50 protein-coding genes and 1 riboswitch (2 of these 51 only partly in view) are annotated in these 57,491 nt (G+C 60.7%); of the genes, 30 read left to right on the top strand and 20 right to left on the bottom strand.

All coding sequences use genetic code 11. From position 1 onward, the window contains the following. The 3 genes from AC1Z36_RS17630 to AC1Z36_RS17620 all read right to left on the bottom strand — a co-directional run. Positions 1-962, bottom strand: the 5' portion of a protein-coding gene (locus AC1Z36_RS17630) for an MFS transporter (protein WP_402735722.1). It extends 580 nt beyond the left edge of the window; the window shows 962 of its 1,542 coding nt (coding positions 1-962); its start codon is at positions 960-962; its stop codon lies off the left edge, out of view. A 575-nt stretch (positions 963-1,537) separates the two neighbouring features. Beyond that, complete coding sequence (locus AC1Z36_RS17625; RefSeq protein ID WP_483561548.1) at positions 1,538-1,924, bottom strand: hypothetical protein; 387 nt, start codon at positions 1,922-1,924, stop codon at positions 1,538-1,540. Between the two features lie 60 nt (positions 1,925-1,984). After that, on the bottom strand, positions 1,985-5,332 hold the full coding sequence (locus AC1Z36_RS17620; RefSeq protein WP_483561547.1) for an SNF2-related protein: 3,348 nt from the start codon (positions 5,330-5,332) through the stop codon (positions 1,985-1,987). A gap of 86 nt (positions 5,333-5,418) precedes the next feature. On the opposite strand from AC1Z36_RS17620, the gene AC1Z36_RS17615 reads away from it, so the two are divergent. Continuing rightward, positions 5,419-6,609, top strand: coding sequence for an LOG family protein (locus AC1Z36_RS17615; RefSeq protein ID WP_483561546.1), 1,191 nt, complete (start codon positions 5,419-5,421; stop codon positions 6,607-6,609). Positions 6,610-6,672: 63 nt separating this feature from the next. Here the strand turns inward: AC1Z36_RS17615 and AC1Z36_RS17610 are convergent, their stop codons facing one another. From AC1Z36_RS17610 to AC1Z36_RS17600, 3 genes are all read right to left on the bottom strand, one after another. Further along, entirely contained in the window at positions 6,673-7,776 is a 1,104-nt protein-coding gene (locus AC1Z36_RS17610; RefSeq protein WP_105657316.1) for a VIT1/CCC1 transporter family protein, read from the bottom strand. Positions 7,777-7,830: 54 nt separating this feature from the next. Further along, on the bottom strand, positions 7,831-8,097 hold the full coding sequence (locus AC1Z36_RS17605) for a hypothetical protein (RefSeq protein ID WP_105657317.1): 267 nt from the start codon (positions 8,095-8,097) through the stop codon (positions 7,831-7,833). Between the two features lie 15 nt (positions 8,098-8,112). Beyond that, a riboswitch (SAM riboswitch) is annotated at positions 8,113-8,226 on the bottom strand. A 67-nt stretch (positions 8,227-8,293) separates the two neighbouring features. Then, positions 8,294-8,881 (bottom strand): DinB family protein, encoded by a 588-nt coding sequence (locus AC1Z36_RS17600; protein ID WP_483561545.1) that lies wholly within the window; start codon positions 8,879-8,881, stop codon positions 8,294-8,296. A gap of 133 nt (positions 8,882-9,014) precedes the next feature. Between AC1Z36_RS17600 and AC1Z36_RS17595 the strand changes: the two genes are divergently transcribed. The 3 genes from AC1Z36_RS17595 to AC1Z36_RS17585 all read left to right on the top strand — a co-directional run bounded on the left by AC1Z36_RS17595 (position 9,015) and on the right by AC1Z36_RS17585 (position 11,770). Then, entirely contained in the window at positions 9,015-9,581 is a 567-nt protein-coding gene (locus AC1Z36_RS17595; protein WP_105661607.1) for a cupin domain-containing protein, read from the top strand. A 136-nt stretch (positions 9,582-9,717) separates the two neighbouring features. Beyond that, positions 9,718-10,134, top strand: a complete 417-nt coding sequence (locus tag AC1Z36_RS17590; protein WP_402741898.1) for a hypothetical protein — start codon at positions 9,718-9,720, stop codon at positions 10,132-10,134. A gap of 106 nt (positions 10,135-10,240) precedes the next feature. Further along, a complete protein-coding gene (locus AC1Z36_RS17585; RefSeq protein WP_402696634.1) occupies positions 10,241-11,770 on the top strand; it encodes an APC family permease in 1,530 nt (509 codons plus the stop codon). 55 nt (positions 11,771-11,825) lie between these two features. Here AC1Z36_RS17585 and AC1Z36_RS17580 read toward each other — a convergent pair whose 3' ends face one another. Next, positions 11,826-13,361 (bottom strand): PucR family transcriptional regulator, encoded by a 1,536-nt coding sequence (locus AC1Z36_RS17580; protein WP_402741899.1) that lies wholly within the window; start codon positions 13,359-13,361, stop codon positions 11,826-11,828. An 81-nt stretch (positions 13,362-13,442) separates the two neighbouring features. Between AC1Z36_RS17580 and AC1Z36_RS17575 the strand changes: the two genes are divergently transcribed. From AC1Z36_RS17575 to AC1Z36_RS17565, 3 genes are all read left to right on the top strand, one after another. Beyond that, on the top strand, positions 13,443-14,801 hold the full coding sequence (locus tag AC1Z36_RS17575) for an aminotransferase class III-fold pyridoxal phosphate-dependent enzyme (protein WP_105657322.1): 1,359 nt from the start codon (positions 13,443-13,445) through the stop codon (positions 14,799-14,801). A gap of 196 nt (positions 14,802-14,997) precedes the next feature. Continuing rightward, a complete protein-coding gene (gene speB / locus AC1Z36_RS17570) occupies positions 14,998-15,984 on the top strand; it encodes an agmatinase (protein WP_105657323.1) in 987 nt (328 codons plus the stop codon). After that, positions 15,984-17,627: a thiamine pyrophosphate-binding protein gene (locus AC1Z36_RS17565; protein WP_105657324.1), complete on the top strand. Its 1,644-nt coding sequence runs from the start codon at positions 15,984-15,986 to the stop codon at positions 17,625-17,627. The genes speB and AC1Z36_RS17565 overlap by 1 nt, the downstream gene beginning before the upstream one ends. Before the next feature lie 92 nt (positions 17,628-17,719). On the opposite strand, the gene AC1Z36_RS17560 is transcribed toward AC1Z36_RS17565, so the two are convergent. After that, the gene (locus AC1Z36_RS17560; RefSeq protein WP_402696631.1) at positions 17,720-17,932 is read right to left on the bottom strand and encodes a hypothetical protein; all 213 of its coding nucleotides are present in this window, start codon (positions 17,930-17,932) and stop codon (positions 17,720-17,722) included. A gap of 76 nt (positions 17,933-18,008) precedes the next feature. After that, positions 18,009-18,869: an inositol monophosphatase family protein gene (locus AC1Z36_RS17555; RefSeq protein ID WP_483561544.1), complete on the bottom strand. Its 861-nt coding sequence runs from the start codon at positions 18,867-18,869 to the stop codon at positions 18,009-18,011. Positions 18,870-18,969: 100 nt separating this feature from the next. Here AC1Z36_RS17555 and AC1Z36_RS17550 point away from each other — a divergent pair, with 100 nt between their 5' ends. The 7 genes from AC1Z36_RS17550 to AC1Z36_RS17520 all read left to right on the top strand — a co-directional run bounded on the left by AC1Z36_RS17550 (position 18,970) and on the right by AC1Z36_RS17520 (position 26,676). Further along, positions 18,970-19,476, top strand: a complete 507-nt coding sequence (locus tag AC1Z36_RS17550; RefSeq protein WP_402741902.1) for a MarR family winged helix-turn-helix transcriptional regulator — start codon at positions 18,970-18,972, stop codon at positions 19,474-19,476. Then, positions 19,469-21,028 carry an MFS transporter gene (locus tag AC1Z36_RS17545; protein WP_483561543.1) on the top strand — a complete coding sequence of 520 codons (1,560 nt, stop codon included), beginning with the start codon at positions 19,469-19,471 and terminating at the stop codon, positions 21,026-21,028. Before AC1Z36_RS17550 ends, AC1Z36_RS17545 begins: the two co-directional genes overlap by 8 nt. A 44-nt stretch (positions 21,029-21,072) precedes the next feature. Continuing rightward, positions 21,073-21,792, top strand: coding sequence for a GntR family transcriptional regulator (locus AC1Z36_RS17540; protein WP_402741904.1), 720 nt, complete (start codon positions 21,073-21,075; stop codon positions 21,790-21,792). A 133-nt stretch (positions 21,793-21,925) separates the two neighbouring features. Beyond that, positions 21,926-23,071 (top strand): CaiB/BaiF CoA transferase family protein, encoded by a 1,146-nt coding sequence (locus AC1Z36_RS17535; RefSeq protein ID WP_402741905.1) that lies wholly within the window; start codon positions 21,926-21,928, stop codon positions 23,069-23,071. Between the two features lie 27 nt (positions 23,072-23,098). After that, the gene (locus tag AC1Z36_RS17530; RefSeq protein WP_483561542.1) at positions 23,099-24,277 is read left to right on the top strand and encodes an acyl-CoA dehydrogenase family protein; all 1,179 of its coding nucleotides are present in this window, start codon (positions 23,099-23,101) and stop codon (positions 24,275-24,277) included. Positions 24,278-24,312: 35 nt separating this feature from the next. Continuing rightward, positions 24,313-25,770 (top strand): aldehyde dehydrogenase family protein, encoded by a 1,458-nt coding sequence (locus tag AC1Z36_RS17525; RefSeq protein ID WP_483561541.1) that lies wholly within the window; start codon positions 24,313-24,315, stop codon positions 25,768-25,770. Positions 25,771-25,806: 36 nt separating this feature from the next. Continuing rightward, a complete protein-coding gene (locus tag AC1Z36_RS17520; RefSeq protein WP_105657332.1) occupies positions 25,807-26,676 on the top strand; it encodes a 3-hydroxyacyl-CoA dehydrogenase family protein in 870 nt (289 codons plus the stop codon). A gap of 72 nt (positions 26,677-26,748) precedes the next feature. Here the strand turns inward: AC1Z36_RS17520 and AC1Z36_RS17515 are convergent, their stop codons facing one another. Next, complete coding sequence (locus AC1Z36_RS17515) at positions 26,749-27,183, bottom strand: pyridoxamine 5'-phosphate oxidase family protein (protein ID WP_105657333.1); 435 nt, start codon at positions 27,181-27,183, stop codon at positions 26,749-26,751. A 96-nt stretch (positions 27,184-27,279) separates the two neighbouring features. On the opposite strand from AC1Z36_RS17515, the gene AC1Z36_RS17510 reads away from it, so the two are divergent. The 3 genes from AC1Z36_RS17510 to AC1Z36_RS17500 all read left to right on the top strand — a co-directional run bounded on the left by AC1Z36_RS17510 (position 27,280) and on the right by AC1Z36_RS17500 (position 29,753). Further along, positions 27,280-28,365: an App1 family protein phosphatidate phosphatase gene (locus AC1Z36_RS17510; protein ID WP_105661617.1), complete on the top strand. Its 1,086-nt coding sequence runs from the start codon at positions 27,280-27,282 to the stop codon at positions 28,363-28,365. Positions 28,366-28,367: 2 nt separating this feature from the next. After that, positions 28,368-28,835 carry an acyl-CoA thioesterase gene (locus AC1Z36_RS17505; protein ID WP_105657335.1) on the top strand — a complete coding sequence of 156 codons (468 nt, stop codon included), beginning with the start codon at positions 28,368-28,370 and terminating at the stop codon, positions 28,833-28,835. Between the two features lie 63 nt (positions 28,836-28,898). Then, positions 28,899-29,753 carry a siderophore-interacting protein gene (locus AC1Z36_RS17500; RefSeq protein ID WP_105657336.1) on the top strand — a complete coding sequence of 285 codons (855 nt, stop codon included), beginning with the start codon at positions 28,899-28,901 and terminating at the stop codon, positions 29,751-29,753. Positions 29,754-30,079: 326 nt separating this feature from the next. Here AC1Z36_RS17500 and AC1Z36_RS17495 read toward each other — a convergent pair whose 3' ends face one another. After that, positions 30,080-30,925, bottom strand: a complete 846-nt coding sequence (locus tag AC1Z36_RS17495) for a DNA-3-methyladenine glycosylase family protein (protein ID WP_483561540.1) — start codon at positions 30,923-30,925, stop codon at positions 30,080-30,082. A 4-nt stretch (positions 30,926-30,929) separates the two neighbouring features. Continuing rightward, complete coding sequence (locus AC1Z36_RS17490; protein WP_402741908.1) at positions 30,930-31,523, bottom strand: DNA-3-methyladenine glycosylase I; 594 nt, start codon at positions 31,521-31,523, stop codon at positions 30,930-30,932. Between the two features lie 81 nt (positions 31,524-31,604). Between AC1Z36_RS17490 and AC1Z36_RS17485 the strand changes: the two genes are divergently transcribed. The 5 genes from AC1Z36_RS17485 (at position 31,605) to AC1Z36_RS17465 (ending at position 36,715) form a co-directional block, all read left to right on the top strand. Further along, complete coding sequence (locus AC1Z36_RS17485; RefSeq protein WP_105657339.1) at positions 31,605-31,976, top strand: ArsR/SmtB family transcription factor; 372 nt, start codon at positions 31,605-31,607, stop codon at positions 31,974-31,976. Positions 31,977-31,978: 2 nt separating this feature from the next. Next, entirely contained in the window at positions 31,979-32,905 is a 927-nt protein-coding gene (locus AC1Z36_RS17480) for a cation diffusion facilitator family transporter (RefSeq protein ID WP_105661620.1), read from the top strand. A 122-nt stretch (positions 32,906-33,027) separates the two neighbouring features. Further along, complete coding sequence (locus AC1Z36_RS17475; protein ID WP_105657341.1) at positions 33,028-33,777, top strand: ABC transporter ATP-binding protein; 750 nt, start codon at positions 33,028-33,030, stop codon at positions 33,775-33,777. 3 nt (positions 33,778-33,780) lie between these two features. After that, positions 33,781-36,276 carry an ABC transporter permease gene (locus AC1Z36_RS17470; RefSeq protein ID WP_402741909.1) on the top strand — a complete coding sequence of 832 codons (2,496 nt, stop codon included), beginning with the start codon at positions 33,781-33,783 and terminating at the stop codon, positions 36,274-36,276. A 94-nt stretch (positions 36,277-36,370) separates the two neighbouring features. Further along, complete coding sequence (locus AC1Z36_RS17465) at positions 36,371-36,715, top strand: DUF6176 family protein (RefSeq protein ID WP_332487655.1); 345 nt, start codon at positions 36,371-36,373, stop codon at positions 36,713-36,715. A gap of 73 nt (positions 36,716-36,788) precedes the next feature. On the opposite strand, the gene AC1Z36_RS17460 is transcribed toward AC1Z36_RS17465, so the two are convergent. From AC1Z36_RS17460 to AC1Z36_RS17450, 3 genes are read right to left on the bottom strand one after another with little or no spacing between them, the layout of a single operon-like run. After that, the gene (locus tag AC1Z36_RS17460; protein WP_483561539.1) at positions 36,789-40,115 is read right to left on the bottom strand and encodes an ATP-binding protein; all 3,327 of its coding nucleotides are present in this window, start codon (positions 40,113-40,115) and stop codon (positions 36,789-36,791) included. A 3-nt stretch (positions 40,116-40,118) separates the two neighbouring features. Beyond that, positions 40,119-40,805, bottom strand: coding sequence for a DUF4194 domain-containing protein (locus tag AC1Z36_RS17455; RefSeq protein ID WP_105661625.1), 687 nt, complete (start codon positions 40,803-40,805; stop codon positions 40,119-40,121). Further along, the gene (locus AC1Z36_RS17450) at positions 40,802-42,262 is read right to left on the bottom strand and encodes a DUF3375 domain-containing protein (protein ID WP_332498306.1); all 1,461 of its coding nucleotides are present in this window, start codon (positions 42,260-42,262) and stop codon (positions 40,802-40,804) included. The genes AC1Z36_RS17455 and AC1Z36_RS17450 overlap by 4 nt, the downstream gene beginning before the upstream one ends. A 245-nt stretch (positions 42,263-42,507) precedes the next feature. On the opposite strand from AC1Z36_RS17450, the gene AC1Z36_RS17445 reads away from it, so the two are divergent. After that, positions 42,508-43,746 carry a polysaccharide deacetylase family protein gene (locus AC1Z36_RS17445; protein WP_483561984.1) on the top strand — a complete coding sequence of 413 codons (1,239 nt, stop codon included), beginning with the start codon at positions 42,508-42,510 and terminating at the stop codon, positions 43,744-43,746. Between the two features lie 21 nt (positions 43,747-43,767). On the opposite strand, the gene AC1Z36_RS17440 is transcribed toward AC1Z36_RS17445, so the two are convergent. Together AC1Z36_RS17440 and AC1Z36_RS17435 are read right to left on the bottom strand one after the other, a co-directional pair. After that, a complete protein-coding gene (locus AC1Z36_RS17440; RefSeq protein WP_483561538.1) occupies positions 43,768-47,223 on the bottom strand; it encodes a TM0106 family RecB-like putative nuclease in 3,456 nt (1,151 codons plus the stop codon). Positions 47,224-47,300: 77 nt separating this feature from the next. Beyond that, entirely contained in the window at positions 47,301-47,621 is a 321-nt protein-coding gene (locus AC1Z36_RS17435) for a hypothetical protein (RefSeq protein WP_105661629.1), read from the bottom strand. Positions 47,622-47,778: 157 nt separating this feature from the next. Between AC1Z36_RS17435 and AC1Z36_RS17430 the strand changes: the two genes are divergently transcribed. After that, a complete protein-coding gene (locus AC1Z36_RS17430; RefSeq protein WP_105657350.1) occupies positions 47,779-48,498 on the top strand; it encodes a M50 family metallopeptidase in 720 nt (239 codons plus the stop codon). Here the strand turns inward: AC1Z36_RS17430 and AC1Z36_RS17425 are convergent. Then, positions 48,490-49,716, bottom strand: a complete 1,227-nt coding sequence (locus AC1Z36_RS17425) for a YihY/virulence factor BrkB family protein (protein WP_402741913.1) — start codon at positions 49,714-49,716, stop codon at positions 48,490-48,492. The two genes, AC1Z36_RS17430 and AC1Z36_RS17425, sit on opposite strands and share 9 nt — an antisense overlap. 571 nt (positions 49,717-50,287) lie before the next feature. On the opposite strand from AC1Z36_RS17425, the gene AC1Z36_RS17420 reads away from it, so the two are divergent. Next, complete coding sequence (locus AC1Z36_RS17420; RefSeq protein WP_105657352.1) at positions 50,288-51,013, top strand: LysM peptidoglycan-binding domain-containing protein; 726 nt, start codon at positions 50,288-50,290, stop codon at positions 51,011-51,013. Between the two features lie 530 nt (positions 51,014-51,543). Continuing rightward, complete coding sequence (locus AC1Z36_RS17415) at positions 51,544-52,494, top strand: CoA transferase (RefSeq protein ID WP_483561537.1); 951 nt, start codon at positions 51,544-51,546, stop codon at positions 52,492-52,494. On the opposite strand, the gene AC1Z36_RS17410 is transcribed toward AC1Z36_RS17415, so the two are convergent. Both AC1Z36_RS17410 and kynA read right to left on the bottom strand, forming a co-directional pair. Continuing rightward, on the bottom strand, positions 52,491-53,210 hold the full coding sequence (locus tag AC1Z36_RS17410; RefSeq protein WP_332489148.1) for a PaaX family transcriptional regulator: 720 nt from the start codon (positions 53,208-53,210) through the stop codon (positions 52,491-52,493). The two genes, AC1Z36_RS17415 and AC1Z36_RS17410, sit on opposite strands and share 4 nt — an antisense overlap. Before the next feature lie 109 nt (positions 53,211-53,319). Further along, positions 53,320-54,186: a tryptophan 2,3-dioxygenase gene (kynA, locus tag AC1Z36_RS17405; protein WP_388025014.1), complete on the bottom strand. Its 867-nt coding sequence runs from the start codon at positions 54,184-54,186 to the stop codon at positions 53,320-53,322. Between the two features lie 152 nt (positions 54,187-54,338). On the opposite strand from kynA, the gene AC1Z36_RS17400 reads away from it, so the two are divergent. From AC1Z36_RS17400 to AC1Z36_RS17385, 4 genes are all read left to right on the top strand, one after another. Next, positions 54,339-55,022: a CE1759 family FMN reductase gene (locus AC1Z36_RS17400; protein WP_483561536.1), complete on the top strand. Its 684-nt coding sequence runs from the start codon at positions 54,339-54,341 to the stop codon at positions 55,020-55,022. Between the two features lie 236 nt (positions 55,023-55,258). Next, a complete protein-coding gene (gene hpaH / locus AC1Z36_RS17395) occupies positions 55,259-56,044 on the top strand; it encodes a 2-oxo-hept-4-ene-1,7-dioate hydratase (RefSeq protein ID WP_483561535.1) in 786 nt (261 codons plus the stop codon). Then, entirely contained in the window at positions 56,029-56,838 is an 810-nt protein-coding gene (locus AC1Z36_RS17390) for an aldolase/citrate lyase family protein (RefSeq protein WP_105657358.1), read from the top strand. Before hpaH ends, AC1Z36_RS17390 begins: the two co-directional genes overlap by 16 nt. Positions 56,839-56,900: 62 nt before the next feature. Beyond that, positions 56,901-57,491 carry the beginning of a cell division protein PerM gene (locus AC1Z36_RS17385; RefSeq protein WP_483561534.1) on the top strand. It continues 741 nt past the right edge of the window, so only the first 591 of its 1,332 coding nucleotides appear in the window; it begins with the start codon at positions 56,901-56,903; its stop codon lies off the right edge, out of view.

The following is a 57,491-nucleotide window of genomic DNA, read 5'->3' as shown; positions in this document are numbered from 1 at the left end:
ATGCACAAGGACATGCCCACCAGGATCGGCAGGGTCAGCAGATTGCCGTGCACCGGATCGTATTCCAGCGTCTCGGTGAGGTACGTAGGCATGTAGCTGGTCAGTGCGTAACCGGCGGTGTTGGCAGCCGATACCAGTACGAAGCCGGTGAGCAATTCGCGCCAGTAGGCCTTCACCAGGTCGATGACGCCCTTCGGGGCATCGGCAGCGCTCCGTGCGTCCTCGCTCGCGCGGTTAGCGGCTTCCTGGGCTTCCTTGAAGGCTGGAGTGTCTTCGATCTTGGCGCGGAACCACAGTGCGATAACACCCAGTGGAAGGGCCACCAGGAATGGAATGCGCCATGCGAAGCCTTCCATGACATCGTCGCTCAGGGTCAGCTGGAGGATGGAGACGAAGGCGGCACCCAGGGCGAAGCCCATGTAGGAACCTAGATCCAGCAGCGAGGCGAAGAATCCACGACGCTTGTCCGGGGCGTATTCGGTAATGAACGTAGTAGCACCGGCGTACTCGCCGCCAGTGGAGAAGCCCTGGGCAAGCTTCAACACGACCAGGAGAATTGGTGCTGCTACACCCCATACCGAGTAATCCGGGAGGATTCCGATGCCAAACGTGGCCGTTGCCATCATGAGCAGGGTGAAGACCAGAATCTTCTGGCGTCCTACTCGGTCACCCAGCTGGCCCAAAATCACGCCACCAAGCGGGCGCGCGACGAAGGTGACAGCGAATACGCCTAGGCTGAACAGGGTTTGGATTGCAGGCTCGACGGTGTCGGGCATGAAGAGCTTGCCGATAATTACTGCAAGATAGCCGTAGACACCTACGTCGTACCATTCCATCAAATTGCCAACGACGGTACCGCCGATGGCTTTCTTGAGCATCGAATTATCGACGACGTTGACGTCTTCTACCTTCAGGCGGCGTTTCCTCAGGAATCGCTGCTTCCGTGTGTTTTTTGCTTCCATAGTTTCACTCCTCATATCTTTCTTGATCTTGTCCCGGTGCCGGCGACCATATTCATCCACAAGAATGAGGAGCGAAATAGCTGCTCCTTGAGCTGGTTGCGGTCGCCGTGTGACTCGTCGAAATCGATAGATTTCTACTCAAAAATCCGGCGAAAAACCGGCATTGAGCGATGAAACGCTTAAGCGGACAATCATTAAGTTTACCAAAAATTGGATTAATTCCCTGATCGAGGGGCTCTCCAGGGGCGTATGCGTGCCCATGGGAGCAGCCGAATCCTGCGTGGACCTACCGCCGAATACCCACGGAAGCATGGGGCAAACGAGCCATTGGCCAAGTTGTGGATCGAGGTGCGCGAAAAGCCGAAATTGTGTCGAAGGACTCGGAGCGCCAGGGGTTGGAAATCAGCGAAACAACGCGAAAACGGTGCACTTGAAGGTCCTGAATCCGGTGGCAAATGGGGGCTTCCGACGGTAAAAAACGCACGCTGTTCAGCAGCGGTTGGCGCTCAGTCCACAGGGCACAAAAATGCCCCAAGATTGCTGGTGGGCAGCTTGGGGCATGTAGTCGAAGCAGGCTAGCCGCGGAGGCCGGCAGCAGCTTCAGTATCAACTCTCAGGAATGAAGAGCCGATGGCAGCGAACGCGCCCGGAATCAGGAGCATCCGGTGCTTCGGGTTATAGAAAATCTCTTCGAGCGGAGACGCCAGAACTCTGCGAATCTTTTCCAGGAGCCGGTCGTTTTCCAGGGACAGGCGTTCCTGTTCGGTTTCAATCACCACACGATCGTTGTTGATACTCACCGATGCACTCATCCAGTCATCATCGGGGGTACTGAGAGTCTCCGATTTAATCAGGGACACGGTTATTACCGCCTTTGTCGTTCGTATCGCCCGGACGAGGATCCGTCTGGGCGCTTGCCCGATGAACGCACTATGTGTGGCGTAGCGCACATCATCGGTCACTTCGAATATACAGGGTTTTACTGAGCGCCGCCTGCTAATACGGCGGATTTAATCAACCTGTTACTCAAGCAGTCCTCGGATATCTTGGGCGGTCAAGGCCTTGGAGAATCCATCGGCTTCATCCATCACTGTCGAGATCAGCTTGCGTTTGCTTTCCTGCAGCGCCACAACCTTCTCTTCGATGGTGCCCTGCGAAATCATTCGGTACACCATCACCTGTCGCGTCTGGCCGATGCGGTGCGTACGGTCGATAGCCTGGGCTTCCACGGCTGGGTTCCACCATGGATCCAGCAAGAAGCAGTAGTCCGCTTCGGTCAGGTTCAAGCCGAATCCGCCGGCTTTCAAGGAGATCAAGAACAGCGGAGCTTCGCCTTCCTTGAACTGCTCGATGACCTTGGCGCGGTTGCGGGTATTGCCGTCCAGGTAAACGAACTTCACGCCACGCTCGGTCAGCTTGTCGGCAAGCACCTTCAGATACGAGGTGAACTGGCTGAAGATCAGCGCACGGTGGCCTTCGCCCACCACATCATCGAGCTGGTCGAAGAGTGCTTCCAGCTTTGAACCAGGTACGTCCGACAGCGCTGGATCCACTAATGAAGGCTCCAGGGCCAGCATGCGCAGATGGGTCAGCGACTGGAAAATGGTGAAGCGGTTGCGATCCAGATCTTCAACCAGGTGCAAGATTTTCTGGCGTTCGCGGTTCAGATGGGTGTCGTAGACATGCTGGTGCTCTTCGGAAAGGCGCACCAGAAGCTGTTGCTCCTGCTTGGCCGGAAGATCCAGCACCACGGATTCCTTGGTGCGGCGCAGCATGAATGGCTTGATGCGATGCTGCAGCAATGCAAGGGTGTCCTTGTCGCCCAGCACTTCGATGGGGCGGGCGAATTGGCGATTAAAGCGTGTTGTGTTCAGGAACAATGCCGGAGCAACCAGCGACAGCAAAGCACCGAGCTCGGAAAGGTTGTTTTCCATCGGGGTGCCAGTGACGGCCAATTTGAAATTGGTCTGCAGGTTCACCGCGGTGCGGTGGGCCTTGGTGGATTTGTTCTTCACGAACTGCGCCTCATCGAGGATCAAGCCGGCAAAGCGCTGCGCCTCGTAAATCTCGTCGTTCAGACGCAACAGGGTATAGGTCGTGAGAATGACATCGTAATTCTCGGCCAGTTCCCTCAGCTGCCGTGGCGAAGGCAAGGTGCCCTCGACGCTGACTACCCGCAAGGATGGGGCGAACTTGTTGATTTCCATTTCCCAGTTGGAAACCACCGAGCTCGGGGCGACAACCAAGAACGGCAGACGGGTGCGCTGGGTTGCGGGCAGCTGAGCACATGCCTGCGGATCGGCCCAGAGCTTGTGGGCATGGAGAATCAGGGCAATCGTTTGCAAGGTCTTGCCCAAGCCCATGTCATCGGCGAGGATTCCGCCGAATCCGCCTTCGTACAGGCGAGAGAGCCAGTGGAACCCTTCAACCTGGTAAGGGCGCAATTGGGCGTTCAGCGTGTTCGGCACCTGCGCGTGGTGGGCTTCAGCGACCTTGAGCAGTGAACGCATGCGTGCGATAAACAAGTCCGCGCCGTCAATGCCTTCAGCCATCTCATCAAGTTCTTCGAACAATGAGATTTGGAAGACCGTAAGCTTCAGGTCTCCCTCCTTCGGCTTGTCATTCATTGCCTGCGCCTCGTCAACGAGCGCCTTGAGCTTGGCGAACATGGGGTGGTTCAACGAGAACCAAGTGTTATCCGGCAGGCGCAGCTTCATCTGGCCATTGCTCATGGCCTCGACGATCTGCGAGAAAGGAACCTCGTGGTTGCCCACGGTGATCAGCAAGCCAAGGTCCAGCCAGTCGGTCCGTTCATGATTCACGGCATTGATCTTCAGCTGAGGAAGTTCACGCAGCTGACGGAATTTCGGCCGGGTGCCCTTCTCAACCAGCTTGACTTCAGGAATGCGTTCCAGCGCGGGGAGGATCTCGGTGACGAAATCGATGGTGTCATCGCGGGCGTAGAACTTCGGCGACAAGTTGGGATTGCCGCTTTCTTCATGGACCAGGAAAACTTCATGCACTGCGGCCTGAAGCAGTTCCTCGGCCTCAAGGTCATACACTTCCTGGTCGCCAGGGATCCCCGGGTAGAGGATCTGGAAGTCCAGCGCGGCGGTGTCGTTCGGTTCGTTATTCTCGTTGAATTCGCGCTTGTAGACCACGGTCGCCTGCACATAGGGCGGTTTCAAAGCAGGCAATTCCAGCTCGTCGCTAACGCTACGCAGCTCGAAACGGCGGGCCAAACGCGGGTAGGAGGATTCAAAGAAATCGTTGATCTCCGGCCTAGGCACGGTGACCGGACGGCGGTCAACATACCAGCGGCGGTGCGCGTCAGGAATCGGCTCAACACTTGGCGCGAGCCAAATCTCATCAGGCTGAGCCAACTGGGCATAGAAACCATGCTCGGCGATGACACCGCTTGGTGCCTCCGGATCGAGAATGAGATCCTGGTTTGCAATGTGCAGGACACCGTCCAATTGCAGCCGTTGCTCATCCAGGGAGGCCTGCATGCTGAAGCTGGCTGGAGCAACGATGCGCACGCGCTGCTCGGATCGGGTCGTGATCAGCGGAATTCCCAGCTCATCAGCTTGGTCAAGCAGTGGCCAGAGCAGCTCGGAAGCGTACTCGTCCAGGAACAGCCAGTCTTCATCCACCTTGAACTGCAGCTGGCTGTCGCTGCGCGCCATGGAGGCAAAGCGGGTAAACCAGTGGTGCTGCGCCCGCAGCAGGTTCCAGCCGTAGGTCTTGAAGCCCAGGGTGGTCCAGCGAAGCTGGCCACGAACCCAACGGCCTTCGGTGTTGCGAACCATTGGGCGCACTCCCAAGCGGAAGCGCTTATTGCGGGTCGGGTGCGGGATGGTTCCGGTCGGCATCCATTGTTGCTGCTGGGTGGCGTCCTTCGAATCGAAGAGCAGGAACTGAAGCGCCATCGGCACTACCGGATCGTGCTGCGAACCAAGCAGGCCATCGGCCGGGCCCGGCTCGGACTCTTCAAACCATGAATCGATTTGCTGCGACCAAACTGTGTTCGGCTTCTCTTCCCGGGCAGGCACGGGGCGTGGCTGGGAAGCGATCTTGTTGGAGACAATAGCCAGTGCCGCGATGTGCGAGCAGATGCCCGGTGCGTCGCAGGTGCACTCGCACGATTCGATCTTCCACTCTCCACCGTCCATGAGGACCTGGATCATCGGGGAGTATTCTTCGCCAGAATCGGTGACGGTGCCTTCGATCTGGTGGGTGCTTTCGTCGAATTCCACGTCAACCACGGAATTTGCTTCTGCAGCCAGGTTCTTTCCATAGAAGAAAGGAACGTTGCCCAGAAAAGCCAATAAGTGGCGGGCATCAATGGTTGGTGGAACAGATTCAATCATCCTCTCATCGTTTCACGTTCCGGGCCTTCGCGAAAGTTGAAGGGCCTTTCTGTGAATAATCACTATCTATGACGTAGCGTTGACGCATGTCCCAAGTGTGGCCCTACCTTCCAGCACGCGCAGTGAACATAACGACGCTCGTTGAATTCGACCGTCTCGCAGCCGAAGCGCTGGCTTCCCACCGCGCACGCGGAAAAGGCTGGCGAGTGCACCGTGTTGATCTGCGCGAACGGGATACCGTGCTGGAATCCTTGGATCTTTCCGAAGCGCTATTCATCGATTGCCAGTATTCCGCGCAAGGAGCGCAGATCGTGCAAGCCACTGGCGGGCTGTGCATGAGCTCGGGGGAGGAGCTTCCCTTCGAGACGGTGGCTCGCGGCTTGTATTCGCCGCATGAGTTGTACTCGGGGATCCGGACGCAGACCTACGAGCAAGTGCCTGATGCGAAGATCTACGCGTACTCCCAGCAGCATGCAGCGGTGAATTCCGATAGCGATAGCAATGCGCTGGCAAGAACCCTGCATGATCACCACATTGGCCAGGCGCTGGTCTCGGCGGTGTACGAGGGCACGTTCAAGGAAACCCCGATTATCGGGGTGATGGGCGGGCATGCGATGAGCCGGGGCACTGCGCAGTATGCGCAAGCTTTGGAGCTTGGGCGCATGATTACCCGGGCCGGCTACGCGGTCGCCACCGGTGGAGGCCCCGGCGCAATGGAAGCCGCCAACGCCGGTGCGTGGCTGGCCGATTACGGGCAAGAAGATGTCGCTACGGCATTGCAGATGCTGGCCGAAGCGCCAGATGCGATCCATCAGCGCACCGGCTGGGCGAGAACTGCGCAGATGGTCAAGGAGCGTTTCCCGAGCCAGCGGCAGTCCCTGGGCGTGCCAACCTGGTTCTACGGCCACGAGCCGCCGAATCTGTTTGCCACCCAGATTGCCAAGTTCTTCACCAATTCCATTCGTGAAGCGATTTTGCTGGAGCAGTCCAACGGCGGGCTGGTAGTTCTGCCCGGGGCCGCCGGCACGGTGCAGGAAATCTTCCAGGATGCCTGCGAAAACTACTACGCTACCGGTGCTCGCGTGGTGCCGATGGTGCTGATCGGCAGGGACTATTGGACGAGGGATCTGCCTGCTTGGCCGCTGCTTCAGGCCCTGGCCAAGGACCGTGTCATGGAACAGAAGATTGCTCTGGTGGAAACCGCCGAAGAAGCGATGGAGTTCATCCAGAGCATGCAAACCCTGCGCCGGCGTACCCGGCGGCCGGAGAACAGCTAGAGCACGGCATGGAAAATGCCGGTACAGCCAAAGCTGTACCGGCATTCGAATCGCAGCAGGCTGCTATCCGATGCTGACGTCGAAGATCAGGCCCAAGCAGTAGGTGATGGCCGCTGCGCCCCAGCCGATGGCTAGCTGGCGCAGGCCGCGCTTGAGCGGGGAGGCACCGGAAAGCAGTCCCACGATCCCTCCGGTGATCATCAGGGCCACGCCTACCAGGACTACCGAGACGAGGATCGCGGTCATGCCGGAGAGCCCAAGGATATAAGGCAGGATCGGCACGACCGCGCCGGAAGCGAAAAGGATGAACGAGGTGGCCGCCGCGCCGGTGGCCGACCCCAGTTCCTGGTGCTCCTTCTCGAGTTCTTCGCCGCGGCCTTCCGGGTTCAACGAGAAGTCGGGGTTGCAATCGCAGGTGAACAGGCCCATGCGTTCTGCGGCCCGGTGCGCTGCATCTTCATCGCTCATTCCGCGGGCCTTGTAGATCAGCACCAGCTCGTTGGCGTCCAGATCGAGGTTCGGGGCGGCGGTTAGCGTGACCTGGGTTGGTCGCGAGGCGGTCAGCAGCTCGCGCTGGGAACGCACCGAGACGTATTCGCCAGCTGCCATGGACAGTGCGCCGGCCAGCAAACCGGCAACACCGGAGAACAGCACGAAGGTCGCTGAAACACCGGTCGCACCGATACCCATGATCAACGCCAGGTTGGAAACCAGCCCGTCGTTGGCGCCGAAGACCGCAGCGCGGAAGTTGCCCGAAAGGCGCGCACGGCCTGCTGTAGCCAGCGCCCGGACGACCTCTTCGTGGACCTGTTCGTCGGCCGCCATCTGCGCGGTGGCGTCCTTGTCGTCGCGGTAGGGCGAACTGCTTTCGGAGCGCTGGGCCATGGCCAGCACGAAGACCGAACCGAAATGCAATGCCAGGAAACGCAGCATGGTGCGTCGCAGCGACGGGCGGACTTCCTTGAAATGCTCGCCGAGCAGGACGCGCCAGTGGGATTCGTGGCGGGCTTCCGCCTCTGCAAGGCCCAGCAGGATTTGCCGTTCTTGACCGGTTTTCTTTTCCGCGAGGGCCCTGTAGATGGAGCCTTCGGCGACTTCATCAGCGAGATACTTGCGCCATCGCTGGATCTGCGCTTTGGTAGGTTCGGTTTCTGGGTGCTGTGGCATCGCGACGATGACTCTCCTGGAACATGGATTTTCCAATGAAACCCGTGGATCGGATCAACCACCCAGTTTAGTCAGGGCTCCTGCACTTGGGAATTTGGCAAGGCTAAAAGCAATTCTCTTGCCCGCGGGATTTCCGGCTACCGGCAGCACCAGCTGCAATTCAGAAGTGGCCGGATCATAGGTCGGCCTGCGGGCGCAACGGGCAATGAGCCGTTCAAGCCTGAGCGGATCTGCAACGTAGCGGGTGCGCCAGCGCCCCTCGGCCTTGAACTGCACTTGGCCGGTCTGGCGGTCGATGACGGGCAGAATCGGATATGCCATGGAGGTCAACTCTCTTGCGAGCTCTTGCCCGTGCACCTGTTGGTGCGCGGACCGCTTCCTCATCCGAACCACCCATGAACTTGGGGTTGGTGCGCGGCCAGTCGGAGCTTGGCGCCGCGTCTCGTGAAGCAACATTTCCGATGGTACCGCCGGCGGCAGGGCGCGGTGAAGTCCGAATGCGTAATATGACTGCGGCTCAGCTGCCCGGGGCAAAGGCATTGGCCAGTTGCTGCAGCTTCTCGCGTTGTTCGGCCCATTGCCCCGCGGTGTAGTCGGGCAGCAGATCCAGTTGCGCGGTCCAGCCAGCGCGGCCATCGAGCTGCTCGCGGATAATATCCAGATGCCCTGCATGCCGGGAGGTTTCGGCGAGCGCATGGATGAGCAGGTGATCCAAGGTGGTTTTGCCAGCTGGCCCCCACCACGGTACCTCTACGGGACAGTCCAGGGGCAGATCGCTGATGGCTTCATCGGCGAAGGCGATGGCTTTCCGATACAGGACGATCAGCTGTTGCGCATCCATATCTGCTGGCGGGAGGAAATCCGCGTCGGGATCATGCGGCGCAATGAATTCGCGAACGTAGCGGTCATCGGCCCTGCGCTTGAGGCAGGTGCCGAAATATTCGTATTCATTGATCGCCAAATGGTGCAGTACTCCCAGGATATGGGTGCCTGTAGGGGTGAGCGGAGTGCGTGCCAGGTGTTCGGCGAGGCCTTCTGCCTTGTAGATCGCATTCTCGCGCGCGTCGTTCAGGTACCCGCAGAGCTTGTCCTTGGTGCTGTCCATGGGCAGAGTCTAGTGAGCGCTGCAGTCTCGCGGTAGAGGGCGCGGTGTGTTTACCATTGGTAAACTTGCCCCGCAGGCCTTGAAGCCAAAGTGGTTGCGGTTGTTGCTGCAGAAAACGTCGAGGAGCCAAACGATGAAAACCTTGCCAGTTGAACCAACCGGTGCCGCGATCAATATCGGTGCGAGGCTGCGCGGGGTGCGCCAGACCCAGCGTATGACCATTGACCAGGTCGCCGAGCTATCCGGACTGACCAAGGGTTTCCTCTCGCGTGTGGAGCGCGACCTGACCAGCCCTTCGGTTTCCACTCTTTTGCGGTTGTGCGAAGTGCTGGGCATGGAGGTCGGTACCCTCTTCGAGGTTCCTGAAACGAAACTGGTCCGACTGGAGCAGGCACCCCGTGTTTCCCTGGGCGGTGACGGCATCACGGAGCAGCTGGTCACGCCGCGCAGCGAGAAGCGGGTGCAGATGATTCGCGCCGAGATTGCGCCCAAGGGCACCGGTGAAGCGGAGCTGTATTCGGTGGATTGCGAGCTGGAAGTGCTGCACGTGATCGCTGGAAAATTCATCCTGGTATTGCCTGATCAGCGCGTAGAACTCGAAGCAGGCGATACGATCACCTTCCCCGGGCGTGAACCGCATAGCTGGGAAAACGATTCTGATGAGGTTGCCGTGGTTACCTGGACGCTGATCCTCTCATGACGCCAATCCCTTGCGCTTGCTGCCATGGCACGGCATGCGCAGTGCGGCTGCGCGTTCGTCTGCGGGGAGATGAACCGCGTATTCTAGGAACGATGCGTTGTTCCGGGCGCTCGGGACAATCAGTGATGGGAGAGGCGTGAGGACAGGCGAACCAACCGCTGCGCAAGATCAACTGCGCAGTATCAGCTGGTGGGCTTCGATACTTTTCGGCGTTCTTATTGGCACCACCTTGACCTGGATCCGCACCCAACGCAATTTCTTCTTCATTGGCGCCGCGATTCTGGCCGTCGTCATTGTCACCATTGGCGTGCGGACGATTCGCCGACGGGCACGCTTCCCGGTGATGGCGCAGGCGCGCACCTCGTGGGCGTATGTGCTGTGGACAGGTGTCCTGCTGGTCCTGGCCGGACCGATCCAGCTGGTGTACGTAGCTGATGACCTTTCCGAACTGACTATCAAATCGCTGGTCATGTCCGCAGGCTTCTGCCTGGGCATTCACGAGGTCGACCGCGCGCTGGTGAAAACCAGCAAGAAGCGCTCCGGCGAGGCCTAGCCTCCCGATTTGGGCAAAATAGCCTGAAATGTAGTCAAAACATCCAATACCCTTAAGCGCGTTTTTGCATAGTGTGATCCTGACCAACTTTCCAGAAGGGGTTGCCATGTCAGGAAAAACCGCGAAGAACCACACCGCAGAACCAGGCCTCAAGCAGGTCCTCGGCCGCTGGGACGCCTTGGCCATAGGCGTGGGCGCGATGATCGGCTTTGGCTGGGTCGTGCTCACCGGCGACTGGATCACCACCGCCGGCCCGTTCGGAGCCACGCTGGCCATGCTGGTTGGCGGTGGCATCATGGCAGTAGTCGGCCTGACCTATGCCGAACTCGTTGCGGCCATGCCGAAAGCAGGCGGTGAGCACAACTACTTGCTGCGCGCCATGGGCGCCCGCTGGTCTTTTGCCGGTTCGTGGGCCATCGTCGGCGGCTACATCACGATCGTGGCCTTTGAAGCAGTGGCACTGCCCAAATCCGTGCTCTATCTCTTCCCGGAGCTTTCGCAGATCAGATTATGGGAGATCGCTGGCTCAGAGGTCTACCTGACTTGGGCGCTGGTCGGTGTCGCCGGTGCGATAGCGATCACCTGGATTAACATCCGGGGCATCAAGACCGCCGGTGTAGTGCAGACCTTCGTGGTGCTCTTCCTCTTCGTCATCGGCGCAATGCTGCTTGCTGGCGCATTCACCGGAGGCGAGAGCAGGAATATGGAACCATTCTTCGAAAACGGGGTGGCCGGCTTCTTCGGCGTGATGATCGTGGTGCCGTTCATGTTCGTCGGCTTCGACGTGATCCCGCAGTCCGCCGAGGAATGCGACATCGCCCCGCGAAAAATTGGCAAGTATGTGGTGATTTCGGTGCTGATCGCCACCGCCTGGTATGTGGGGATCATCCTGGCCACCGCCTCGGGAATGGGCGCTTCGGCACTCGCAGGATCCGAACTTGCCACTGCCGACGCGATGGGGGCACTGTTCAATTCCGAAATCATGTCAAAGGTACTGATCGCCGGCGGCATTGCCGGCATCCTCACCTCGTGGAATTCGTTGCTGATGGGTGCTTCGCGGCTGATGTACGCGATGGCCAGTTCCGGGATGCTGCCACGCTGGTTTGCCTACCTGCATCCGAAGTACCGCACACCGAGCCATGCACTGCTGTTCATTGGCGGTCTCTCCGTTCTGGCTCCATTCTTCGGCACCGCCATGCTCGGATGGTTGGTGGATTCCGGTTCGCCGTCGATCGTGATCGCCTACCTGCTGGTGGGCGTGGCGTTCTTGATTCTGCGCCAGCGCGAACCGCAGATGCAACGCCCGCTGCGCGTGGGCGGTGCGGGAAACGGCGGCAAGGTCATCGGCGTACTGTCGGTGGTCTTCTGCGCCGGCCTGATTTCGCTGTATCTTCCGGGAATGCCGGCGGCCATCGGGTGGCAGCCGTGGCTGCTCTTCGCCGCTTGGTGGATCCTGGGCATGGCCTTCTTGCTGCGGGTGCCACGCGGGATTGCGCCGGGCGAATTCGCGGAAGAGGAATTGCTGCAGAAGCTGAGCATCCGCCAGCAAGCCAAGCTCGGTGCCACCGGCCCGGACGCCGCAGCAACGCGACGCGCCAGTGCGCCGCACGATAGCCGGACTCGGCTCAAGGGCTGACGGCTGCACCTGGGGCACGCCGCGGGATCTGGCTATTGCAGAGACTGCGGCGTGCCTATTTCTGTGCCCGGCGAAGGGCCAGCCAGAGCGAGGCGGCGGCATCCGGATCATCGAGATTGGCGCCAAGCAATTCCTGGGCCACGGTGATGCGGTGGCGCAAGGAATTTCGGTGGATGCCCAATTCGCGGGAGGCTTCTTCCCAATGGCCGCGATGGCGCAGGTAGGAGGTGACCGCGGAGAGCAGATCGGCGCGCGCGTACGCTGCGAGGGCCTTGACCCAGGTCTCTGCGCTGGCATCGAAGCCCGGGGCGCCGCAGGCCATGGTCCCGAACGGGACAGCGTCCAGCGCTTGGCGCAGGGCAGGCAAATTGGCAGGGATCTCGGTCAAGTTCAATGGTTGGGAGAGCACGGCGTGGACTTCGGGTGCGGGGGAATCGAATCGCCCGCACGCCATCGGGCCCGTTGCGGTTGCAGCCTGCGGTGCCACTGCCTCGCCATTGCCGGAACTGTCTGCGGGTTCGGGAAGTATCAAATAATGTTCGGCGCCGTCCTCGTAGTGAAGCTGGCACTCGCGTACCGCTGCGGCGACATCGGGCAATGCGGCGGGGCGCGCCAGCGAGGGCAGCGCATGAAGTGCGGTTGCTGCATCGGTATCGGCACCTGCCCGGTACAGCAGGATTCGCACACGAACAGGTATTCTGCCCAATCCGGCTTCTTCCCCGACCAGGCGTGCCGCCTCGGGCTGGCCATGCAGCAACAATTTTGCGGTGGCCGAGCTGAGCGCGTTATTCGTGCTGGCAGCCAATTCCCGTTGCCTGGCGCGCAAGGAGAGCAACGTGCAGGCCGTCATGATGATCTGCCGGTCGGCCTTGGTCGGCCTGCGCCCGGCGGCAACTCCGAGATATCCGTGGATCGTGGTTCCGGACAGGATGGGATAGAGCGCAACTTCGTGGCCCTGGACCTCGAAGGTGGACGCCGAGGGCATGCCATTGCGCCGAAAGCGCATGGACTCGTGGCGGAGTTCGCCCAGGAACGCTTCGGCGGATGCCGGGTAGCAGGCCGCCGGCCGGGAATCGACGGAAAGATAGGCGGCCCAGCCGTTCACTGCCTCAGCCAAGCCCCGCACGACTGCATTGATGGCATCCGGGCGTACGGCGGCACGCGCCAAGGCAGTCTGCGTGCCCAAGGAACCCATCAGGTTCGAAGCCTGATCACGTGAGGCCAGGCGCCAGTATGCCCGTGAAATGTTCTGGAAGGGCACCTGGTCCGGGACGATCCCCAGCTCTATGCCGGCAGCGTCGCAGGCGGCGATGACGTGCTCGGGCACCGTGCGAAGCCATGGACCCAGCCCCAGCCCCAGGGCGCAGACCTTTTTGTCCTGCAGCCGGCGCATGTATGCGCGGGAAGCTTCCTCGCTCGCGGCGAATGGCATGCCGGTGGTCAGCAGCAGCTCGCCGCCGTCCAGATAGGTGGTGGGATCTTCCAACTCAGAGACATGCACCCCGCTGACCGGCTGGGCGCGGAAGGTTCCGGTGCTGGCAGGGAAGAACTCGGTGCCCAACTCCGTGCCCAGCTGCAAAAGCGTGATCATTGGGTAAATTATCCAAGAAAGATGCTGGACTTGGATGCAATGACCAATGACGCGTGTCACGGGGATTTCTAGGCTTGAGCCATGACTGAAACCCTTGCATCCACCGACGCCCCAACCTTGTCCCAAACCAGGCACCTTGCCACCAGCATCCCCGGCCCGCGCTCTGCGGCCCTCCATGAGCAGCGGGTGCAACAGGTCAGTAGCGGTTTTGGCGTCACCTTGCCGGTCTTTGTCAGCCGCGCCGATGGCGGGATTATCGAAGACGTCGACGGAAATCGCCTGATCGACTTCGCCTCGGGGATTGCCGTGACTTCACTGGGTGCCGCCAACCGCCGCGTGGCCGAACGCGTGGCCAAGCAGCTGGCGGACTTCACCCATACCTGCTTCATGGTCACCGAGTACGAATCCTTCACCCAGGTGTGCAGCTGGTTGAACCAGCACACCCCCGGCGAGTTCGAGAAGCGCACAGCGCTGTTCTCCACCGGGGCCGAGGCCGTGGAGAACGCGGTCAAGATCGCCCGTGCTGCCACGGGACGCGCTAACGTGCTGGTCTTCGACGAGGCCTACCACGGCCGTTCGCTGCTGACCATGGGCATGACTGCCAAGATCAATCCGTACAAGATGAATTTCGGCCCGATGCCCGAGCATATCGTGCGCGCCGCCTCGGCCAACCCGTTGCGGCCCTCTGGGGGAGCGGCCACCGTCGAAGCGGTCCTGGCGTCCGTCGAGCAGACCTTGATGGACTACGGCCCCCAGACTTTCGCCGCGATGGTGATCGAGCCGATTCAGGGCGAAGGAGGTTTCGTTGTCCCGATGGCCGGGTTCATCCCGGGACTGCGCAAGTTGGCCGACAAGCACGGTATTGTGCTGGTCATCGACGAGATCCAGGCCGGCATGGGGCGCACCGGGAAGCTATTCGCTTCGGAGCACGAGGGCGTGGCAGGTGACCTGATCCTCACGGCCAAGGCCCTGGCCAACGGAGTTCCGCTGTCCGCGGTGACTGGGCGCGCCGAGCTGATGAATGCCCCTCACGCTGGCGGCCTGGGCGGCACCTATGCTGGCAACCCGCTGGCTTGCGAAGCGGCGCTGGCTGTATTCGAGCAGTTCGAGGATGGGACGCTTCTGGATAACGCCCAGCTCATCGAGCGGGTGTCCCGCGAGGTTCTTGAACCACTGATGCAGCAGAGCCCGGTGGTTGCCGAGGTCCGCGGCCGCGGAGCCATGCTGGCTATCGAGTTCGCCGACCGGGGCAGCTTGGCGCCGCGCGCCGATGCAGCCGCGGTGGTTTCCAAGGCCTGCCATCGAGCCGGGGTGCTGACCCTGACCTGCGGTACGCACGGCAATGTGCTGCGCCTGCTGCCGCCGCTGGTGATCGGCGAAGCACTGCTGCGCGATGGATTAGAGGTGCTTGCCCAGCAGATTCGCAGCGTCGCCAGCTGATCGCCCTGCTGCAGTTTCGGCCCATGCCGCAGCCCGTTCGCGGGTTGTGGCATGGGCTATTTCTGCCTGGATTCCCGGGCTGTGCGACAACTGAATCTTGACGTGACCCAGCAGACAAAATAGCATAATGGAAAACTGAAGTTTCATATTAGACAACTTGGACTTTCGTTCTTGGATGTCTGGGGAGGAAGTTGCGATGAAGGAAATCCGCATCGAGGAAAACGGGCATCTGGGACCCATTAATGCCGCGGTGATTCCACGCTATGCAGGTGGTGGCACCTATGCCCGGCTGCCGCGACTGGATCAGGTGGCGAAGGCCGACATCAAGATTGTTGGCGTGCCTTTCGACACCGGTGTCTCCTACCGGCCCGGCGCCCGCTTTGGCGCCAACCACGTGCGCGAATCCTCGCGCCTGATCCGCCCCTACAACCCCGCCACCGACACCTCGCCGTTTGCGCAGAGCCAGGTGGCCGACGCGGGGGACATGGCGGTCAACCCGTTCAACATCAACGAGGCTATCGAGACCATCGAGCACAACGCACTGGAGCTGACCAGTGACGGCTCCACTCTGGTCACCGTGGGCGGAGACCATACCATCGCGCTGCCATTGCTGCGTGCCGCCTCGCAACGAGCCGGTGCTCCGGTAGCGATGCTGCACTTCGACGCGCACCTGGACACCTGGGACACCTACTTCGGTGCCGAATACACCCACGGCACCCCGTTCCGCCGTGCGGTCGAGGAGGGAATCCTGGATACCGAGGCGATCTGCCACGTCGGCACCCGCGGTCCGCTCTATGGCAAGAAGGACCTGGAAGACGACCAGCGCTTCGGTTTCGGCATCGTCACCAGCTCGGATGTCTACTACCAGGGCGTCCGCGAAATCGTGCACAAGCTGCGCGACCGCATCGGCAACCGCCCGCTGTACATCTCGGTGGACATCGACGTGCTGGACCCAGCCCACGCCCCGGGTACCGGAACCCCGGAGGCCGGGGGTATCACCAGCCGTGAACTGCTTGAAATCCTGCGCGGTTTGCGCGGGTTGAACATCATCGGCGCGGATATTGTCGAAGTCGCGCCCGCCTACGACCATGCGGAGCTGACCGGCGTGGCCGCCTCGCATGTCACCTATGATTTGATCAGCCTGATCAGCGACTTCCGCGCCAGCAAGGGGATGAATAGCTAATGAACGAGCAACCGCAACGCAACGGCGGCGATCTGGTCATCGAGACCCTCACCGCGCTCGGTGCCAAGACCGTGTTCGGGATCCCCGGACAGCACGCCCTGGGACTCTTCGACGCGCTCTCGCGCTCAAGCTTGGAGTTCATCTCCTCACGCGTGGAGAACAACTCCGCCTTCGCCGCCGATGGCTACTCCCGCGCTACCGGGGAAGTGGGCGTGCTGTTCCTCTCCACCGGCCCGGGCGCGCTGACATCGCTAGCGGGTCTGCAGGAGGCCTACGCCACCGGCGTGCCCATGGTCGTGGTGGCCAGCCAGATTCCGCTGGACGGCCTGGGAGCCCGCCGCAAGGGCATGCTGCATCAGCTCGATGACCAGAAGGCCTCGGCCGCCAACGTCACCAAGTTCCAGCAGACCGTGCATCATGCATCGGGCATCCCCTCGGCGATCCAGGACGCGTGGGCCCGGGCCATTACCGTGCCGATGGGGCCGGTGTGGGTTGAGGTGCCGCAGGATGTCCTGCTCGCCCCGGTGATGGTGCCCCCGGTACAGGATGCCCTGGCCGAAGCCTACGAGCATCCCCCGCGCGAAGAGCTGATTCGCGAAGCCATGCGCTGGCTGGCCGAAGCCAAGCGCCCGGCCATCATCGCCGGCGGCGGTGTGCGCCGGGCCGGGGCGCAGGCTGAATTGCTGGCCGTAGCCGAAAAACTGCAGGCCCCGGTGCTGTGCAGCCCCGGCGGCAACGGAGCCTTTGGCTGGAACCATGAGCTGTCCTTGCAGTCGTGGGCGGAAGACCGCTATGTCTCGGACGTCATGGAAGATGCCGACGTGCTGGTGGTGATCGGTTCGGCCCTGGGCGAGGTCACCAGCAACTACTTCACGCTCGAACCCCGCGGCAAGATGATCCAGATTGATGCCGAGCCGCGCGTGCTCGAGTCCAACACCCCGGCCCTGGGTATCCGCGCCGATGCTCGTGAAGCCTTGAAATTCCTGGACGAAGAAATGCGCGAGACAGGCTTCAAGGCCCAGGCATCATGGCACGGAAGCACCCCGCAACAGGTGGTGGCCCAGACCCTGGCAAAGGTGCAGGCGCGCCTGGATGCCCAGGACCTTGGCAAGGAACGGAAGTTCATGGCGGATATCCGCGCCGCAGTCCCGGCAGGCATGCAGACCTTCTGGGATATGACCATCGCTGCCTACTGGGGCTGGAGCTGCTGGGACGCCAAGGAGGGCGAATTCCATTCCGCGCAGGGTGCAGGCGGCCTTGGCTTCGGCTTCCCCGCCGCGATCGGTGGCGCCATCGGCTCCAAGCAGCGCGTGCTGGCAGTCAGCGGCGACGGTTCATCGATGTACTCCATTGCCGAACTGGCCACCGCCAAGCAGCACCATGCACCGGTCACCTGGTTGATCGTTGACGACGGGGGATATGGCATCCTGCGCGAGTACATGGAGGGAGCCTTCGGAAAAGCCACCGCCACCGAACTGGCCCGGCCGGACTTCGTGGCCCTTGCGCATTCCTTTGGCATCCCCGCCCAAGCGGTCGATCCCGAAGGCATCGGTTCGGCGCTCGCCGACGCCTTGGAAGCAGATGGCCCAAATGTCATTGTGGTCCGCACCCTGCTGAAGATGTTTGCGCCTACCCACCTGTAAAGCACCCGAACGCACGGACGGCCTCGGACCTGTTGCTCCCACGAGCGATGGATCCGGGGCCGTTGCGATTAGTGGATGAGGAAAAGTGCGGATCAGTGGGTGAAATGGAACACCACACCGAAAAGCACTGCCGAGATGCCCAAGCTAATGCCGATGAGCAGTGGCTCCCAATCCAGGGATTGAGCTGCCAACATCACTGCGAAGGAAGCGAAAAGCAGAATTGCTCCGATTCCTCCCAGGATCACACCTCCGCCTCCATGGTGCCGCGCGGCGGAATGCGCGGTCCGTTGAAATCGTGGTTCCATGCCGCCATGGTACGTCCGAAAGCGGCCAAAGCCGAGGGGCAGGGCCAACTACTTCGATATTGTCAGATTTGTTGGCTCAGCGGCCCGTGCGCAGCTGATGGATCCGCTCGGCAGCGGTTGCCAAGGAAGGATAATCGGCGCCGGGCCCTTGCGCGATGAAACCGGGGCAGTAGTGGTCGGCGAGTCCTGCCTGTCCGTAGGACAAGCCGCGGAACGTGCCCTGGGCCATGCGCACCAGATGCGCTCCGGCAGCCACATCCCACACCTTGGTATCGAACCCGATGGTGGCGTCGCACCAGCCTGCGGCAACATGGGCCAGGGCCAGCGCCGCGCAGACCTTGCGGCGTACCGTGGCGAAGTCCTGGATCCACTGGCCAAAGAGTTCCAAGGACAGATCCCCGTCCTTGAGCATGGATTCTGCTCCCGGGTAATCCGTCATCAGGTTGGCGCGGGACTGCTCGGGACGGGCACCGGGCTCAAGGACCTGCACGTTGAGGAACGCGGCAGTCGAATTGGCGCTGAATTCATCACCAGAAACCGGATCGAGGATTGCGGCGGCGACCAGTTCTCCATCGATGGCTGCGGCAATCGAGATGCAGAAGAATGCCACGCCGTGGACGAAGTTGCTGGTGCCGTCAATTGGATCGACAATCCACTGCACCTTCCCGGCGGCCTGCTGTCCTTGATCGCCGGAGACCTGCTCTTCGCCGAGAACCCAGGAATCCGGGTGGGCCGATAGCAGTGAGGCAGTGATGAGCCGCTGGCTCTGCCGGTCGATGTCGGTGACCAGGTCATGGGTGTTGGTTTTATGCTCGGCTACCACGTTGCCGCGGAAGGAAGCGCGCAGCAGCTCGGCGGACTGGCGAGCTGCCTTCAGCGCGGAAAGTCGTAATTCTTCGGCGTATTGCGTGCTGGTTTGGACTCGCTGATCATTCACAAAACCAGCTTACCGCCGTGGCAACGGGCAAAAACGTTGACTGGAGCAACGAATCGAACTTACTGTGGTGGAAACACAATAGATAGGCAGCCGATAGATCGTGGACAAGTCTCCAGATAGCCCTTCGGATTCTGAACTCAAAATCCTGCTCGACGAGTTGGCCCGCAGTTCCAGGATCCTTCGCGTGTTCTCGCATATGGATCAGACTGACCCCGAGGTATCCAACGCCTCCCATCACGTGCTCAAGACGTTGAAAACCCGTGAACCCACGCATGCTGCCGACCTTGCGCAGTCCTTGGGTATCGGCACCGCGGCGATGAGCCGGCATTTGGCGGAACTGGAGCAAACGGGCCTGGTAGCCAAGCAGCCCAGCAAGATCGACGCCCGCCGCCACGTGCTCTGGGTGACCGAGGCGGGGTGCGAGCGGCTTGAATTCCGCGACCGCTTGCGCCTGGAGCGAATGCGGGATGTCCTTCCGGACTGGGATGCCGAGCGCTTGGCCAGCGTCGCGCACGCGCTGAGCGAATTGAACGCGACGATGATCCGCGGCATCCAAACCCAACGGACCGAGCAGTTCGGCAATGCGGAGAATTCCGACCTTGGATAAGAGCATGCCGGAAAAGGAACGTCCCACTGACCTTACCGAGGCAGCGGCAGACCAGCCGCAGATGAATCAACGCGAGGTGCTCAAATCCATCGCTGGCGTCCTGGCATCCTTCTTCGCTGCCATGCTGGCGGCGACCATTGTGTCTATTGCGCTGCCGACCATCATGGATGTCCTGGGCGGCTCGCAAACCGACTTCAACTGGGTTTTGAGCACCACGCTGCTGGCCAATGCCGCCACCACTCCCATCTGGGGGAAAATGGCGGATCTCTTCGACAAGAAGAAGCTGCTGCAAGCCGGAATTCTGGTGTTCGTGCTCGGCTCGTTGCTGGCCGGGCTCGCCTGGTCCATACCCGTTCTGCTGTTCGCCCGGGTCATCCAGGGCATCGGCATGGGCGGGCTGACCGCCATGGGCATGGCAGTCATCGGCACGGTCATCCCGCCACGGGAACGTGGACGCTATTCGGGATATTTCGGTGCCGTAATGGCTGTATCTACCGCAGCAGGACCGCTGCTCGGCGGATTCATCGTGGACTCGCCCCTGGGCTGGCGCTGGTGCTTCTTCTTCGGCATCCCGATCAGCCTGCTCTCCATGCTCTTGATCCACCGGACCCTGCACCTGAAGCACCTCAAGCGTCCGGTGCATATCGATTGGGTCGGCGCGGTCCTGTTGACCACCGCCGTCTCGATCCTGCTGATCTGGGTCTCCTATGTAGGCAAAGCCGACTATTTCGGCTGGAATTCGTGGCAGACCTACACGATGGTCTCGATGTTCCTATTGCTGGTTGCCGCGTTGCTGCTTGTTGAATCACGGGTTCGTGAACCGATCATTCCGCTGAAGATCATTTGCACCCGAACAACCTCGCTGGCGATTCTCGCCTCGATCTCGATTGGCGTGGGGATGTTCGGCACCGGCGCATTCATCGGCCAGTACTTCCAGATCGCCCGCGAAGCGACACCGACCATGGCCGGCCTCATGACCTTGCCAATGATCGCGGGCAACTACTTCGGGTCCGTCTTCTCCGGGCAGATGATTACCCGCTTCGGCCGTTGGAAGATCTACCTGCTCATCGGTTCGGTCCTGAACATCGCCGGACTCGGCCTGCTCGGGCTGATGCGCCAGGATACCGAATACTGGCTCTTGGCCTGCGGCATGTTCCTCAACGGCGTGGGCATGGGATTCATGCTGCAGAACTTGGTGCTCTCGGTGCAGAACACGGTGAAAGTTACCGATATCGGGGCGGCAAGTTCTTCGGTGGCGTTTTTCCGTTCTGTAGGCGGCTCAGCAGGTGTGGCGGTGCTCGGCGCGCTGCTTTCGCGCAATGTGGCAGATCTTATTGCCGAATCATTAGCGGCCAAGGGGCAGCTGTCCTCAGCCCCGGCCACCGGGGATTCCTTGAATCTTTCCGGGATGCCAGATGCGCTACGGCAGGTGGTGGAATCGGCGTATGGCGAGGCGACAGGGATCGTCTTCATCGTCTCGGCGGCCGTAGCCGTGGTTGCCTTCTTCTGCGTATTGCTCATCAAGGAAGTGCCGTTGCGCAAGACGATCTAGTACCTGGCCTTGCCGCCGGGTCGAATCAGGATAAGCTTCAGACCATGAGTAGCATGCAACCGATTAAGCCGAAGATATCTCTTACCGAGCAGGTGACCACGATGATCCGTGCCGCCATCGTTGCCGGTGAGATGGCTCCGGGGGAGCACTACTCGGCCATTGGCATCTCGGAAAAGCTCGGCGTCTCGCGAACTCCGGTGCGCGAGGCCTTGCAGCTGCTGGAAAAAGAGGGAATCGTTACCGTGGCGAAAAACCGCGGGGTGCGCGTCAACCAGATTTCATTGGAGGACATTGTCGAAGTCTTCCAGCTGCGTTTGGCTATCGAGCCTCCAGCTGCCGCACGTGGCGTGCGGAACGCGACCGAGGCTGATATCAACCAGCTGAAGTCGTTGCACCAGCGAATGCTCGCAATCGGCGAAACCGGTGATGGCCGGGCGACGCTGGAAGCGGACAAGGAATTCCACCTGTGCCTTCTGGGGCTGGCCGGAAATGCGAAACTCGACAGCGTGGTGGGGGAGCTGCGCAACCTTGTCCTGGCCCACGGGCAGACCACCGTGCCCTTCGCCCGCTCCAGCCAGGACCTGGCCGGGGACCGCGAGGAGATCATGGAGGCGATTCTGGCTAAAGACCCCGACGCCGCCGCGCTGGCCGTTCGGGGCCACGTCATGCGCACCGCGCAGATGCTGATCCGCTCGGTGTGTTCGCGGACCCCGGGACTGGACGCAGAACCGTTCCTGGAGCGGCTGGACGCCTTGATTTCCTAGGGCATTCCGCGCCCCCTGCAGACCCAAGAAGCGAAACATCCTGAAAATCCTTGCCAAGGGTGATCCGGGCAACATAGAGTTGCATGCAACATGTAACTAAGCAATTCTGTGCGGATTGAAGGTGTGGAAGCAAATGAGCCAACCGCTTGAAGGGGTCAAGGTCATCGACCTCTCGCGCATCTTGGCCGGGCCGCTGTGCTCCATGACTCTGGCCGACTTCGGAGCCGAAGTTCTCAAGGTGGAGAACGCTGCTGGCGATGAGACCCGCAGCTGGAAGCCTCCGGTCAATGCCCAAGGCATCAGCACCTACTACTGGTCGGTGAACCGCAACAAGCAGGCAGTAGTCGCCGACTTCGCGGACGCGACCCAGTTGCAGGCCCTGCGCGGATTGATCCGCGACGCTGACGTGCTGGTGGAGAATTTCCGCCCCGGCGTCCTGGCCAAATTCGGGCTGGACTACGAGAGCCTGCGCGAGCTGAACCCGGCACTGGTCTATTGCTCCATCTCGGGCTTCGGCGAAAAGCAGGGTGCAACCTTGCCCGGCTTCGACCTGCTGGTGCAGGCAGTGGGCGGACTGATGAGCATCACTGGAGAACCAGACGGGCCTCCGAGCAAGGCCGGCGTTGCCCTGGTGGACGTATTGGCGGCGCAGAATGCGGTTGCCGGCATCCTGCTGGCCATGCGCGAACGCGATGCCAGCGGTATCGGCCAGCGGGTGACCGTCAACTTGCTCGGCTCGCTGCTGGCCGGACTGACCAACCAGTCCAGCAGCACGCTGGCTACCGGAAAATCCCCGGCACGCATGGGCAACGCGCACCCGAGCATTGCCCCCTATGAAACCTTCGCGGCCAACGACGGCGTGGTGGCCATCGCCGTGGGCAATGACCGCCAGTTCGCTGCCTTGGCCAAGCATCTTGGCCAGCCGAACCTAGCCCAGGATCCGCGCTTCAGCAGCAATAGCGCACGGGTGGCCCACCGCGAAGAACTCAAGGCAATCATCGAAGCGGCCACCGCCTCAGCCACTGCCGCGCACTGGGCGAATGCGCTGATGTCCGCGGGAGTGCCCGCCGGAAAGGTCAACTCCATTGCCGAGGCCATCGACTTCGCCAAGGAACTTGGCCTGGATCCCGTCGCGCTGATCACCGATCCGGACACCGGGGAAGCGACCGAGCAGATCGCCAGCCCCATCGGGCTCTCGCGCACCGGCGCCCAATATCGCACCATCCCGCCGGCCCACGGGGAGCACCAAGCGCTTCTGGGCACCCTGGCAAATAGCTAATCGCAAGAACTTTCAAGGAGACTTAATATGAGCACCGCAGAACGCCTTCTGGATCCGGCCGACCTGATCAATTTCGATTCGCTGCTCTCGGCGGAGGAACTGGCCCTGCGCGATACCGTGCGCGGTTTCGTCAACGAGAACATCAAGCCGAATATCGCCAAGTGGTACAACGACGCAGTCTTCCCGCTGGAGATCGTTCCGGAGATGGCCAAGCTGGGCCTGCTGGGCATGCACCTGGAAGGCTACGGTTGCGCCGGCCGCTCGGCCGTGGAATACGGCATTGCCGGCGCCGAGCTGGAAGCCGGCGATTCGGGGCTGCGCACCTTCGTTTCGGTCCAGGGATCGTTGGCCATGAGCGCCATCTACAAGTACGGCTCCGAGGAGCAGAAGCAGCAATGGCTGCCCAAGATGGCCGCCGGCGAAGCCATTGGCTGCTTTGGCCTGACCGAACCAACGGCAGGTTCCGACCCGTCGAGCATGAAGACCTTCGCCCGCCGCGACGGCGATGACTGGGTGATCAACGGTTCCAAGCGCTGGATCGGGCTGGCCAATGTGGCGCAAGTGGCGGTGATCTGGGCACAGACCGATGAGGGCATCCGCGGCTTCGTCGTGCCGACCAGCACCCCGGGCTTCACCGCCACCCCGATCGAGCAGAAGCTGTCCATGCGCGCCTCCATCCAGTGCGAAATCGATCTGGTCGATGTGCGCCTGCCTGGTTCGGCGGTATTGCCGAATGCCAAGGGCCTGAAGGGGCCGTTCTCCTGCCTGAACGAAGCCCGCTACGGCATCTTGTGGGGTTCCATGGGGGCCGCCCGCGATTCATTCGAGGTGGCATTGGCCTACTCGCAGGAACGCCTGCAGTTCGACAAGCCGCTGGCCGGATACCAGATGACCCAGCAGAAGCTGGTGGACATGGCCCTGGAAATCAACAAGGGCTTCCTGCTGGCCCTGCACATCGGCCGGTTGAAGGATGCCGGGAATTTGAACCTGCACATGATCTCGGTGGGGAAGTTGAATAACTGCCGTGAAGCCATCGCGATCTGCCGCGAAGCACGCACCATCCTGGGAGGCAACGGCATCACGCTGGATTACTCGCCATTGCGCCACGCCAACAACCTGGAATCGGTGCGCACCTACGAGGGCACCGACGAGGTGCACACGCTGATCCTGGGCAACAAGCTCACCGGCGTGCCGGCCTTCCGCTAAGCCGCGAAGCCAAGGAAGACGGGAGAACCAAGCAAATGAACCTTTCCACAACACTTGCCACCCTGGAGCACTGCATCAATGGCGCATGGGTGCCTGGCGAAGGCCGCCGCATCGATTCGAAGGCGGCCGCCGACGACTCCATCGTGCTCGCGGAGGGCACCGCGGCCAGCGTGGACCAGGTGGACGCCGCTTTCGGCGCCGCCCACCGGGCCAAGAAATCCTGGGCGTCCACTCCGATGGCCGCCCGCGGGGCGATTCTGGCCAAGGCCGCCGGATACCTGAAGGAGCATGCGGAGGACTTCGGAGCGGAACTTGCCGCCGAAGAGGGCAAGACCAGAGCCGAGGGAATCGGCGAGGTGCTGCGGGCCGCACAGATCCTGGCCTACTATTCCGGCGAAGCGGAGCGCGCTGCCGGCACCGTCTTCCAATCCCCGCGCGCCGGGGAACAGATTCTGGTTACCCACAAGCCGCTGGGGGTGATCGGGGTGATCACCCCGTTCAACTTCCCGATCGGGATTCCGGCTTGGAAGATCGCCCCGGCGCTGGTTTTCGGCAATACCGTGGTGTTCAAGCCGGCCAGCCTGGTGCCGTTGCTGGCCATGCGCTTTGTGCAGGCCCTGGAGCACGGAGGGCTGCCCGCTGGTGTACTGAACCTGGTCATCGGCCCGGGCGCGCTGGGTGATGCCTTCATCGCCAATGAGCATTTGGATGGGCTGACTTTCACCGGTTCCACCGGAGTCGGGCGCAAACTCTGCGCGGCAGGTGCGGCCCAGGGGATTCCGGTGCAGGCGGAAATGGGCGGCAAGAATGCTTCGGTAGTGCTGGCCGACGCAGACCTGGACCTGGCCAGCGAGCAGGTGCTTTTCGGGTCCTTCCGCTCCACCGGCCAGAAGTGCACGGCCACCAGCCGGCTGATTCTCGATGAGTCCATTGCCGACGCATTCTTGGCCAAGCTCACCGAAAGGCTGGAGCAGTGGGTGACCGGGGACCCGCTGGACCCATCAGTGCATATGGGCCCGCTGGTGGATGCCAAAGCGGCGAACTCGGCGGCTCAGGGGATCGACCGGTCGCTGGCACAGGGCGCAACACTGCGCTATCGCGGGCTGGCCCCGGGAACCGGCAGCTTCCTGGCACCAACCATTCTGGAACTTCCGGAGGGGGAAGCCGGGCGAGCCAACTGCGCATGGCAGGAAGAATTCTTCGCGCCCATCGTGGCGGTCCGCCGAGTCAACGGGTGGAAGGAAGCTTTCGAGGCTGCAGAAGACTCGGAATATGGTTTGAGCCTGGCATTGTTCACCTCGAATCTTGCGCTGGCCCTGGAGGCGCAACAAACTCTCGACGTGGGTATTCTGCATGTAAATTCGGAGTCAGCCGGCGCTGACCCGCACGTGCCTTTTGGCGGTGCGAAAGCTTCGGGCTACGGACCGAAGGAACAGGGAGCAGCAGCTCGCGAGTTCTACACGCACACCACGACGACCTACCTGCGCGGCTAAAAGGCGCAGGCCAGGACTCCAGAGAAAGAATGGTCAATGAGGATTGAACGTATTTTGGTGATCGGTGCCGGCACCATGGGCCGCCAGATCGCGATGAGCTGCGCGCTGGGCGGCTACGCCACCGTGCTGCAGGATATCTCTGCCGACGCGTTGGGCGCAGCACGCACCGAGCTGGAGTCCTGGGCTGCCGGCCGTGTGGCCAAAGGCAAACTCGACCAGCCCGCGGCAGCTGCGGCGCTGGGGCGCTTGAGCCAGAACACCGACTTGAACCAGGCTGCTTCCACAGCCGACTTGGTGATCGAGGCTGCTGTGGAGCGCCTGGACATCAAGGAGCAGATCTTCGCCCAACTGGGCGAGCATGCACCGGCCCACGCCATCTTGGCGACGAATTCCTCGACGCTGCCCTCCTCGAAGCTGGCCCAGGCCAGCGGCCGTCCAGCGCAGGTGTGCAATATGCACTTCTTCAACCCTGCATTGGTCATGAAGTGCGTTGAAATAGTCCGCCATGGGCAGACCAGCGATGCCACGATTCAGGCTGTTACCGAGGTAGCCAACCAGCTGGGGAAGAACCCGGTGCTGGTGAACAAGGAGATTCCGGGTTTCATTGCCAACCGCATGATGGGTGCGATCAACGCCGAGGCGCTGAACCTGGCTCACCAGGGAATCGCCAGCATCGAGGATATCGATACCACCGCGAAGACCGCTTTGGGCCACCCCATGGGTCCGTTCGAGCTGATGGACATGGTGGGCCTTGATGTTATCGATTTCATCGCCCAGGCGACCTACGCCGAGACCGGTGACGAGGCCGACCAGCCGCACCCGATGATCACCGAAAAGGTGGCTGCGGGCAAGCTCGGACGCAAGAGCGGAGAAGGGTTCTACCCTTATTCCCAGGCATCGGCTTAAAGCTGGAAACGCCGCTGCCAGCCCGATGGCCATTGGGCGGGAGGCGGCGTTTGCCGTGTAGATCGGAGAGAACTATTCAGCGACCTCTGGTTGCTCGCCAAGCTCGAAGTGGCGCCCGGAGACCGAATCAATGTTGACCCGAATCCAGAAATCCTTCTGGGTGGGGATCCAGGGAGTGACGCCGCTTTCGCGGGCCTCCTTGATATCGGCCTCATGCTCCAATACTTCGGCGCTGCCGTGCACGACAACGGACCAAGCTTCATCGGAAAGGATGCCGTCGACCTCGAAAGCGATCTTTTCATTGATCGCCATGGCCGCAAGCTTATTACCGGGCGAGGTGCGCAAGAACAGCTTCCCGTTGTGCACCGCGTAGTTCACCGGAACAATATCGATCAACCCTGCAACCGAAGTTGCTACGCGTCCGTGGGAGCTGTGCGAGAGCAGCTGCCACGATTGGTCCTCATCCAATACCAGGACCGGACTATTGAGCTCGTGTTCGAATTTCATAGCACCAGTTTTCTACTCTTTGTAGAAAAAGGCAAGGGCTCAAGACACAAGTTGTCGTTTTCCCGTGCTTGGCGGTCGACATGAAAGACTGGGGCTATGAGTCATATTTCGGCTGATGGCGATGCCCGGCATGTAGCTTCGCGAATGGAAGACGGAGTGCATCGTTGGCGTGCACGGCGCGCCCTGGCCAACGGCCACCAAGCGGTAATCCTTCCCTATGTGGGATATGGCTCTACCGGACCGAGCGGCGGCTGGATTCGCGTCTTCGCCCGCGTTGTCCTGGCCAAGCCCGGCGCCTTTGAAGACGGGCAGCACCAAGCCCAGGTCATTGCCGATGGCATTCGCGGTTTCCGCAATTTCATTTCCCCGATCCTTCCCGGCGGCAAGGTCAGCATTGACGTTGGCGACCAGCGCTTCGAGGTCCAGGCTGACCGTGGCGGCGTGATTGATGTGAAGCTGGTAGTCGACCTGCCCGCGGGCTGGAATGAGATCCGGCTTCATGCCCACAACGGCGATGCCGCGCAGGCGAAGATTCTCGTTATCGACCAGGCGCAGAAGTTCGGGGTGATCAGCGACGTGGATGACACCGTCGTGGTCACCGCACTGCCGCGCCCCATGCTGGCGGCGTGGAACTCCTTTGTGCTCTCCGAGCATGCCCGCGTGGCGACCCCCGGGATGGCGGTAATGCTCCAGAAGGTGCTGCTCGAGCATCCAGGAGCTCCGACCATCTACCTTTCCACCGGCGCATGGAATGTCGCGCAGACCCTGCAGCGCTTCATCTCGCGCAACCTGTACCCGAAGGGGCCGTTGCTGCTCACCGACTGGGGGCCAACAGACCGTTCTTGGTTCCGCAGCGGAATGCAGCACAAGGTTGACCAGCTGCGCCGCCTGGCCGAAGAATTCCCGCACATTTCATGGGTGCTCATCGGCGATGACGGCCAGCATGATCCGGCCATTTATGCGGAGTTCGCGCGCCGCTACCCCGAATTGGTCAGGGCTATTGTGATCCGCCAGCTGACCCCTTCGGAAGCGGTGCTAGCCGGCGGACGTTCGCATGAGCTGCGCCGAACCACCCCCGGGGTGCGTTGGGTCTACGAGCCGGACGGAGCCCGGATCCTTCGGGAGCTGGCCAAGTTGGGGATCGTGGGCAATGACGGCGCAAACCTGCTGAAGGAAGATTAGCCATGGAAGAAAGCATTCTGCGGGTGCAGGTCCCTATGCGCTGGGGCGACATGGATGCTTACGGCCATGTCAATAATGTCAATCTGATCCGGTTAATGGAAGAAGCGCGAATCGCCGGCTTTGGCGTGCCCGGTGGCACCGGTGCGCCAGGCTCGCAGCCGCAGGCCGATATCTTCTCTGCAGTGCCTGCCGGAACCCAGATCCTCGTTGTCGAGCATCGGGTGCGGTATTCCCGCCCGTTGGAATACCGCAACGTGCCGGTCAATGTCGATCTCTGGGTTGCCAATGTCAAGCCTGCCAGTTTTGATATCTGCTACGAGTTCCGTGACCCGGTGGAGGACTATTTGTGCGTCAAGGCCTCCACTACGTTGGCTTATTTCGACCCGGTGTCCTCGCGGGTGCAGCGTTTGAGCCCCGGAGAACGCGCGGCGCTCAGTGCATATGAAGGTCCTCCGACCTTCTCGAAGTAACCACTTGCGCTCCCGTCAATTAGGATTGATCTATCTACCCTTATTAAGACAGGAAGTGATTTTGTGTCCCAGCCGGCTGGTGATCGCCCGCAAACTGGAGGCCGACCTGCGCGCCCCCAGGTCCTCCTGCAGGTCCTCAAGCGCGAGAATATCGCACCTCATCTGGTGCGGCTCACCCTTGGCGGTCCAGGCATCTGCGATTTCGCAGACAAGCCGGTGACCGACCGCTACGTGAAATTCCTGTTCGCGAAGCCGGAACTGGGCCTTGAATTGCCTTATGACATGGAAGCGCTGCGTGAGCGGCTGGCTCCCGAGGATCTGCCGGTTCGCCGTACCTATACCGTGCGCCGCAGCGATATGCAGGCGGGAACCATCGAGGTCGATTTCGTGGTCCATGGCGATGAGGGCCTAGCAGGTCCTTGGGCGCGTGACGCGCAGATCGGCTCATCGATCTGCTTCTCGGGCCCGGGCGGAATGTTTGTCCCCAAGGATGAATTCGATTTCCACTTCTTCGCCGGAGATGAAACTGCCATTCCCGCCATTGCGGCCTCCTTGGAGTCCATGGCCCCGCAGATGAGGGGCCTGGTGGTCATCGAGGTTGCCGACGAGGCTGACGAAATGCAATTGCAGGCGCCGGCCGGCGTGGAAATTCGCTGGATTCACCGCGGTGCCGAATTCTCCCCTGAAACCACGATCCTGGAGTCCGTGGTCCGGGGGATTCCATGGCCCGAGGGCCGGGTGCAGGTCTTTGCCCACGGTGAGCGCGAAGTCATGAAGAAGCTGCGCGCATACTTCTATGACGAGCATGGCGTGGACCGCCGCGACATGTCGCTCTCTGCCTACTGGGCCTTTGGCCGTGCAGAAGATGCATTCCAGGCCGAGAAGCGTACGGAAGTTGGCAAGATCTTCGCCGACTAGTCTTTTGGCGCGGACAGATTCAAGTAAGTTAGAGCGACCTAAGAAATAAATCGAAAAATTACGCAAACAGGGCTTGACGTTATTACTGGTTCTTAGGATATGCTTATTCCAGAGCTTCTCCCGTGTGTGGTCGGGAGAAGCGTCAAGCTTGACCGATATTTATCGGCTAGTTCGCTGCTTGCCGGGGCTGCTCACCTCGAAGCAGCGAGCGGCGTAGCCGGCTTGAATAAGGGGAATGGAGAATCGGCTGACTTGCTCAGTCGGCCGATTCGTCGAAAAGGGAGCTTATCAGGATTGCACACCTTGATAAGCTCCCTTTCTCGTTGCTACAGCTTGGCGGCGTCGAAGGACCACAGCAGCAACGTGGCCAGGTAGCCCGCACCCTTCGGTGGAGGCGCCACAGTGACGCCGCGATCATGAAGCTTGCTCATGGCTCGGCGAACTACTAGATCCGACTCCAGGAAGATCTCCGGATCCCGCAAACCCCGCAGGGCAAGGTAATTGCGCGTCCATGGCCCCACGCCGCGCAGCCCTTGGAGCTGCTCCAGGAATGCCGGCACGTCTCCGAGCAGGAACTTTCCACTGTGCTCGAACCATTCGGCTACCGCGTGCAGCGCCGTTGCCCGCGGCAACGGGCAGCGAATGATTGCGCGCAATTCCCCAGGCGTGCAGGCGGCCGTTGAGGCCGCTGTGGGGAAAGCCCGAAGGCCCGAGCCATGCTGCTGGCCCAATGCGCCGACGTAGCGCCCGCCGAGGGTCCGTGCCGCCGCCAAGGACACCTGCTGTCCAATGATCGTGGTGGCCAGGGCCTCGAAAATATCCGGGTAGCTGATCAGCCGCAAGGAGGGGTAAGCCATCGCGAGCGGCTGGTAGCAAGGAAGGGCCTGGAGCGCTTCATAAGCAGCTGTGGTGTCTTGCTGCAGTCCAAGCCAATGGTTGATGATCTCCGTGAGGCGCGCAATGGATTCAGTCGGGGCGTCGTGGGTGAGCGATACGCCTGCAGGATCCAGGCTCAATGAAACTTCAACCAGGTTCCCGTCCAGCTGCAGGACGCGGTGCGGCTGGGCCGCAGCGGCATCCAGCCGCTCCTGGGCAGGCAGCGAATGCAATTCCAGGACTGCCAGTGCGTGGCCGACGTCCAGAATTCCCGTTGCCGGTAGGCGCAGTTCCATGACCTCAGGCCCAAATGCCGGAAGTGCCGCGGCGGTGCGATCCGACCAGATGGGTATCGACCATGCCGATGGCTTCCATCAACGCGTACATGGTGGTCGGGCCCACGAAGTTGAAGCCCCGCTTCTTCAGCGCCTTGGCCAGTTCCTTGGACTCGGGGCTTTGCGTGGGTACTTCAGTGAAATTACGCGGAGCCGGGGTCTGTTCCGGCTTGAAGGACCACACGAAATCCGAGAGGCCGCCCTCTTCGCGCAGCATCAGGGTCGCTTCTGCGTTGGCGATCGTTGCGCGGATCTTGAGCCTATTGCGCACGATCCCGGCGTCTTCCATCAGGCGATTGAAATCGTCCTCGGTAAACAACGCGACCTTCTCGGGATTGAAGTGCTCGAAAGCGCGGCGGAACGACTCGCGCTTGGAAAGGATGATGGCCCAGGACAGGCCTGACTGGAAGCACTCAAGGCTCAGCCGCTCGAAAAGTCCCTCTTCGGAGGTGATCGGCATGCCCCATTCGGCGTCGTAGTACGTGCGGAGCATGTCATTCGAGGCGGCCCAGCGAGGGCGCGCCAATCCGTCTTCGCCAACGATGAGATCTTCAGTCATATTTTCATCTTGCCATCCATCGCGATGCGCAGTTGGCCATGCAACGTTCCGTTTCGCGGCAAAGTCACCTATCATCGTTATATGGCGATAATAGAGTCAGATATCGATGCATCGGAAATCCGCAGCGGCAAGCTCCAGTTCGCTGCGCTCTTCCACGCGCTCGCTGACCCGGCGCGGCTGCTGATTCTGGACCATCTGCGCACCGGGGAGCATAAGGTCAGGGAACTGACCGAGCATTTGGGCCTTGCCCAAAGCACGGTCAGCGCGCATCTGTCCTGCCTGAAGGACACCGGCCTGGTGCACGTCCGAAGCCAGGGCCGGGCCAGCATCTACTCGCTGGGCCAGGGTGAAGCACTTGACGCATTGACCGCTGCCGCCTCGGCGCTTCTGCCGCAAGAGGCATCCCATCACCATTGGGAAGAAGCGCACAGCATGGATCCGAAGAAAGGCTGAACTTGGGACACGATCACTCTCACGGGCACTCCCATGATCATTCCGGAGCAAACCGAACCCGCCTGGCCTGGGCCTTCGCCATCACCGCTACAATCCTCGTCGCCGAGGTTGTTGGCGCTATCGTCACCAACTCGCTGGCCTTGCTGGTCGACGCAGCGCATATGCTGACCGATACCCTGGGGCTATTGCTGGCTCTGACCGCTGCCAACCTGATCATGCGCAAGCCAACGACCAAGCGCACCTGGGGATTCCGCCGCGCAGAAGTCCTCTCCGCCACCTTCCAATCGGCATTGCTGCTGGCTGTGGGCATCTACGCGGCCATCGACGCCGTGCGGCGGCTCTTCACCCCTGCAGAGGTCCAACCGGAGGGACTGCTGGCCTTCGGCATCATCGGCCTATTGGGCAACGTCATCTCCATGTGGATCATTTCCGCGGGACGCAATAGCAACCTGAATATGCGTGCGGCTTTCCTGGAAGTAGTCAACGACGCGTTGGGCTCGGTTGCCGTTATCATCGCCGCGCTGGTTATCACCTACACCGGATGGATGCGCGCCGACTCCGTGGCAGCCCTGGTGATCAGCGCCCTGATCGTTCCCCGGGCCATGAAATTGCTGGGGGAAACCACCCACATCCTTCTCGAATCCACGCCTAGGGGCCTGGACCTGCTCGGGGTCAAAGCGCATTTGGAGGCATTGCCCGGGGTGATCGCGGTGCACGATCTGCACGCCAGCCAGATTGCCTCCAACCTTCCGGTGCTCACCGCCCATGTGGTGGTCGAGGACTCGATGTTCTCCGCTGGGGTAGCCGGTGGGCTGCTGCGGGATTTGCAGCAGTGCGTGGCAGATCATTTCACCGTGAGCGTTGAGCACTCGACCTTCCAGATTGAGCCGGCATCGCACCAGGAAACCGAACGCGAACATGGCTGCTAATCGGTAACCTGCGGGGGCAGAGCGTCCACGAATTTGCTCATACCTTGGTATGACGCACCCCCGGGAAACTAGGTCCTGATGGTGGATGCGGGTTTGGCTAGGCGCTTTGTAGTATTTCTAATATGACTTCTGAGACTCTGCCAAAAACCGAAAATGCGGTCGCTGCCCGCGGCTTGACCAAGACCTACGGGCATGACAGCACCCGGGTTGAGGCCCTTCGCGACGTAAACGTTTCCTTCGAACGATCCCGCTTCACCGCCATCATGGGCCCATCGGGCTCCGGAAAATCCACGCTGATGCACTGCCTGGCAGGACTTGATACCGCCGACTCCGGCGAAATCATCATCGGCGGCAAGAACCTGCTGGAGCTGAGCGATGACCAGCTGACCGAGATGCGCCGCGAGCAGATCGGCTTTGTCTTCCAGTCTTTCAACCTCGTGCCAACCATCACCGCCAAGGACAACATCCTGCTGCCATTGTCGCTGGCCGGCAAGAAGCACGATCGCGACTGGTTCAACACCGTCATCCAGGCGCTCGGCCTGGGCGACCGCCTGAACCACAAACCGCATGAACTTTCCGGCGGCCAGCAGCAACGTGTCGCGGTAGCCCGAGCACTGCTCACCCGGCCGGAAGTGGTCTTCGGCGATGAGCCAACCGGCAACCTCGATTCGCGTACCGGCGCCGAAGTGCTGTCCTTGATGCGCACGTCCACCCGTGAAATGGGCCAGACCATCATCATGGTCACCCACGACCCGGTGGCCGCGTCCTATGCAGACAATGTCTTGCTGATGAAGGACGGCACAATTGTCGGATCCATCCAGGAGCCAACCGTGGCTACCGTAACCGAGGCCCTGGCCTCCTTGGCGGAGTAAGCAATGCTGCACGTAGCACTTTCGAATATCAAGACCTATGCACGTCGATATATCGCCGTCATCCTGGCTGTGGCCATCGGCACCGCCTTTCTTGCCGCAACGCTTTCGGTGAACTCATCCACCCAGGCGACACTGAAGAACTCGCTCGGAGACGCCTACAAGAACGCCGATCTGGTGGCCTACCCCGATTGGGACCTGGTTCCCGGCGCCGAGGAGTTGACCGAGCTGAGCCTCAAGGACATCGCAGATGTCCGGAACCTGCCTGAAGTTTCCACCGCCTATGGCCTGGCCTACGCCGATGGCCTGCTGCGCACGGCGGACAACAGCTACGGCGTGTCCGCACAGCCAGTAGATCCCGACCAGGGGCTGGGCGGCATGGAATTGATTGAGGGCCGGGCGCCCCAAGGTTCCAACGAAATCATTATCGATGCTTCCCACGCCAAGGAAATGGGCGTGTCCATCGGGGACGTCGTGGCTCTGGAAAATGGCGCGATCTCGCCGGCGAACTACAACATCGTGGGCATCCAGCGCTCGACCACCAACCCGCGGACCTCGGCCTACGCCTTGGCCGGCATGAGCGAGAAAGCGTGGCAGCACTTTTCCGGCGGCCAAGCGCTGATCACCGAAATCGTGGTCAATGGCGACGGCTCCGACGAGTCATTGAAGGCAGAGCTGGAGAAGCTGTTTGCCGGCAAGAAGATGGCTGACATGGCGGTGGTGACCGCCGATGAGAAGGTCTTGAACGAAGTCGCCCAGTTCACCGGAGGCACCGACCAACTCAGCGTGATCCTGCTGGTCTTCGCACTGATTGCACTGGTGGTCACCGGTCTGGTTGTGGTCAATACCTTTGCCGTAGTCATTGCCCAGCGCACCCGCGAACTGGCACTGCTGCGCATCCTGGGCGCCAAGCGCAAGCAGATTCGTAGCTCGGTGCTCATCGAAGCACTGCTCATTGGCATTCTTGCCTCGATTCTCGGTGTCTTGCTCGCCGTCGCACTGATGGCGGGCCTGATCCAGCTGCTGCACGTGATGGTGCCGGAGATGTCCTATGCGGCGTTGGCCCTGACCCCGCAGGGATTGGCCATCCCAATTCTCGTCGGCGTGCTGATGACTGTGGTCGCAGCGAGCCTGCCGGCTCGACGGGCGATGAAACTCGCACCGCTGGCGGCCTTGCGCCCCTTCGACGCTGCCAGCGTGAAGAACCGTGCCGGCAAAGCCCGGATCATCTTCGGATCGCTGTTCGTGGTGGCCGGCGCCAGCTTGCTGGCCTACGGCGCGATCCAGGGGGATCTGGTAGTCGCCTTCCTGGGCGGCCTGGTTTCCTTCCCGGGGATCCTGATGCTGGCTTCGCTGTTCGTGCCGAGCAGCGTTTCTGGGATCGGCAAGGCCGTGGCTGGCAAATCGACGGCGGGAAAGCTCGCGGCCCTGAACGCCGTGCGCAACCCGGGCCGAACCACCGCGACGGCAACGGCACTGCTGATCGGCGTGACCTTGGTGTCCATGATCATGGTCGGCGGCCAGACCGCCAAGGCCAGCTTGAACAACGCTGTGGCCGCAGAATTCCCGGTCGACATGATGGTCTCCTTCTATGACCGCCAAGTTTCAGGCGCCGAGACCAAGAGCATGCTTGAGCAAATCAATGGCGTGGACGGGATTACCGCCAGCTCCAGCTTCACCTCCGGATATGCGGATGTGGACATGGGAACCGATGAAATGTTCAACGCCGAGGTCATGTCCGTTGATCCCAAGAGCTTCGCTGACGTTGCACTGGATCCGAATATCGTGCCGGCAGATGGCGAAATCGTCTATGTGCTGGGTAGTCCCGAAAACCCGACGGTGGAAGTTGGCGGGCAAACGCTGGCAGTGAAGAATTCCGAGGCCATGCTCTCAGGAAATATCGTCACCGAGCAGACTTTCAGCAAGCTGGAAATCGATGAAGCCAATCAGTACTCGGGGATCCTGATCAAGGTGGATTCCGACGTCAATGCAGCGGGCGTCAACGAACTGGTCACCAAGGTTTCTGCCATCACCGGCGTTGAATCATCAATGATCAATGGCGGTGTGGTGATGAAGTCGATGTTCTCCCAGATCATTGACGTGCTGCTGATGATTGTCTCTGCGTTGCTGGCAGTGGCGGTGCTGATCGCCCTGATCGGCGTAGCCAACACGCTCAGCCTCTCGATCCTGGAACGCACCCGGGAGAATTCCCTGCTTCGTGCCCTGGGCCTGAAGAAGAAGCAGCTGCGCGGCATGCTGGCGACCGAAGCGGTACTGATTGGCGGCGTCGCAGCCCTGCTCGGCTTGGTGCTGGGTGTGGCCTACGGCCTGCTTGGAGCCCGCTCGGCACTCGCGTCCATGGGAACGATGACCTACGAGATCCCATGGTGGCAGCTCGCACTGGTCCTGCTGATCAGCATCGTGGCAGCGCTCTTGGCATCGGTGACTCCGGGCCGCCGCGCCGCAAAGTTGTCGCCGGTTGAAGGATTGGCCGTCGAATAGCCGGTAGCCAGCCAAAGACAGTGGTCCTGAAAGCCAAGGCTTTCAGGACCACTGTCTTTTCCGCAGGTGCGGCTCAAGCCCATAGGCTGTAGACATGAAAATTGAACTCACTCGATTCCGAGTTCTGCCAGGCAAATCAGCGCTAGCTAATGAATGGCTGGAATTCCTGAACAGCAATATGCCCGCGGTGCTTGAAACCCTGGAAGGCGAAAAGATGTACGTGGAGACGATCTTCAGCGAAACCCTGGATGGTGTCGACTACCTCTACTGGTACAGCATCCAAGGCGAGGGCGGTGCCGCGGTGCAGGACTCTGCACATGAAATCGACAAGGTGCACCTCAGGTATTGGAAGCAGTGCATCGATCCAGGCTTCGCACCCCAAGAGCTGTCCCCGCGGGTGGTCATGATCCCTGATCGAGTGCAGCGCAGCATGGTCTAGAGGCGAAGCACCAAGGCACGAGGTCCAGAACTCGCTATGGCGAATTCTGGACCTCGTGCCTTGTTCTGGATGTTCAGCTGCGCAGGGTAATCGTCGTGGCCATGGCCGGGGAACGGCCGGTGGTCACGAAGCCTGAGATATTGGAGCCAGGGTGCTTGATGATATCCGTGATGGATCCCAGATGGCGGCTCAAATCGATCTTGTCCTCGGGGGCCGCGAGCACCAGATGGAAACCGAACTCCTGCAACGCGCGTATGCCTGCCGCTGCATATTCGGAGTTGGCTTGAATGAACGCCTCGTCGATCATCACCGTGCCGTAGGAAGTGAACCCGGCTGAAGCGAAGCCCAGCTGGTAGGCCAGGGCAGCACCCATGATGAAGGATGTGAAGCGCTGGCCTTCGCCGCCGGAGAGCGTCCCGGGTTCCAAGCCGGTCTCAATCTCCCCATTGGGCTTGTGCTCATTGCAGCTGATCATCACATGCTGGCGGACATCGAGCACGGTCGAACGCCATGAAGCCATCGCCGGGTCGCTGAGTGCGGTAACCAGTGCCTCCAGCGCTTGGTAGGAGCTGGCCAAGGTGGATTCGTCCTTGGTGGTGTAAGCCTCCTGCAATGCGTCCTTCAGGTCCTTGCGGAAGGTACCGGCCTCAACTGGAATCGCATTTACTGCTTCCAGGCGAAGGACCGACCCATGCTCGAAAGTCACCTCTGCCAGAATCTGGTTCAGCGGCTTGATGCGTTCGGAGATCATCCGGCGCTCTTCATCCAGCAACTGCAAGAGGTCGCTGAAGCGTTCATAGGAACGGTTCGCGAAGTATTCGCGGAACTGCGCCTCATGGTGCGGCAGGCCGTCGGCCACGATCTGGTCGTGCAGCTGCGCGTAGTGCTCAGCTGCTTCAGCGGTGGTGCCATGGGTTTGCGCGTGCGAGGTGCCGAATTCACGGGCAAAACGACGGAAGGTTTCGCTCAGCGCGCCACCGATTTCCTGGCGCTGCGACTGCAAGGAGTTGACCTGGCTGCCCAACTGGAGCTTGACCTCGGCAAAGGCTTCGCTGATTTGTTCACTGGCAGGGCAGTTCCCTGCAACCACTTGCTGGAGAACCGGGCCAAGCAGCTGATGCTGGCGCAGCGCGGACGGGATGCTCTGCTCCCATCCGGTCCCCAAGTCATCGCTGGTGGACAGGATCTGCTGTACACGCTGCACCTGCAAGCCAAGATCTGCAATGCGTGAACGAACCAGTGCGAGGTCCCCGACCAGGGTTTCTGCCTCGGCCTTCGCCGTTTCGATTTGCTGGCGAACCCGGGAGGAATCCCCGGACAATGCCAAGGCATCGCCGAGCTTCTGCTCGCTGCGGCGCAACGCTTCCAGTGCCTCGGACGCGTCGAACTGGCCAAAAGTCCGCTCATCGGCAATCAGGGCCTGCAAGAGCTGGGTTTTGGCCGCGATCTTGTTCTTCGCCGCACTGCGCTCATCGGCAGCCTGGTGGGCCTGGACGATTTTCTCATCCAGCCGTGCCGCCTTGGACTGCAACTCGGCAATCTTCGACTCGTTGGTGAAGCCCAGCAGGTACTCGGAAGCAGGCAACGTGCGGGTATCGCGCTCGAAGCTTCCGGTTCCGGACTTGATGGTGCCGGCCGGAGTTATCGCCTTGGGGTGCACATGCATGGCTGCATCGTTCTCAACACAGGCCAATGGGTAGTCGGCGGTGATCTTCGCCTTCAGCCAGGTTCCGGCTTCGCCGGGCGCGAAGTCCAGCTTGGCCACCAGGTCTGCCGGGCCGGCTTCAGCGGTGCGCGGCGGCTGGGAAATGTCGCTCCACCGCACGCGGCCCAAGCCGTCGAGTTGATCAATGGCGTGGGTGACTTGGGTGAGCAGCTCCCCGGGAACCAGCAGCGTGCGGGCCAAGGAGTGCAAGGCCTTTTCAGCGGCCAAACGCCAGGTACCGGCATCGGCCGAAACATCCATGAGCTCGCCAGCGAAGGGAAGCTGTTCTTCCTTGAGCGAGCAGGCCGAAGCGATGGCACGGCGGGCGGCTATCGAACGGTCATCGATATTGCTGGCCCGGCGCTGGTAGGAGCGGATCTGGTCAGCCAACGTTTCTGCGCGCTTGCGCAGGTTGACCAAGGTGGCCATGGCCTCGTACTCAACGGTCTGGGCATCATGCGTAATCGAGCTGAGCTGCTGCAAGGTACGTGCCGCGTTGGCCCGCAGCTCATCCAGGCCGGTGGCCGAGAATTCGAAGGCCAAGCCAGCATCCGAGGCCTGCTGCTGCAGGGTCCGGATGACGTACTCCTTCTCGCTCAATGCCTTGCGAGCCACATCGGCCTCGCGCTCCAGCAGCATCAGGGAAGCAGAGCCCGCAGAGTCGTGGGCAGCCTCCAGCGACTGGAGCTGGTCATCGAGCTTTTCCTTGCGCTTACGCAGCTCGGCCTCTTCGGCCTTGAGCTTGGCTAGCTCCGTTTCGTGGGAGTTCAGGTCATTGCGCAGCACCAGCTGGCGGACCTGGGTTTCCAGGATGTGCACGTCGCTTTCCAGCAATTGCCGGGCGGTGGCGATCTGTCCAGCCAAGGAACGGTAGGCCTGATCCTGCTCCGGCACCTGCGCGAGCACGTCACGCTGGGCGCGGGCGGTATCCAGCTGGCGGTAGATGCCACGCAAATGGGCAAAGTCTTCCACTGCTGCGGACGCGGCCTTCAACGTGGCTGGTTCTTCCAGCACTTCGTGGCGGAAGAACTGGTTGACGCCCTTGGCCAGGCCCTTGCCATTTTGCAAGGTGCGCAACAGGGCAAAGGCCTTGTCGCTTTCGACGCCTAAACGGCGGCGCAATCGCTCAATGAACGCCTTGTGGGTATCGAATGCCTCGCTCGGTGCCAGGGCCTTTGACAGCGAGGACACGGTGAAGCGGCGCGGGCCGTGGTTTTCCAGCTCCGCAATATTGACCTTGCCTTCGCACAACAGATAGTGCTTGGAGACCTGTCCTTCCAGGCCGGCATCGGGCAGATCGAAGACCGCGCCGGCTGTAACGGTGTTGCCCATGCCATCGTCGTAGCTGAGCACAATGGCGCTCCACGTCGCGCCGGGGCGCTGGTAGACAGTGCCGGCGCTGGTTTTGAACTTGCGACCGCGCATGTAGGAGAACGTGGTGCGGCGGTCTTCGCGGGTGGCCGCGTCATTGGCTGATTCGTTCAGGCGGGGCGTTGCAAAGAAGACGTGGCCCATCGCATCGAACAAGGTGGATTTGCCCACGCCCGGATGGCCGGTGACCAAGGTGCCGGCGCGGTCCACGGCCAGATCATGCAAGCCGTGGAAGGTTCCCCAGTTAACTATTTGTACCCGGCTCAGCCGATGCTGGCCTGGGTTGAGTGCCCCGCCCAGCGGGAGAGTCATTTCAATGCTCATCGGTTACTCCTGCACCAACTCGGGGGTCTGCTCTGCGAGGTCATCAGCTTCTTCGGCTCCCAGGCTGAAAGCTGGATCATTAGCGTCGATTGCCGCGATGTAGCGTGGTATGTCCTGGATATTGGTGATCGGCAGCGCCATCGCCAGGGCCGGGGAAATGCGGAACTCGTTCTCCAGCTCGGTGCCGGTCAGCAGGCGCAGAGCCTGCAGGCGGGTTACCGCAGCATCGCAGGACTCGGCAAAGCGCTTGTCATCGCGGTCTGAGGTCTGGCGGTGCTCGGCCAGGATCTCGTGCATGCCCGCACGCGAAATCACGGCATCGCTCCCGCTGCCCGAATGCTGTTCGAGCAACAGCCGCAGCCGCAGGGCGAGCAGGGTTTCATCACGCTTCAGCGGACGGCGCGGAGCGATAGGGGAGGTGTGGACCTGTTCAATCTGGACGGGGGCAAGCATGGCGATCTTGCGGTCCATGTCCAGCTGCAGTGCCAAGAAGATCTCGGAGAAGTAATCGCTGATGCTCTGCTGCTGGTCCAGCAGCAGTTGCCAAGCCGAGGCATCGATGGACCCATCAAGGTACGGGCCACGCAACAACCGGACCAGCAGCTGGCGCAGCGGCAGCGGGAACTTCCCGGTGTCGCCCTCGAACAATGGTTCGGTGATCGGTGCGGCGTATGAATCGCTCTTGGTCATAGCGGCTCCTTCGTAAAGCTTAACGCGGGCAGGATTGCGGTTCGCATCGAACCATCGAGTTGCTGGAAATGGATGCTGAGCAGATCGCTCTCGTTCAGCGATTCGCCATTGGTGCGCCCGATTTCCACGAGGGCACGAATGGAATTCAAGTGCCGCTGCTCGACATCCAAGGATTCGAAGACTTCATCCAACCGAATCGAACCGGAACTGGACTGGCCCAGATGCCGGGTGATCGATGCACGCAGCAATGGCATGTCCGCCTGGGGCGTCGAGGGATTTCGTACAATGTCAGCTTCGCTGAATTCTGGCGCTTGAGCCAGCGGAGGCGGAGCCACATGCTCGGATGGGTCGTAGATTCCAAGACCGGAAAGGGTGACGAACTGCGGAGCGAAGAGCTCCATCGGGGCCAAGCCGCTGCGGGGTTTCAGGCTCGTGGATTTGCTGATCGCTAGTTCAGCTTCGCGGACCGCTTGGCGCAATAGCTCGGCCTGCTTGTAGTCCTCGGACTGCACGAATGCGTGCAGGGATTCAGAGAGCTTGCCATAGGAGGCATGGACTTCAGCTGCCTGGCGGCGCAATTCACGCAACAGGTTAGTGAGGATCTGGCGTTCGGGCGTTTCCAGGTCATCTACGAAGTCGCGGTCCAGGACTTCGGCCAATGCGGCGCGGAAACGCTGCTGCGCTTCCGGGGAGTTCAGGAATTCAGTGAATCCGCTGAAGGTTTCGCCTTCGGCAGTGGAACGCAACTGACGGTCAGCTTCAAGAACCTGGCCCACAGCTACGCCCTTGGCTGTGGAGGCATCCAGAATGCCTTCACGCAATGAATGGAGCATATCCTGGACGCCGTCGCGCATGCGTCGGAAATCTGCTGGCAAACTCGATGCCAGATCGAGTACGGAACGTGTTGCCGACAAGGCGGTCGTGCGAGAAAGCACCGCCGGGTCATCCCCGCTGCGCAGCTGGTCGATTTGGGCTTGGCGCAGCGCGATCTGGGATTCGAGGGCACGGATACGTGCTTCGGGATCCGGATCGGTTTCGTGGGCCAGCGATTCCAGGGAAGAAAGCAACGTGTTCAGGCGAGACGAGTTCAAATGCGAATCGTCGGTGGAAAAATCCGCCAGGTAGCGCAGGGTGCGCAGGGTCTGCGCACTGGGTTCATACACGAAGCGCCCATCAATCAGCGGACGAGCCAGAATTCCCTGCTTGACCCATGTCTCGGCGAAATCCTGGGCCGAATACGAGGCGGGAATCTGGTCATCGCTCTTGCGCGCTTGCTTCAGGAAGGAATCCAAGGAGGCATGGAAAAGTTCCAATGCGATCCGTGAACGGTCTGCGGTGAACTCTGCGCGGATGAAGGCCACAGCCCACGGCTGGGCGGTCAGAAGCCGATACGCTGCCGAGCTTTTGAACTGCTGGGACTGAAGCCACAAACTATTCGCGCGGTGCGAGGGCTGCATGTACTTCCTTGATCTTTGGGACGCCTAACCAATCAATTCTAAATCATTGGACTCCTTCCAAAATGTGAGCTCCCTAAAAGCTGAATGTTAGACATCGCTCAAGTTCGGTAATTCATCATGAAAGGGTGTTGCCTCCAGCGCTACCTGTGTAGGGTCGAAATAACCAGATGACAACTCGTTTTCTTCCGGCCTGGCGGGCACGGTGGAGGTCACGGAGGTCGCAGCCATTGAAGAATCTACGATTGGTGATTTCGCTCGGGTTGGCGCTGGGCCTTGCCGGGTGCAGTGCTGCACAGGAGCCGCCAACGGCGGCCCCGGATCCTGCTGCCGTTGAAAAGGCTGAGCAGGAAGAAGCACGAGTGGACGGCGTGAGAGCCGAGATCAACCGGCTAGCTGACGGATACGACTATGACGCGGCGATTAAACTCGCCAAGAATGACAGCGCCGAACAGCTGAACCAGATGGCCAGCGGCCTAGAGGAAGAGAAAGGGCAGGTTTCAGCTTGGGAAGAGCCGAAGAACATACCTCACCTGTTCTTCCACTCGCTGATTGTCGATCCCGGCAGGGCCTTTGACGAAGGCAGCAGTTCGCAGGGGTACGCCGACTACATGGTGACCCAGAAGGAATTTGCAGCCATCCTCGACGAGCTGTATGCGCGTGATTATGTCCTGGTCAACCCGGAAGATTTCGCCTCGCTCGACGACCAGGGGCAGATGGAGTATCGGGATATCATGCTGCCCCAGGGCAAGAAGCCAGTGGTGCTGTCCATCGATGACCTGAGCTATTACGAATACATGGAAGGTGATGGCTTCGCCAGCAAGCTGGTGCTGGATAAGGACGGCAAGGTCCGCAACGAATACGTCGATGCGGAGGGCAAAACGCAGGTTGGCGCTTTTGACGTCACCACGATGGTCGATGACTTCGTAGCTGAACATCCCGATTTCACGTATCGGGACGCTCGCGGCCTGATCGCAATGACCGGATACAACGGCGCATTCGGCTACCGCACCTCTGCCAGCCAGTATCCCCAGAGCAAGACTCTGGAAGCTGACCAGAAGAAGGCGGCGGAGATCGCAGAAGCGATGAAGAACAGCGGTTGGGTTTTCGCGTCCCATTCGTGGGGGCACATTGCCACCGGGACGGTCAGCATGGATCGGCTCAAGCGGGACACGAAACTGTGGAAAGCCGAAGTGGAACCGATCGTGGGAAAAACCGGGCACTACATCTATCCTTTTGGATCGGATATTGCCCGGACCCAGCGCTACGCGGGGGACCGGTACCAGTTCTTCAAGGACCAGGGGTTCGATTACTTCTACGGCGTTGACGGTACGACTCGCACATGGATGCAGCAGGGCGATGAGTACCAGCGGCAGATGCGCATCAATGTGGATGGGTTGCAGTTCGCCAAGGAACTGCGCGGTGACCGGCCAGTCCTGGGAAGTTTCTTCAAAGTCGAGGATGTGATTGACCCGGCGCGCGAATGACCGGGCCAATCCAACATCAAGCTACAAAGCCATGAAGGCACCGAGCTGCGAGAGCGCCGATGGGTTGGAAGGCAGATAATCGGTGAGCCTTTCGCTGCGCACGATGATGGCCTTCCATTGGCCGCGGGAAATCGCAACGTTGATGCGATTTCGGTTAAGCAGGAATTCGATGCCACGCGATGCATCGGTGGCGCTGGAACATGCCATGGTCATCAGCACAACTGGTGCTTCCTGTCCCTGGAACTTGTCAACCGTTCCCACCTTGACCGCCGATAGCCCTACAGCTTCGAGGACATCGCGCACCAGATTTACCTGGGCATTGTAGGCAGCAACTACCAGGATGTCAGCGGCGCCCAATGGACGGGCAGGCATGCCTGCCCCCGGACTCCACATCATCCCCAGATGCTCGCGGACCAATCGGACAATAGCCCCGGCTTCTTCGGCGCTGCTGACCGTGTTGCCTCGATGTTCAACGAAGACCGTCTCGACCCCGGCCGGTGTGCCTTCGAGCTGCCGCAACCCGGCGGCGTCTGCCGAGAACAGCTGGTGGTCATAGCTCAATGCCGAAACCTTGGCGCAAAGCGCTGGATGCATTCGCCATGAAGCTGCCAGGAAGTACCCCAATTCGGCTGGCAGCACTGGTTCGCCGCCGGAAAGCCAGCCGAGCGCCGATTCGTCCACCGGCTGAGGATGAGTGCCCTGGGTGACCTGGGGCAACTGCTGGGGATCACCGAGCAGCAGCAAATTGCGGGCTGCTCGTGAAACCGCCAGGGTATTGGCCAGTGAGAACTGCCCGGCCTCATCGATCACCAGCAAATCCAGGCTATCTGCGGGAACCTTCGAACCGGTCAGCGTCCAGGCAGTACCGCCAATGAGCCCGCCGCCCGATGCGTGGAGAACTTCAGTCAAGGAATCCTTGGACGTGCCAGCCCAGGGGACCGGATCATCGTGCTTGACTTCCTTGGCTACTGCCTCGGGATCGACCCCGGCCTCCACCGCTTTCCGCAGGACGTTTTCAACCACTGCATGGGACTGGGCAACCACACCAATCTTCCATCCGTAATCAACGAGTTCACGGATCACATGCGAAGCGACGAAGGTCTTACCGGTCCCCGGAGGGCCTTGTACCGCAAGATAGGAATTATCAAGATCCTTCAACGTCTCGACCACGGCAGGATAGATCTGCGCCTGGCCATCAACCAGGGCTGGTTCCACCGGTGCCGCAAGGGTTTTCAGGCGTGGCGGAATCCGCCGCAGGATGTCGATGCCCGGCCGTTCCGGAAGCACCGGTACGGTGGAGCCCACCCGCTGGGCGATCTCCTTGAGCGCTGCATCGATGCTCATCGTCGCCAACGGCTTATCCGGAGCCAATGCGCATGGATGGGCACCGTAGGCAGGGATCTTGCCGCTGGTTTTCTCCGCAATGGTAATCCAGCCCGGGCCGAGCTCGACTACGGTGGCGTTGAATGCGCCGCCGCGCACGGAGTCGTCAACGGCCATGCCTTCAGGCAACGGAGCATCAAACATGGCGAACACTGATGAGCCGGGGGAGAGCAGGGATCCTTCCGCCAAGGTTCCCTGCAATCTCGTCACGCGCGTAGAGGTGCGCGCCCGAGGGGTGGCCTTATGCCAATCCTCGAGTACTTCCGCAGTGTCCACAATGAACACTCCCCGGGCGTCGCTCCAATCATCCATTGGCGCGGACAAGCGGTCGAAGTGTTCCCACCAGAACTGCTTCTTTTCACGCCGGTTGTAACCGGTCGCAGCGGCGACCATCGCGATCGCGCGGTCATCGTTGCTCAGCGCGTGGGCGTGGGGAAGCTGCGCAAGGTAGTTTTGCAGCCGAAGCTCTTCGGCGGTGGGCTCGTATTCGTCTGCGGCCGGGCCTGGCTCAGGCATATCCGGCAGGGTGCCAGGCGCCTCATCGCTGAGCGAAAGCAGCCAATCCCGCAAGCGCAAAGTGGAAAGGCAGTCGTACTCGTTGTAATCGGCAATCGACTCGAGGATCGCTTCAGCGGCCCCGTCGTTCTTCGAATCCCGCGCCAGCATGTACTGGGCATAGGCGACCACCGATGCTCCGGCATCGGTGACATCCCCGGAGCGAAGGTGCTCTCCCATGTACAACGGTTCAAGCTTCTTGATGGAGTATGAGCGGGTGGAAACCACCAGGGCGTTACGCACGGTCTCGTAGAGATCGATAAGCAGGTTCTCACGCAGCCACTGGTCGACTTCGTCCTCACCGGCAATATGCACCTGCGAGAGCTTGCGCAGGGCAGTTTTCTCATAGGGCGCATAGTGGTAGACCTTCATGCGCGGGAACCGCTGGCGGCGTTCTTCGACATAGGCAATGAAGTCCAGGAAGGCTTGGCGTTCTTCGGCGCGGCTATGCGCCCAGAAGGGTTTGAACACCGGCACCCCGGTGTCATATTCGATGACGCCGAAGAGGTATTCCAGGCCCCAGGAGCCGTCGGAAGGTTCCTGGTAGAGCGGGTCGCCCTCGAAATCGAAGAAGATGTCGCCTTGATCAGGCCGCGGCAGCGAAGAGATCGGGCCTTCGTTCTTCACCCGGTAGGAGACGCCGTGGACCATGCCATCGCTCTGGGCCAGCCCCAGCTGCATTCTGGCCTGCTCCGCGGCACGGTGCAGCGAGGTGCCTGGTCCATCCTCTAGCCCGGCGAGCTGGTCAATGGTGGAAATGCCGCGGGCGCGAAGTTTTTCTCGCTGCACCATGGACATGCCAGCGACCAATAGCAGGTCGCGGGTTTCCTGGGCCTGCTCTTCGCAATAATCGCAACGGCCGCATAAGCGCAGTTCATCGGAGTTCCACCGAACTGGCTGGTTGGCCGCACGGTGTTCCTGCACCATCTTCACGAATCGTTCACGCTGGGCCCGGAAGACTGGCAGCACTTCGTCAACCCGATGCACCGAATGCGTCCCGTCGCCGAGGACCAGCGTTGCCGAGGTGGACACGGGGAGCCCTTCTGCCAGCATCTGATCCGCGTAGGCTGCGATCTGGAGCAGGGCGCTGACCCTTGCATGGCGGGCGAGCTTGGTATCCCATACGGCCCAGGTGCCGTCCTCCTGGCGGACCAGGAAGTCGGCAAAGCCAATGAAAGCCCCATCGAAGAAGGTGGCCTGGAAAATGACATCGGCGCCGTTGCGAAGCACGTGCATGGTCGCCTCGTGGGCTGCCCGAAGACCGGCCGCAGACATCTGCGGGCGATCAGTGAATTGCTTGACGCCGGTTCCCGTCACCGGGTCGTATTCGCCATAGGCAGCTATCAGGTCTTTGAGGACGTTCTGCTCATGGGCGTCGCCGAGCACCGCTGTTCGTTCCAGCATCTCGTCTCGTGCCTTGTCAGGCTTGGGACGCAGGCCGAGTTTCACGTCCAGCAGGTACAGGGACTGGTAATTGCAGTCAACGGAGACTGACAGGTCACTCGCTGAGAAGATGAACGCATCATCTAGAAAGAACACGGGGCCTGGGCCTTTCGTTGACTTGTTTCCTACCTAGTCAACGTAGCACCAGACCCCGACAGATTCGCTGATGCCGCTTAGGACAGCTCGTCTTTGTTCTTCTTGGGGCCGCCAAGAACGAGCGAGAGAATGGCAACGCCGGCAGTCACCGAGTTCACCGCTGGCCACGCACCGATTTTCTTGGCCAGCGGATGCGAAGCGCCGAAGCCTCCGAGATAGGCGCTGATCAAGGCAATGGCTTTAGCGGTTCCAGCATCTTTCTTCCAAAGCAGGAAGGCGCCGGCACCTGCAGCACCGAGCACAACGGCAGCCAGCGGGCGCTTCTTGGTGGCACGACCGGTAGCGTAACCGCCCACTAAACCGGTGGTGGCCAAGGCGGTTGAAACGATGCGAGACATGAGACTCCTCCAGATATACGGCACAGTGTTCCGCTTTGCAGACTATGCCCGTCACCTGTGATGTTTCCCAGAAAGTCGGGAAATGCACTCGCCGGTCACTTTGTGGCCGATGGGGCTTGCAAGAATGAGTAATACCGAACGCCGATGAGGAGCAGGAATGAATCTAGATATTGCCCAGGCCTGGGAGCGGCTCTCGCAGCCGGTGAACGTGGCCCTGAACCAGTGGCAGTGGCTGATCGTTGCGTTCTTGATCCTGCTATTGGTGGTCCCTCGTCCGGTCTGGCGGATCACCGGCTTGTACTCCACGCTGATTCATGAGCTCGGCCATATCATCGCGGCCTTATTCACGGGCAGATACGTGGCTGGCTTGCGGCTGGGCTGGGATCATTCCGGAGAAGTGCGGAGCATTGGACGGGGCAAGATTTCTGTCATCATCTCCGGGATTTTCGGGTACCCCGCACCGATATGGGTTTCAGCTTTGATGCTGTGGGGCATATCCACGGGCTATTCCGGGCGGGCGCTCGGCATCTACGCGTTGCTGTTCCTGTTGGCGCTGATCTTTGTCCGAAATTGGCCGGCCTTTATTGTGTGCACTATTAGTGCACTCGTGGCATTGGCAGTGGTCTTCTTTGCGCCGGTCGAAGCGTACCTGTACCTGGCTTTGCTTATCGCCGGGTTCTTGCTGCTGGCTGGCCTAAAAGACTTCGTCAAGCTTCTTTCGGTACATGTTTGGAGACGCCACGATATCGCCCAGTCCGATGCGTACCTGATCGCCGAGGCTACCCGGACCTTCGCTTCATTGTGGGTTGTGGTGATTCTTGTTCTGGGTTCCGGCGGCCTGTGGTGGGCACTGCAGAGCTTGTCGGGACTATTCTGAGCCCCTGCGCAGATCGCGTTTGGTTTTCATGCGGCTAGCGGTCCAGGCCGCCACGGCAACCAGCCCCATGGGGAGCAACTTCGTCTTGCGCTTAAGCTTCGTGGATGGATCCCTCTCCATATCTTGCAGCGGGTCGCCACCGTGCTTGATACGGATTTCCTGGGCCTGGACGAGATCCTTGTATGTTGCCAATTCCTGCTTGGCTACCAAAGTGTCATCACGCAGTGGAAGAAGTACGTCATCTATGGCAGGCATGCCCGTGCGAAGCTGGCGGAGGCGGATGAATTCGATATCCACCAAGGCTCCGAGGAGCAAAGCGATGTTGCTGATCCAGCAAGCAAGAATCAAGATGATCACGCCGCCAATGGTTCCGTAGGTGGCGGAGTAGCTGGCGAACTGCGAAACATAAATACTGAAACCGAATACCGACAGTCCCAGGATCACCAGAGCTGTCAGTGTGCCGGGCGAGAACCAGCGGAATTTCGTTGGCTTGACGTTGGGGGTGAAGTAGTAAAGCAAGGCTAGAACCAGGAGCAGCATAATGAGCATCAATGGCGGCTTGGCGATATTCAGCACGAGCACAAAGCTGTCGCCCATGCCAATAATATTGCCGATTCCGCGGGCGACGGAGCCAGAAGCGAGCAGCAGCACCAGGGTCACGACGGCAACCAGCATGATCAGCACGGTAATCAGGAACATCTGAGGACGGCGTTTCCACTGGGGGCGGCCTTCCGGTGCCCCATACAGCCGGTTCAACGCGCGGCTGAATGCCGTGACATATCCAGATGTACTCCACAGCGCGCCGAGTGAACCGGCCAGGATTGCCCAGAACGTTCCGCTAGCTTGGGATGCCAAGCCAGCGAGCAACTGTTCGGCCGTGTCGAGCAATTGCTGGGAGTCGCTACTTGCAGATTGTCCGTTCGGGGCGAGGCTCTGCTCTAGCAGCTCCATAATCCATTTGGTGCCGCTTTCGCTGGCACCGGCCAAAGACAGGAGCGAGATCAATGCCAGTAATCCGGGGAACATGGCAAGAACCATGAAATAGGACAGGGAAGCTGCAACGTCTAGTCCATCGTTGCGAAAGAATTCCCGCAGGGCCCGGGGGTAGCAGGTCAAGGATTCCATGAATCGGTCTTTGCTTGTGCTGCCTCGTACTGGCATTGAGTTCCCCTGTCTGACTGATGAAATCAAACCTACAGCGCTGGCTTCTTGAAACAAATTACCTCAGGGCAATTCAGCTGTCCTGTCGCTTGAACGTCGCGGTGTGTCCATCGCCCGGGAGGCCTTGCAGGTGGTAGCGAGGAAAAGGCCGTCTGCCGGAGAAAAATTGCCCCTTCGGATTGCCCGACGCCTTGGGTTTAGGACGCAGCTATTCCAGCTTTGGCGAAGGCGGAATGCAACCTTGAAGGGAGCTGGGCACGGCCCAGAAATGTATTGCAAGCTATATCACAGCGAGCTGGATAATCTCCACTTTTGGAAAGTAACATTTTCGTTGCTTGATATGGGGATCATGGTGATTTTCCGACCCGATTCAAAATTTTTTTCTGGCCAATTGACCTGTATTTACGGGGTTTCTGACCGTTTCCTGAGTTGCGAGGGTGGTGGGTTGGTGCGTTATGGTCATTCATAACGTTTCGATAACACTCGCAGTGTTATGGGGAAACAGGTACTGCCGGGACTTCCAAACCACTCACCAGGGCAGTATTTAATCAAAGTCGAAATGCGACGCTGAGTGGTGCACGAGGATGGTCTAGGAAGACCTGAGCGCGGGAAGAGCAACTGGAGAATCATGATCCAGCAGAAGACCAAGAACTTGATCCGCCGCGGTGGAGCCTCGCTGGCCGCCGTTGCAGTTGCCGGCACCGCAATCGTTGCAGCTTCCGCACCAGCTAATGCCGCAGGCACCTGGGACAAGCTGGCTCAGTGCGAGTCCGGTGGCAACTGGTCCATCAACACCGGCAATGGCTACTACGGTGGCCTGCAGTTCTCGCTGTCCACTTGGAAGGCGTTTGGCGGTTCGGGCATGCCTCACCAGGCTTCGAAGGCCGAGCAGATTCGCGTTGCAACCAAGGTCCAGGCATCCCAGGGTTGGGGCGCATGGCCAGCATGTACCGCAAAGCTGGGCATTAGCGGTTCCCCTTCGGGTTCCGCGACTCCGCAGAAGCAGGCTCCTCAGCAGCAGGCAGCACCAAAGCAGCAGGCCGCTCCTAAGCAGCAGGCCGCTCCTAAGCAGCAGGCAGCCCCTAAGCAGCAGGCAGCTCCGGTTCAGAAGCAGGCTCCTAAGCAGCAGGCAGCTCCAAAGCACGCTGCTCCAGCTCCAAAGGCACCAGTGTTCAACATTGACGTGACCGATTCGGGCAAGGACTACACCGTCAAGTCCGGCGACACCTTGGCTAAGGTTGCCGACCAGCTTGGCGTCAAGGACTGGCGTGGCCTGTTCGTCTTGAATGACGACCAGCTGAGCAACCCAGACCTGATCATGGTCGGGCAGACCCTGAACGTTCCAGCGAACTAATTCCGCAGAGCTTCAGATAACCCGCGTCGTGTATTTTTACGCGACGCGGGTTTTCCGTTTACCGACTGCCTGGATCGAAGTGGTGATTTTCCGCGTATAGGCTGAGGTTCATGCTGCATTCCGAAGATGAGCGCGTGGCCGAGGGCCATATCCTGGGTTCGGGGTTTACCGCGCACCGATTGCTCGAGACGGCAGGTGATTGCCCTGTTACTGGGCCCGCGGTTTGGTGGGCTGGTCCTTTGAACGCGGAGAAGCTCGCAGCTCGATCCGTTGGCTTGGTATGTTCCGCCCTTAATGATCTTGCCGCTGCCTCACCATGGCTCGCCACGGCGACGCCGGATATCGCAGCGGCCTTCGCGTCCTCTGCCCACTTGCGCATCGCGGGGCAGAAACCACAAGGTTTTGCTCGATATTCGGGATTCTACCGAACGGCCGACGGCTGGATCAGAACCCACGCGAATTACCCTCACCATGAACGCGCGCTCCACTCTGCATTGGGAACATCTTCGGGGATTGACATCGCCGACGCAGTGGCAAGCCTTTGTGCCCACGATGCCCAAGAACGCATCGTCGCCGCTGGTGGAATAGCCGCGCAGGTGCGATCCCGTCAACAGTGGCTCAGCTCGGCAGAGGGCCAAGCGGCCGGCAGCGGGCACTGGGCTCAATTCCGCATGCGCCCAACAGGTTCGGCTCCGGTCTGGAAATTTGACCCGCGTGCAGCAATGCCCTTTCGAGGGTTGAAGGTTCTGGATCTCACACGGGTTATCGCTGGCCCCACCGCAACCAGGACGCTGGCAGCCCTTGGCGCCCAGGTCTTGCGCGTGGATGGGCCGCTGATCCCCGAATTGCCTTGGCAATATGTTGATACCGGATTCGGCAAGCGCAGCACGCTGCTGGATTTGAAAAACGCAGCAGGGCAGGCGCGGATCCACGAACTGCTGCAGGATGCTGATGCCGTCCTCTTGGGCTATCGCCCCGGGGCTTTGGCCAAGGCAGGGCTTGGCGGGGATGAATTAGCCCAGCGGTACCCGCAGCTCGTTGTTGCTGAATTAGGTGCGTGGGGCTTCGAAGGACCCTGGGCCCAACGGCGCGGGTTCGACAGTATCGTGCAAGCTGCCACCGGCATCTCGGAGGCTTACCGTGGTAACGGGCAATCACCGGGCGCATTGCCGGTGCAGGCTTTGGACCACGCCACTGGCTACGGGCTCGCTGCTGCCGTCATCGCTTTGGTTCGGGCGCGCAGTGTCCAAGGGCGTACCGGGTCGGTGCGATTCTCCTTGGCTCGGACCGCTCATGCGCTGTTCGCCTTCGACGCCCCGCAACGCCCCGCTCAATTCGACGGTGGCGTGCGGCTGAAGCGGGTGGAAAGTACTTTCGGCACCCTTGAGTATGTCCCGCCGCCCTTCAGCATGGCAGGCCAGGGGCTGGACTACCCTGGTCCGCCTGCTCCGTATGGAGAAGATGAACCAGTCTGGAACTAGGAAGCCAGAAGCGAGCGTGCGAAGAGCAAGGCCGATTCCTGGAATGCGGTGGACAGTGCCAAGAAACGTTCCCTGCTCTCATCGCCAGGCCAGTGGGCGGGCAGCATGAACTCCGGCAAGCCGGGGTCAAGGTAGGGCAGAGCACGCCATGAATCGACCATCGTGACATACCCCCGATAAGCACTGGGCGGAGCAATGTCGCTGGAATCCAGGGAAGCGGTGCTCTCCAGGAACGCTCGATGCAACGTGCCCAGGCGCTCAAGATCCCACCACTGCCCGGCAGCCTGCTGCGGTGTTCCGGGGAAGTATGGTTGCTGGGCGGTAAAAAGCGTCGCGTGTTCCCTGGCTCCCAGGGCATTGAGCACCGCCGATACTTCCTCTCGCAGGTACTCGGGGAAAATCCATAATCCGGAGCCGAGCGTGCCGCCGCCAAGCTGCAAGAAATGCTTGCGTACCTGGTGGCGCAAGGAGCGCAAGGTCTCCGGCAGCGAGTAGGCCACCAGGCACCAGGGATCACTGCCTGACATTTGGCGCGGGGTGAATATTCTTCTGGTGCCACGCTCGAACATTTGTTGCGCCGCGCTCGAAACGCGCAAGGTGGAAGATTGCGCTGCTTCCAGCACTTCCCGGTCAATCAGTCGGGAGATGGCGGTTTGCGCCGCAGGGACCGAAACTCCGGCAGCATGTGCCAGTTCCACTATTCGGGTGCGCGCCACCGGAGTTTTCTCATGCCGTATATAAAGGCCGGTAATCGTGCGGATAATCGAGGTGGCGCTTCCGCATCTCGCCTCGAAGTCATCGAGGCTCAGAGCCGTGAGGGAGGTGCTACTTGCCAATTTCGGTACGCACCGCGAACAGCTCTGGGAAAAAGGTCAGGTCCAGGGCGCGCTTGAGGAAGTCAACGCCCGAGGAGCCACCGGTGCCGCGCTTGAATCCGATGGTGCGCTGGACAACGCGCATATGGCGGAAGCGCCATGCCTGGAAGTTGTCCTCGACGTCTACCAGGTCCTCGCAGGCTTGGTAGAAGCCCCAGCGGGTGTCCTCGGACTCGTAGATATCCTTGAATATTGGCACCAGTGCCTCCTGGAATGCCCAAGGCTTGGTGAAGTCCCGTGAAAGCACTTCTTCGGGAATGTCGTAACCGTGGCGGGACAAGGCCGCCAGGAACACATCGTAGAGACCTGGCTCGTGAAGCAGTTTGGACAGTAGCTCGTGGGCCTTTGGATCTGCCTCGTGGACCTTGAGCATGCCTTCATGCTTGTTGCCCAGAATGAACTCCACGGCGCGGTACTGGAAGGACTGGAAACCGGAGGAAGAGCCGAGGAAGTCGCGGAACTGTGCATATTCGCGCGGCGTCAAGGTCGCCAGGACCGACCACTGTTCGGTCAGGGTCTTCTGGATGTGCTTTACCCGGGCAAGGCATTTCAGGGCTTTGCCGAAGTCATCGAGGCCCAGCAGGCGGCGTGCTTCGAGGAGTTCATGGAGCATGAGCTTGAGCCACAGTTCGCTGGTCTGGTGCTGGATGATGAAGAGCATTTCATCGTGGTGCTCGGGAACGCTGACCGGATGCTGCGCTGACAGGATGCGTTCCAGATCAAGGTAGCCGCCGTAGGACATCGTGTTTTTGAAGTCAGTGCGGACGCCATCTTCAATTGCGCGCTGATTCTCGGTCTGTGGCTTCGGAGTGCTCATATGCAGATATTATCAATAAGATTGCGACCGTCACAATAGTGAAAAACCGAATTGAGCTGACGAGGCGAAAAGAACTGCCGATGCCGGGAATACGTCCGGCGACCCCGCTGTTGATACATGCATACGCATATAAATAGTGAAAGGCAAGAACAGTGAGCAAGTCAGTAGTCGTCATCAGCGGTGGGCTGGGAACCCCATCGAGCTCCTCGCTGCTGGGCCAGCAAATCGGAGAGAATATTGCCGCGCAGCTAGCTGCCGCCGGCGTGCAAGCCGACGTGAGCATTATCGAACTGCGTGAGCATGCTGGTGAAATCACTAATAATATGCTGACCGGTTTCGCCGCCCCGGGCCTGCAAAAAGTTATCGACGCAGTGGTGAATGCGGACGTGCTCGTTGCCGTCACCCCGGTCTTCACGGCCTCGGTCTCAGGCCTCTTCAAGTCCTTCCTCGATATCCTGGACCCTACATCGCTCAACGGAAAACCGGTCGTGCTCGCTGCCACCGCGGGAACCCAGCGGCACCAGCTCGCGGTTGACTACGCCATGCGTCCGATCTTCTCCTACCTCAGGGCGCAGATCATGCCGACAACGGTTTTCGCGTCTTCGGAAGACTTCGGGGGTCAGGGGCTGACTGGCACGCTGGCAGATCGCGCTCGCCGGGTTGCGCGAGAAGTCGTCCTGGCGCTGTCCCTGAACGAAGGGGAATTCTCTGCTGATGCGGATTTGGGGGATACCCGTTCCATCGCTCCCTCGGTCAGCGAATTCGCCGACCCCGATGATGAACTCTCCTCACTGCCCTTCGAAGCGATGCTGGCAAACCTCAAATCCGGATCCTGAGACGGTCGTTCCGCCAGGTTGGGCCCACGGCCATGTACCCGCACCGGGGCGCATGGCGGTGGGCCAAATCTTTTGCGAAAAGGAGCCCGAAGGACCACGAAAAGTCGAGCAGAATGTTAGTACGATGTGCCTTCAATCTCGAACCTCGGTACGATCAAGAACCGTGAGCTAAGTCATCTCTTCGAGATGGCGGCAGCCCCAAGAGGTTTGAACAGTAGTGAAAGGTGTAGCCGTCGATGCTATCCGAGGAAACAATCACGGCCATTGCCGATGAGCTGGTCCAGGCCGGCGAGACACGGACTCCCGTGCCGCGTCTGACCGCACGCTATCCAGAAATGACGGTAGAAGATTCCTACCGGGTCCAGAACCTGTGGCGCCAGCGCTCCGAAGCCGCTGGCCGCGTGCTGGTCGGCCGCAAGATCGGGCTGACCTCCCGCGCCATGCAGATGGCTACCGGAATCACCGAGCCTGACTACGGAATCATCTTCGATGACATGGTCTACGACTCCGGCGCGAAGCTGAAGTGGGAAGACTTCACCGGTGCCCGCGTGGAGATGGAGCTGGCCTTCAAGCTCAAGAAGGGCATCGAAGGCCCGCGGGCGAACATTTTCGATGTGCTCGAAGCTACCGAATACGTCATCCCCGCTTTGGAAATCCTCGATGCCCGCGTGGAGATGGAAGGCCGCACCATTGTGGATACCATCAGCGACAACGCCGCCATGGGTGCCATGGTGATCGGCGGCAACCCGGTCAAGCCGGAGAACATCGATTTACGTTGGGTCTCCGGGATCTTGTTCAAGAACCAGACCGTCGAAGAAACCGGTGTCGCAGCCGGTGTGCTGAACCACCCTGCCGCTGGCGTGTACTGGCTGGCCAACAAGATTGCCCCGCACGGCGACAAGCTCAAGGCCGGGGAAATCATCCTGGCCGGATCCTTCACCCGCCCGATGTGGGTCAATGCAGGGGATACCGTCTTTGCCGATTACGGACCGCTAGGAACTGTGACATGTCATTTCGAGTAGAAGCGGATCCGTCGCTGAAGGATGCGCTCAAGGACGCCGACCACTCGTTGGCAGGCATCTGGGTCTGTTCGGCTTCCCCGCTGATCGCTGAAATCTGCGCAGGCGCAGGGTTCGATTGGTTGTTCATCGATGGCGAGCATTCGCCCAACGACCTGCAGAACATCTTGGCCCAGCTGCAGGCCGTGCGCAGCTACCCGGTCGTTCCAGTGGTCCGCCCTGCGGTCAACGATCCGGTGGTGATCAAGCAGTTCCTGGACCTGGGCGTGCAGTCGCTGATCATCCCGATGGTCAATGATGCCCAGCAAGCCGCCGCTGCCGTCGCCTCCTGCCAGTACCCGCCCAAGGGCGTACGCGGTGTCGGTTCCGCCCTGGCCCGCTCGGCTCGCTGGAACCGCATCCCCGAGTACCTGACCCGCGCTGATGAGACCATCACCATCATGGTTCAAATCGAAGCGGATGAAGCGGTGCGGAACGTCGAGGAAATCGTTGCCACCGAAGGTGTTGACGGGATTTTCATCGGTCCATCGGACTTGGCCGCCTCCATGGGCGTCATCGGCCAGCAGAGCCACCCGGACGTGGTCGCTGCGGTGATCAAGTCCATCAACGCCGCCAAGGCCGCAGGCAAGTATGCCGGGGTCAACGCCTTCGACCAGAAGAGCGCCCGCGAATACATGGCCGCCGGCGCGGATTACGTCGGCGTGGGTGCCGACGTGGCACTGCTGGCGCGTGCCACCGAAGCGCTGGCTGCAAGCTTCAATTCCGAAGCCCAAAGCGCTGCTCCGGACAGCTATTAGCCCAGTGTTCTAGGCAACCCTTCAGGTCATCATTGCGCGTCGATCGAGGCCGGTCGGCGCCAATGATGGCAACATTGAAGATGATGAGCCGCGAAAAGAAACCCATGAAGGCAGTGATGTTGCGCCTGCGCAACGGCTGGCCAATGCCCCTGGCGTTGCAGGGGGTCTTCGAGATACTGCAATCCGTGGTCTTTTGCCTTGCCCTGATCACGCTGCCGCTGGTCGCCGTCTATTTCAGCGGAGGCTTCCTCGAAGACTCGTTTGAGGCCATCTTGCAGTTCGGCGGCCTCATTTGGCTGCTTATCCACGGCGTGCCGGTGGAGATCCTGAATCTCGGCCCCGAAGCTGACCCCAGTTCAGTGACCGGATGGGTCACGCTGATCCCGTTGGGGCTATCGCTGTTGCCGATCTTGTTCTGCTTGCGTGCAGGACGGCGCATCGCTCGTGCTTCCTACACCGACCAGCTCTGGCAAGGGCTGCTCGGCGCCTTCGTGGCCTACGGGGCCATCGGTACCGGTATCGGGTTCCTCGCCAATAACGCGCATGCGCGGGTCAATATCATCGCGGCGACCTTCATTCCGCTGATCATCGCGCTGGTGGGCCTGATCATTGGCGCGCGGCGCGAAGCAGGCTCCTGGGCTCGCCTTTTCGGT

This window comes from Glutamicibacter sp. BS14 (genome assembly GCF_056934375.1).
This window is presented reverse-complemented; position numbering and strand designations above follow the sequence as displayed.

Excerpts from the sequence above, each read along its gene's own strand:
- AC1Z36_RS17620 (WP_483561547.1), bottom strand. The coding sequence starts at position 5,332 with ATGATTGAATCTGTTCCACCAACCATTGATGCCCGCCACTTATTGGCT.
- AC1Z36_RS17615 (WP_483561546.1), top strand. The coding sequence starts at position 5,419 with ATGTCCCAAGTGTGGCCCTACCTTCCAGCACGCGCAGTGAACATAACG.
- AC1Z36_RS17610 (WP_105657316.1), bottom strand. The coding sequence starts at position 7,776 with ATGCCACAGCACCCAGAAACCGAACCTACCAAAGCGCAGATCCAGCGA.
- AC1Z36_RS17605 (WP_105657317.1), bottom strand. The coding sequence starts at position 8,097 with ATGGCATATCCGATTCTGCCCGTCATCGACCGCCAGACCGGCCAAGTG.
- AC1Z36_RS17600 (WP_483561545.1), bottom strand. The coding sequence starts at position 8,881 with ATGGACAGCACCAAGGACAAGCTCTGCGGGTACCTGAACGACGCGCGC.
- AC1Z36_RS17595 (WP_105661607.1), top strand. The coding sequence starts at position 9,015 with ATGAAAACCTTGCCAGTTGAACCAACCGGTGCCGCGATCAATATCGGT.
- AC1Z36_RS17585 (WP_402696634.1), top strand. The coding sequence starts at position 10,241 with ATGTCAGGAAAAACCGCGAAGAACCACACCGCAGAACCAGGCCTCAAG.
- AC1Z36_RS17580 (WP_402741899.1), bottom strand. The coding sequence starts at position 13,361 with ATGATCACGCTTTTGCAGCTGGGCACGGAGTTGGGCACCGAGTTCTTC.
- AC1Z36_RS17575 (WP_105657322.1), top strand. The coding sequence starts at position 13,443 with ATGACTGAAACCCTTGCATCCACCGACGCCCCAACCTTGTCCCAAACC.
- speB (WP_105657323.1), top strand. The coding sequence starts at position 14,998 with ATGAAGGAAATCCGCATCGAGGAAAACGGGCATCTGGGACCCATTAAT.
- AC1Z36_RS17565 (WP_105657324.1), top strand. The coding sequence starts at position 15,984 with ATGAACGAGCAACCGCAACGCAACGGCGGCGATCTGGTCATCGAGACC.
- AC1Z36_RS17560 (WP_402696631.1), bottom strand. The coding sequence starts at position 17,932 with ATGGAACCACGATTTCAACGGACCGCGCATTCCGCCGCGCGGCACCAT.
- AC1Z36_RS17540 (WP_402741904.1), top strand. The coding sequence starts at position 21,073 with ATGAGTAGCATGCAACCGATTAAGCCGAAGATATCTCTTACCGAGCAG.
- AC1Z36_RS17535 (WP_402741905.1), top strand. The coding sequence starts at position 21,926 with ATGAGCCAACCGCTTGAAGGGGTCAAGGTCATCGACCTCTCGCGCATC.
- AC1Z36_RS17530 (WP_483561542.1), top strand. The coding sequence starts at position 23,099 with ATGAGCACCGCAGAACGCCTTCTGGATCCGGCCGACCTGATCAATTTC.
- AC1Z36_RS17525 (WP_483561541.1), top strand. The coding sequence starts at position 24,313 with ATGAACCTTTCCACAACACTTGCCACCCTGGAGCACTGCATCAATGGC.
- AC1Z36_RS17520 (WP_105657332.1), top strand. The coding sequence starts at position 25,807 with ATGAGGATTGAACGTATTTTGGTGATCGGTGCCGGCACCATGGGCCGC.
- AC1Z36_RS17515 (WP_105657333.1), bottom strand. The coding sequence starts at position 27,183 with ATGAAATTCGAACACGAGCTCAATAGTCCGGTCCTGGTATTGGATGAG.
- AC1Z36_RS17510 (WP_105661617.1), top strand. The coding sequence starts at position 27,280 with ATGAGTCATATTTCGGCTGATGGCGATGCCCGGCATGTAGCTTCGCGA.
- AC1Z36_RS17505 (WP_105657335.1), top strand. The coding sequence starts at position 28,368 with ATGGAAGAAAGCATTCTGCGGGTGCAGGTCCCTATGCGCTGGGGCGAC.
- AC1Z36_RS17495 (WP_483561540.1), bottom strand. The coding sequence starts at position 30,925 with ATGGAACTGCGCCTACCGGCAACGGGAATTCTGGACGTCGGCCACGCA.
- AC1Z36_RS17490 (WP_402741908.1), bottom strand. The coding sequence starts at position 31,523 with ATGACTGAAGATCTCATCGTTGGCGAAGACGGATTGGCGCGCCCTCGC.
- AC1Z36_RS17485 (WP_105657339.1), top strand. The coding sequence starts at position 31,605 with ATGGCGATAATAGAGTCAGATATCGATGCATCGGAAATCCGCAGCGGC.
- AC1Z36_RS17475 (WP_105657341.1), top strand. The coding sequence starts at position 33,028 with ATGACTTCTGAGACTCTGCCAAAAACCGAAAATGCGGTCGCTGCCCGC.
- AC1Z36_RS17470 (WP_402741909.1), top strand. The coding sequence starts at position 33,781 with ATGCTGCACGTAGCACTTTCGAATATCAAGACCTATGCACGTCGATAT.
- AC1Z36_RS17465 (WP_332487655.1), top strand. The coding sequence starts at position 36,371 with ATGAAAATTGAACTCACTCGATTCCGAGTTCTGCCAGGCAAATCAGCG.
- AC1Z36_RS17460 (WP_483561539.1), bottom strand. The coding sequence starts at position 40,115 with ATGAGCATTGAAATGACTCTCCCGCTGGGCGGGGCACTCAACCCAGGC.
- AC1Z36_RS17455 (WP_105661625.1), bottom strand. The coding sequence starts at position 40,805 with ATGACCAAGAGCGATTCATACGCCGCACCGATCACCGAACCATTGTTC.
- AC1Z36_RS17450 (WP_332498306.1), bottom strand. The coding sequence starts at position 42,262 with ATGCAGCCCTCGCACCGCGCGAATAGTTTGTGGCTTCAGTCCCAGCAG.
- AC1Z36_RS17435 (WP_105661629.1), bottom strand. The coding sequence starts at position 47,621 with ATGTCTCGCATCGTTTCAACCGCCTTGGCCACCACCGGTTTAGTGGGC.
- AC1Z36_RS17430 (WP_105657350.1), top strand. The coding sequence starts at position 47,779 with ATGAATCTAGATATTGCCCAGGCCTGGGAGCGGCTCTCGCAGCCGGTG.
- AC1Z36_RS17420 (WP_105657352.1), top strand. The coding sequence starts at position 50,288 with ATGATCCAGCAGAAGACCAAGAACTTGATCCGCCGCGGTGGAGCCTCG.
- kynA (WP_388025014.1), bottom strand. The coding sequence starts at position 54,186 with ATGAGCACTCCGAAGCCACAGACCGAGAATCAGCGCGCAATTGAAGAT.
- hpaH (WP_483561535.1), top strand. The coding sequence starts at position 55,259 with ATGCTATCCGAGGAAACAATCACGGCCATTGCCGATGAGCTGGTCCAG.
- AC1Z36_RS17390 (WP_105657358.1), top strand. The coding sequence starts at position 56,029 with ATGTCATTTCGAGTAGAAGCGGATCCGTCGCTGAAGGATGCGCTCAAG.